At 45.1% G+C, this 50879-nt stretch carries 39 protein-coding genes and 4 pseudogenes; 22 read left to right on the forward strand and 21 right to left on the reverse strand.

The features are described 5' to 3' along the window. Positions 1-201, forward strand: a pseudogene (locus tag RIG66_RS14735) (EamA family transporter); the annotation flags it as partial. Here the strand turns inward: RIG66_RS14735 and RIG66_RS14740 are convergent. Continuing rightward, positions 191-412, reverse strand: a pseudogene (locus RIG66_RS14740) (transposase); the annotation flags it as partial. The pseudogenes RIG66_RS14735 and RIG66_RS14740 sit on opposite strands and share 11 nt — an antisense overlap. On the opposite strand from RIG66_RS14740, the pseudogene RIG66_RS14745 reads away from it, so the two are divergent. Further along, positions 411-557, forward strand: a pseudogene (locus RIG66_RS14745) (IS630 family transposase); the annotation flags it as partial. The pseudogenes RIG66_RS14740 and RIG66_RS14745 sit on opposite strands and share 2 nt — an antisense overlap. Here the strand turns inward: RIG66_RS14745 and RIG66_RS14750 are convergent. From RIG66_RS14750 to RIG66_RS14770, 5 genes are all read right to left on the reverse strand, one after another. Beyond that, complete coding sequence (locus RIG66_RS14750) at positions 547-1344, reverse strand: tetratricopeptide repeat protein (RefSeq protein ID WP_446379217.1); 798 nt, start codon at positions 1342-1344, stop codon at positions 547-549. The pseudogene RIG66_RS14745 and the gene RIG66_RS14750 overlap by 11 nt on opposite strands. A gap of 164 nt (positions 1345-1508) precedes the next feature. Beyond that, positions 1509-3248 carry a protein kinase domain-containing protein gene (locus RIG66_RS14755; protein ID WP_446379219.1) on the reverse strand — a complete coding sequence of 580 codons (1740 nt, stop codon included), beginning with the start codon at positions 3246-3248 and terminating at the stop codon, positions 1509-1511. Positions 3249-3302: 54 nt separating this feature from the next. Then, positions 3303-4601, reverse strand: coding sequence for an NB-ARC domain-containing protein (locus tag RIG66_RS14760; RefSeq protein ID WP_446379221.1), 1299 nt, complete (start codon positions 4599-4601; stop codon positions 3303-3305). A gap of 346 nt (positions 4602-4947) precedes the next feature. Then, positions 4948-5340 (reverse strand): hypothetical protein, encoded by a 393-nt coding sequence (locus RIG66_RS14765; RefSeq protein WP_446379222.1) that lies wholly within the window; start codon positions 5338-5340, stop codon positions 4948-4950. 105 nt (positions 5341-5445) lie between these two features. Continuing rightward, the gene (locus RIG66_RS14770) at positions 5446-6864 is read right to left on the reverse strand and encodes a cytochrome P450 (RefSeq protein ID WP_446379223.1); all 1419 of its coding nucleotides are present in this window, start codon (positions 6862-6864) and stop codon (positions 5446-5448) included. Positions 6865-7101: 237 nt separating this feature from the next. On the opposite strand from RIG66_RS14770, the gene RIG66_RS14775 reads away from it, so the two are divergent. The 7 genes and pseudogenes from RIG66_RS14775 to RIG66_RS14805 all read left to right on the forward strand — a co-directional run bounded on the left by RIG66_RS14775 (position 7102) and on the right by RIG66_RS14805 (position 16783). After that, positions 7102-9315: a phosphoketolase gene (locus RIG66_RS14775; RefSeq protein WP_446379225.1), complete on the forward strand. Its 2214-nt coding sequence runs from the start codon at positions 7102-7104 to the stop codon at positions 9313-9315. 206 nt (positions 9316-9521) lie between these two features. Continuing rightward, positions 9522-13841 (forward strand): NACHT domain-containing protein, encoded by a 4320-nt coding sequence (locus tag RIG66_RS14780; protein WP_446379227.1) that lies wholly within the window; start codon positions 9522-9524, stop codon positions 13839-13841. Between the two features lie 14 nt (positions 13842-13855). Beyond that, the gene (locus RIG66_RS14785; RefSeq protein WP_446379229.1) at positions 13856-14098 is read left to right on the forward strand and encodes a hypothetical protein; all 243 of its coding nucleotides are present in this window, start codon (positions 13856-13858) and stop codon (positions 14096-14098) included. After that, positions 14098-14181, forward strand: a pseudogene (locus RIG66_RS14790) (type II toxin-antitoxin system VapC family toxin); the annotation flags it as partial. The gene RIG66_RS14785 and the pseudogene RIG66_RS14790, both read left to right, overlap by 1 nt. Positions 14182-14209: 28 nt before the next feature. Then, positions 14210-15343, forward strand: coding sequence for an AAA family ATPase (locus tag RIG66_RS14795; protein ID WP_446379231.1), 1134 nt, complete (start codon positions 14210-14212; stop codon positions 15341-15343). Further along, on the forward strand, positions 15336-16106 hold the full coding sequence (locus RIG66_RS14800) for a hypothetical protein (RefSeq protein WP_446379233.1): 771 nt from the start codon (positions 15336-15338) through the stop codon (positions 16104-16106). Before RIG66_RS14795 ends, RIG66_RS14800 begins: the two co-directional genes overlap by 8 nt. 74 nt (positions 16107-16180) lie before the next feature. Next, entirely contained in the window at positions 16181-16783 is a 603-nt protein-coding gene (locus RIG66_RS14805; RefSeq protein ID WP_446379235.1) for a Uma2 family endonuclease, read from the forward strand. A 273-nt stretch (positions 16784-17056) separates the two neighbouring features. Here the strand turns inward: RIG66_RS14805 and mutL are convergent, their stop codons facing one another. The 10 genes from mutL to RIG66_RS14855 all read right to left on the reverse strand — a co-directional run bounded on the left by mutL (position 17057) and on the right by RIG66_RS14855 (position 28750). Continuing rightward, positions 17057-18790: a DNA mismatch repair endonuclease MutL gene (gene mutL / locus RIG66_RS14810; protein ID WP_446379237.1), complete on the reverse strand. Its 1734-nt coding sequence runs from the start codon at positions 18788-18790 to the stop codon at positions 17057-17059. A 225-nt stretch (positions 18791-19015) separates the two neighbouring features. Next, the gene (locus RIG66_RS14815; RefSeq protein WP_446379239.1) at positions 19016-19843 is read right to left on the reverse strand and encodes a PAS domain S-box protein; all 828 of its coding nucleotides are present in this window, start codon (positions 19841-19843) and stop codon (positions 19016-19018) included. 7 nt (positions 19844-19850) lie between these two features. After that, positions 19851-20357, reverse strand: a complete 507-nt coding sequence (locus RIG66_RS14820) for a Rab family GTPase (RefSeq protein WP_446379241.1) — start codon at positions 20355-20357, stop codon at positions 19851-19853. A 96-nt stretch (positions 20358-20453) separates the two neighbouring features. Continuing rightward, positions 20454-23360 (reverse strand): OmpA family protein, encoded by a 2907-nt coding sequence (locus RIG66_RS14825; protein WP_446379243.1) that lies wholly within the window; start codon positions 23358-23360, stop codon positions 20454-20456. A gap of 202 nt (positions 23361-23562) precedes the next feature. Beyond that, positions 23563-24174, reverse strand: coding sequence for a hypothetical protein (locus tag RIG66_RS14830; protein ID WP_446379245.1), 612 nt, complete (start codon positions 24172-24174; stop codon positions 23563-23565). 335 nt (positions 24175-24509) lie between these two features. Beyond that, complete coding sequence (locus RIG66_RS14835; RefSeq protein ID WP_446379247.1) at positions 24510-25328, reverse strand: DUF928 domain-containing protein; 819 nt, start codon at positions 25326-25328, stop codon at positions 24510-24512. A 16-nt stretch (positions 25329-25344) separates the two neighbouring features. Then, entirely contained in the window at positions 25345-26178 is an 834-nt protein-coding gene (locus RIG66_RS14840; RefSeq protein ID WP_446379249.1) for a DUF928 domain-containing protein, read from the reverse strand. Positions 26179-26415: 237 nt separating this feature from the next. Beyond that, complete coding sequence (locus RIG66_RS14845) at positions 26416-27204, reverse strand: DUF928 domain-containing protein (protein WP_446379251.1); 789 nt, start codon at positions 27202-27204, stop codon at positions 26416-26418. Positions 27205-27747: 543 nt separating this feature from the next. After that, entirely contained in the window at positions 27748-28545 is a 798-nt protein-coding gene (locus RIG66_RS14850) for a DUF928 domain-containing protein (protein ID WP_446379253.1), read from the reverse strand. Between the two features lie 73 nt (positions 28546-28618). Then, positions 28619-28750, reverse strand: a complete 132-nt coding sequence (locus RIG66_RS14855) for a hypothetical protein (RefSeq protein ID WP_446379255.1) — start codon at positions 28748-28750, stop codon at positions 28619-28621. On the opposite strand from RIG66_RS14855, the gene RIG66_RS14860 reads away from it, so the two are divergent. From RIG66_RS14860 to RIG66_RS14875, 4 genes are all read left to right on the forward strand, one after another. Next, on the forward strand, positions 28749-30428 hold the full coding sequence (locus RIG66_RS14860; protein ID WP_446379257.1) for a transglutaminase domain-containing protein: 1680 nt from the start codon (positions 28749-28751) through the stop codon (positions 30426-30428). The two genes, RIG66_RS14855 and RIG66_RS14860, sit on opposite strands and share 2 nt — an antisense overlap. A gap of 265 nt (positions 30429-30693) precedes the next feature. Then, a complete protein-coding gene (gene hisA, locus RIG66_RS14865; protein ID WP_446379259.1) occupies positions 30694-31467 on the forward strand; it encodes a 1-(5-phosphoribosyl)-5-[(5-phosphoribosylamino)methylideneamino]imidazole-4-carboxamide isomerase in 774 nt (257 codons plus the stop codon). Between the two features lie 256 nt (positions 31468-31723). Next, entirely contained in the window at positions 31724-33082 is a 1359-nt protein-coding gene (locus tag RIG66_RS14870) for a protein kinase domain-containing protein (RefSeq protein ID WP_446379261.1), read from the forward strand. 171 nt (positions 33083-33253) lie between these two features. Beyond that, positions 33254-34930 (forward strand): SUMF1/EgtB/PvdO family nonheme iron enzyme, encoded by a 1677-nt coding sequence (locus RIG66_RS14875; RefSeq protein WP_446379263.1) that lies wholly within the window; start codon positions 33254-33256, stop codon positions 34928-34930. Positions 34931-34975: 45 nt separating this feature from the next. On the opposite strand, the gene RIG66_RS14880 is transcribed toward RIG66_RS14875, so the two are convergent. Further along, on the reverse strand, positions 34976-37087 hold the full coding sequence (locus RIG66_RS14880; RefSeq protein WP_446379265.1) for an ATP-binding protein: 2112 nt from the start codon (positions 37085-37087) through the stop codon (positions 34976-34978). 383 nt (positions 37088-37470) lie between these two features. Here RIG66_RS14880 and RIG66_RS14885 point away from each other — a divergent pair, with 383 nt between their 5' ends. Continuing rightward, positions 37471-39093 carry an eCIS core domain-containing protein gene (locus RIG66_RS14885; protein WP_446379267.1) on the forward strand — a complete coding sequence of 541 codons (1623 nt, stop codon included), beginning with the start codon at positions 37471-37473 and terminating at the stop codon, positions 39091-39093. Positions 39094-39143: 50 nt separating this feature from the next. Further along, complete coding sequence (locus tag RIG66_RS14890; RefSeq protein ID WP_446379269.1) at positions 39144-39659, forward strand: hypothetical protein; 516 nt, start codon at positions 39144-39146, stop codon at positions 39657-39659. Between the two features lie 153 nt (positions 39660-39812). Here the strand turns inward: RIG66_RS14890 and RIG66_RS14895 are convergent, their stop codons facing one another. Further along, a complete protein-coding gene (locus RIG66_RS14895) occupies positions 39813-40421 on the reverse strand; it encodes a hypothetical protein (RefSeq protein WP_446379271.1) in 609 nt (202 codons plus the stop codon). Between the two features lie 152 nt (positions 40422-40573). Next, positions 40574-41182 (reverse strand): thylakoid membrane photosystem I accumulation factor, encoded by a 609-nt coding sequence (locus tag RIG66_RS14900; protein WP_446379273.1) that lies wholly within the window; start codon positions 41180-41182, stop codon positions 40574-40576. Between the two features lie 245 nt (positions 41183-41427). Here RIG66_RS14900 and RIG66_RS14905 point away from each other — a divergent pair, with 245 nt between their 5' ends. The 3 genes from RIG66_RS14905 to RIG66_RS14915 all read left to right on the forward strand — a co-directional run bounded on the left by RIG66_RS14905 (position 41428) and on the right by RIG66_RS14915 (position 46318). Next, positions 41428-43113 carry a CAP domain-containing protein gene (locus tag RIG66_RS14905; RefSeq protein WP_446379275.1) on the forward strand — a complete coding sequence of 562 codons (1686 nt, stop codon included), beginning with the start codon at positions 41428-41430 and terminating at the stop codon, positions 43111-43113. A gap of 196 nt (positions 43114-43309) precedes the next feature. Further along, positions 43310-44677, forward strand: a complete 1368-nt coding sequence (locus RIG66_RS14910; RefSeq protein ID WP_446379277.1) for a HEAT repeat domain-containing protein — start codon at positions 43310-43312, stop codon at positions 44675-44677. Positions 44678-44974: 297 nt separating this feature from the next. Continuing rightward, positions 44975-46318 carry a MurT ligase domain-containing protein gene (locus tag RIG66_RS14915; RefSeq protein WP_446379279.1) on the forward strand — a complete coding sequence of 448 codons (1344 nt, stop codon included), beginning with the start codon at positions 44975-44977 and terminating at the stop codon, positions 46316-46318. 31 nt (positions 46319-46349) lie between these two features. Here the strand turns inward: RIG66_RS14915 and RIG66_RS14920 are convergent, their stop codons facing one another. Then, positions 46350-46478, reverse strand: a complete 129-nt coding sequence (locus RIG66_RS14920) for a DUF29 family protein (protein ID WP_446379281.1) — start codon at positions 46476-46478, stop codon at positions 46350-46352. Positions 46479-46570: 92 nt separating this feature from the next. On the opposite strand from RIG66_RS14920, the gene RIG66_RS14925 reads away from it, so the two are divergent. From RIG66_RS14925 to RIG66_RS14940, 4 genes are all read left to right on the forward strand, one after another. Next, positions 46571-47242, forward strand: coding sequence for a hypothetical protein (locus RIG66_RS14925; protein ID WP_446379283.1), 672 nt, complete (start codon positions 46571-46573; stop codon positions 47240-47242). Positions 47243-48109: 867 nt separating this feature from the next. Next, entirely contained in the window at positions 48110-48928 is an 819-nt protein-coding gene (locus RIG66_RS14930; protein ID WP_446379285.1) for a type 1 glutamine amidotransferase, read from the forward strand. Between the two features lie 130 nt (positions 48929-49058). Beyond that, positions 49059-49856 carry a hypothetical protein gene (locus RIG66_RS14935; RefSeq protein ID WP_446379287.1) on the forward strand — a complete coding sequence of 266 codons (798 nt, stop codon included), beginning with the start codon at positions 49059-49061 and terminating at the stop codon, positions 49854-49856. A gap of 125 nt (positions 49857-49981) precedes the next feature. Then, the gene (locus RIG66_RS14940) at positions 49982-50452 is read left to right on the forward strand and encodes a hypothetical protein (protein WP_446373528.1); all 471 of its coding nucleotides are present in this window, start codon (positions 49982-49984) and stop codon (positions 50450-50452) included. Positions 50453-50522: 70 nt separating this feature from the next. Here the strand turns inward: RIG66_RS14940 and RIG66_RS14945 are convergent, their stop codons facing one another. Then, positions 50523-50720 (reverse strand): hypothetical protein, encoded by a 198-nt coding sequence (locus tag RIG66_RS14945; protein WP_446379289.1) that lies wholly within the window; start codon positions 50718-50720, stop codon positions 50523-50525. Between the last annotated feature and the right edge of the window lie 159 nt (positions 50721-50879).

Genomic DNA, 50879 nt, shown 5'->3' on the forward strand with positions numbered 1-50879 from the left:
ACTCTTCAGGTGTTGGATGTTTATACAATCACCTGGTTTCGTTTTCTTATGGCTTTTGGATTGCTGGCGCTTTTTTTAGCCACAAGACAACAGTTTCCGTCATTACAGCAACTGCGGTCAGCGTCTCTGGGACTATTAGCGCTCGCGACTCTTGTTTTAGGAGGTAATTACCTGCTAAGCTGTCATGCATTTAAACTGTGATAAGAGCATTACCCTTATTTTTCAGTTTGCGCCCCCAGTTAATAACTAGCTTGTCTTCATTTTAAAGTTGATTCAACAAAGATTCTAACTCTTCAATGGATTCAAAAAGCCTATTAGCAATATATTCTTTTGCTGAATGACAGACTAATTCAATTAAGTTATAATCTGGACTATACTCGGGTAAATATTAAAGATGAATATTGGGCATTTCAGTAAAAGAATATATTGCTAATCGGCTTTTTGAATCCATTGAAGAGTTAGAATCTTTGTTGCATCAACTTTTAAATGAAGACAAGCTAGTTATTAACTGGGGGCGCAAACTGAAAAATAAGGGTAATGCTCTTATCACAGTTTAAATGCATGACAGCTTAACATCTCAACAGCTTGCGGCAATTGTTCCTGCGCCACAAAGGATCTCGCCAGTCCAATTTGCGCCTGGGCAAGTCCGGCAATATCTTGACGACTGCTTGCCAAATCTAGGGATTCTTGATAAACTAATTCAGCGAGTCTTGGTAACTCCAATCGATTATATAAATTCCCCAGACTGTGATAAACCTCTAAATTTTGGCTATTTGTATCAATCGCCTCTGTTAGCGTTTGAATCGCCAAAGTCATCAAGTCATAGTCTTGGTAAACCTGGGCAAGTTGTAACGCCATTTCATCTGCACTCAGATTCTGCTGGCGAATCTCTTCCACCTCAGCCATCACGGATTCAGATTGGCTGGGTGTCATCAGTCTAAACATCGATTTCCCAGCTTTTCCATCCGCCTCAACCATCAATTCATAATTAATCCCGGCGGTTAATGGGGATTGATTAGCCGGATAGGGAATTTCCGTGTCTCGCACATTCGGTAATTCCCAGACAGTTTCACCCGATCGCAACAAACGCACGGTATACTCTTGAGTATCGGCTAGCGGTGTCCAAGATAGGGTAGGTTGGGGATTTAGCAGCGAACCTCTGGGAGGAGTGATAATCCGAATATCCGTCAACCCACTGCGACGGGGTGGGCGACAAGGAGCATTTTCTGGGCAGATTGGTTTGGGCTTTGAGGTATCCGCGATCGCACGTTGCCAGACGATGCTCTCAATTCCCGTTGCTAGAGTAAATGCGACGATTAAGGAAAATAATACCTTAGGCTTCATATTAACACAAAAGCAGGGTAGCAGCAGAAGACATTAATATTATTGTATAGACATTAACGATTACATTTCTAGCCATATAGCTTGTCTGAACAAAATTATTGGTTATATAAACAAAATCGTAGGGTGCGTTAGCGCAGCGTAACGCACCATTGTTCTTTAGAGAATTACTGTGCATTTAAATATTCCTGGGCTTCACCTTGCCAAGTTTGAACTTCGGGCAATCCTCTAGACTCGAATTCAAGGCAGTTTTTCCAGGAAATTAGTGCCTTTTTATCATCGCCTTGTTTTTGCTGTACTTGGGCGAGTAAGCAGTGTGGCGCGGCTTGAGTTTCATCCAGAGTAATTGCCGTTTGCAAATAGTTCTCGGCTTCCTGATAGTCAGCTTTTTGTCTAAATGCCCAGCCTAGATTTTTGTAGAGTACAGATTGGAGACTATTTTTTTCGGTCTCATCTAAATCAAGGGTTTCTGTACGCTGCAACGCATTGATTAGCAGGTTAATCGCTAAATCATAATTAAACATTTGCCAGATTTGTAGACGGGCGAAATTGTTCGTAGCATCAATACCGACATAACCGTCATCCTGCATAGCACGTTTATATTCAGCCAGCGCCTGTTCAAGGTCAAATTTTTCGATGTCTTTGTGGGGTATTTTTAACTCGTAAAGTACTCCTAAATTGTAGTGAATTGTTGCCGCTGTTTCAGCGTCTGGCTTTAGTTGTAAAGCTTGAATAAATTGTTCTTTAGCACATTTAAAATCTTCTTGATAATTACAAGCCAGTCCTAAATCACTACGCGCTATGGCACTATTAGGATTAATTTTAACCGCTCGTTCCAGATTTAATCTAGCTTGCTCTAAACGAAGTTCTATAAAGTCTTCTCGTCCCTGTTGCAAATAATACTGAAATCGCCAAGGTTGTGAGACATAATATCCGCCAATTCCCATCATTCCTAGAGTAATAATAGTGGCAATTCCTTTAGGCGATCGCACCCAACACCCCAACCCCCGCAACCACAGACTGACGCGGGTTAACCCCTGCGCGATCGCTTGCACATTTTTGGGACGATTCACCACCGCATCCGCCATCAAATCATCGATAAACTCGGCTAAAGGTTTAGAGATTTGTGGTGCTTTATCTTGCCAAATTAACTGCCCTGTATTATGATTAATAGGTAGACAACTAGGCGGTTTATTAGTAAGTAAATGAACCAACGTGCGTCCCAAGGCATAAAAGTCAGATTGGGGCAAACATCTACCCTGCCTTTGTTCCGGTGCGGTGTATCCTTCAGATATAATCTTAGTTAATTCAACATCTCCCCGAAGTTTAGCTAAATACGTCCCTGTAATCTCCCGCACACTGCCAAAATCAATCAACACCAATCTGCCATCTGGTTTCAGGATAATATTACTCGGTTTAATATCCCGATGAAAGAATTGGTTTTGATGCAAATACTCAAGAATCTCCAGAAGTTGTCTCAACCAGTTGAGGGCTAATGCTTGAGAAATCGCCCCATATTGTTTTGCCCACGCTTCTAAATTCTGTCCTTCAATTTTTTCCAAAACGAGGCAGTGTAATTCGGTGGTACTATTAACAGAAACCGTAAAATACCCATCACTCTCAACCTTGGGAATCCCTGGATGATTTAAAAGTTCCAGCGTCAAAGCTTCCCGTTCAAAGAGTTCGACTAATTTGCTATGATTCTCTCTGAGAACCTTCATCACTTTCCGGGTTCCCTGATCATCCACCTCAAAGATATCGGTATATTTCCGCGAATCTAATCGGCGTAGGGGTTGAATTAACCGATATCGGTCATAAATCAATAGTGGAGTGCCGCAGGTTTGGCAACACTCCAATTCATCGGGATTTTGACGCTGTTTACAGTGGGAATTAATACAGTAAATCACATAGTCTATTAAGGGTAGAAGGGTAAACCTGTAGAGACGTTGTATGCCACGTCTCTACAAATCATTCATTTTGTAGGTTTTCACATATTTCCTAATAATCGGTTGTAAGGTAAAAAAGGGTTCACTTGTCTTTTTCCTATCTGTCCCAGTCTTCTCGATCAGAGAACGCCCTCGCAAAGAGTCCAGTACCTCTAATAATTCCGAAAACGAAATGGAATTATTTTTTTGTAACGTTCTCAGAGACAGCGGCTTATCTTGACTCGCTAAACTCTGTATAATTTCTTTCTCTAAATCGGATAACTTCTCAAACTGTCGGTCGAGGTTTTCCCGAAAGATATCATCAACTAAAATAGTTTGTAAATTGGTGAATTCCACCACATCCCCATTAAAATACTCTTGAATCGTCGCGGCGACTAACTTTAAAGCCAAGGGATTCCCTTGATAATCCCGAATCAAACTATCCCATTTTTCCTCACCCATTAACCCGTTTTCGGCTAAGATTTGGCGGGCGGCGGCATCGGGTAAAGGATTAAGTGGCAAGGAATGAACGGAGGGACGAGTTGTTTCTAATCGCCGGATATCTCTCAGGGTTTCTTGAGAACAAAGTAATAAGCAACTTTGATGGGACGATTCACCAAGTTGTCTCACAAGTAACCCGTATTCCTCATAGTCAGGACTATAGCGTCCAAATCTATCACCACTTCGCACAATTGTCTCCACATCATCAAGGATTAATAGACAACGGTGTTGGTTTAAATAATCTCGCAACAGAGAGAGTCTCTCATTCAAGTCTCTGGGTAAATCCGATTCTTCCTGATTTCCCAAAGCGACAAGCCAATCTGCTAAAAGGGTGTCTAGGGGTAGCGGATTCCTAAGCGATCGCCAGATAATAAACTCAAACTCCTCCTCTATATCCTGCGCCAGGTTCACCGCCAACGTGGTTTTACCAATTCCTGCCATTCCCAGGATGGCGACTAAGCGCGAGTTATCCTTGATAATCCATTGCTTCAGCCTCTCCTGTTCCTCTTTACGCCCATACATCACCGAGACATCCGGCGCTTCTCCCCAATCTCGACGCCGAGAGGACTGAGTTTGATGAGTTTGATAAGCAGAGATGAGACGCTGTTTCAATTCCACTAACTTACCCGGACCCGTTCCCGTAATCTCAAACTTGCGATAAACTTCACCCAATCGCTTCCGCAAGGCGATGGGAGTGATCCCCAGGAAGTGGGCAATCTCGTCCTGAGTTGACTGACCCGTCAGGACTAACGATAACGTCTCCAGTTCAGTGTCAGACACGCCGCGTTCGTCGGTCAAGGTTTTCAGGAATTCAGGGGGAATCGGGGAAGTCAATGTCTTCGGTTCTCACGTCAGTCTGTACTTCTCATTATAGACTGTGAGACGGACAGTTTGATCCATTGCTTGTTCGTTGTTCGTTCGTAGTTGAGGAACCTTAGACTTCTCCAACTATCAAGGGAAGCATCTCTAGTCTTAGTCCATTTTAATGGACTTTAGCTATAAGCCCGGAGTTTGAACTCCGGGTTCCGGGCTTTATATCTTATATAAGGTGAGAATTAATTCAGAATTTTATCTGCCACAATTGGGTCTTTGGATCATTTTTTGTCCCTAAACACCACTCAACCACCAAAAACCCAACTGTGAGGCTTCGTTAACCCCATCACGGAGGCTAACGCTGCATTTATCTAGGAGAAGAACGCAACGATGGAGCCGCAGCCGCGCCATAATTCACTCGGCAACCAATATTAAAGATACTGACGCCACATTCTAGGGGAACTACGTCACCGTTCCGCATGGCACTACAGCTCACATAACCATCATTGTTGGTATCTTTCATCATGCACTCAATGGGTTCTGCACCAGCACGATCAGACCAAGAATTCATCCCCATCCCAGCAACAATGTGATGCCAGAAGAAAACCAGCAGGAAGAAACCCAGAAAAATTGAAACAATTGCTGTCGTGATTAATCCAGCTCTAAATTTCCAACTTTGCAGAAAATTGCCCGACTGAGTTGGAGCTGCGTCTGGGGTAGACGTAGATTCATTAATTGGTTTATCTTGCGTTTCGGTCATAGGAGTACGTAATCTCTTGTGATTTTAAGATAATCGCTTATGGATCTATTCTGATTGTAGCGATCGCGCCTTCCCCCTGCTTCCCCTGCTTCCCCTGCTTCCCCTTTATTCAGCAGCCCCTACTTCATCCCTAGCCGTACCGACAGGCACTGGATGCGTTGGCGAAGCCTGTTCCTTCAGAACGTATCGCACTCCCTTCATTACCATCTGCACACCCCCCTCTGGAGAAATGGTTAGACCGCGACGCTGGGGTTTGACGGGTTTTGTATCCCTCAGCACTAACTGATAACGCGACAAAATGGTCGCCAGAACCAGTTTCATTTCCATCTGTGCCAATGCCAAACCCACACAACGGCGACTACTACCCCCAAAAGGTAAATACTCGTAAGGAGAAAACTGGCGTTCTAGGAAACGTTCTGGCTTAAATTGTTCCGGTTCGGCATAGATATCTTGCCGATGATGAGTTAGGTAAATACAAGGATAGAGTGCCGTATTCGTGTCATAGTCACGACCCATAATTTGCATCGGTGCTTTGGTAATGCGCGGGAAGGTAATGAAAACAACCGGGTAAATCCGCAGGGTTTCTTGGCAAACGGCGGTGAGATAGGGTAACTTTGCGATCGCCATTGGTTCTGCGTGAGTCCCTAAGCTATCCAGTTCCTGTATCAGTTTTTGATAGATCTCAGGACGCTTGTGAATCCAATAGAACGCCCAGGCTAACGCCGTCGCTGTCGTTTCGTGACCAGCAAACAGAAGCGTGAGCAACTCATCTTTCAACTCCGCATCCGTCATCGGCTGACCCTGTTCATCTCGCGCCGACATCATTAAACTGAGAACATCATCCCCTTCTAGATGTGACTGGTCTCGACGTTCATCAATCTCCGCTTGCAAGAGTTCATAAATTTGCTGCCTGCGCCGGACAAAGCGCCCCCAGGGACTCCACGCGCCCCAATCTTGTTGCAGAAATTGGAAAAATAGCAGACTGGAACTCACCGGGGAGTCAGTCATATTCAACAGTGCTGCCAAAAGGGGCTTGAGGCGTTGGTAACGCGCCCCCTCTCGCAGACCAAACACGGCTTGCATAATCACTTGCAGGGTAATGTCTTGCATTTGCTCCCGCATACAGATTGGCTTACCCACTTGCCACTGACTGGCAACCTGTTCGGTGATGTCGCCAATTAATTGAGCGTAAGTCTGCATCCGTTCCCCATGAAAGGGCGGCATAATCAAACGTTTTTGCTGGGTGTGGCGATCGCCATCGAGTAACAATAGGGAATTCTCTCCCACCAAGGATTCCAGAATCTTGCTTCCCCGCCCTGAGTCAAACAGCTTGGGATCAGTAGTAAAAATCTCCCGAATTGCCTGGGGATGAGTGAGGAAAACCAAAGGCTGGAAGTTTCTCAGAGTTAAGGTAAAGGTGTCCCCGTAGCGCTTGGCACAATTCTCCAAGACTCCGAGAGGATCAATAACCCACTGGATCAGTTGCACGATGGCAGGGCTTGTTGGACCTTCAGGCAGTTTCATGGCAGGGTGTTTGAGTTCATGTTTCTTAGAGTAGCGAATTGTCGCCTATTGACATAACCCTGATTCTGTGAAACAGATTCAACTCCTTTCTGAGCCGTTATCGTGAATCCAGTCTGATTACCTTAAATTATCACTACATAACCCAAAACTGATTAAGTTTAACAACATTTAAGTTGCAAAACATTGTAAAATTTTCATAAAGTTAATCTACCGATACAATTATTTAAGGTACTCAGCATGACTGCAACAACCCCAAAAACTACGTCACCCGTTCCAGCCTTTTGCGAAGGCATCCAATATTTTGGGCAAGCCTTACCAGGTTTGGAGACGTATGGTGGAAAACCTGCCATTGCTGAGGGCAACGTTGCGATCGCATCTCCATCTGACCCGGCGGCTGTCTTCCAAACCCTCCTAGCGGCTGATGCCCTGCGTTACCTAACCCTGCAAGTCACGGCATCGAAAGCATCCGGTCATCCCGGCGGATTTGCCAGCGTCGCCGAAGGCATCGCCGCATTAATCATGCTGGGCTATAAAAATATTATTACCGAAGTGGGACACCATGCCCCCGGCTTTTACAGCACCATGTTTTTAGACCGTTCCCTAGAGGACATGGGGATTACAACAGTACAACAGATGCGGGAACGCTTCCGGGAAATGCATGGACTCCTGGGACACCTGTCCGGTCAAATTCCTGGACTACTCAACCCGGCTGGACCCCTGGGACAAGGGCAGCATTTCGCCATGGCGGGGGCGTTACTCCACCGAGATACCCTCTTCCCCGTAACGATTGGCGATGGGGGAATTGGTGAACCATATATAATGAGTAGTTTTGGTCACTTCAACACCGCCTATCCCGATGTCACCAACTTCCTGCCCATCTTAGTTTGGAATGGATACTCCCAGGAACACCACAGCATGGTATCCACCAAACCCAACGAAGAGATGATTGAATATTGGGAAGGGAATGGATTTAAAGAAATTATCCTAGTCAATGCCAAAGACTTTGACGACGCCAATCAACCCGGTGAATATGTGGATAGCACCGCCTTTTCCTGGGAAAAACGCTTGGAATTTACCAAAGCCGTATTAGAAGCCACCGATAAAGCCGCTAAATCTGCCCTAGGCGGTAAGCTTACCGTACTGATTATCAAACAGCTTAAAGGCGCTGGTGTCCATGCGCGAGGTGCTAAAGCCCACAACCTCTACGGCTACCATACCCTAGACAATGAAGAGATTGTTCAAGCCCTGAAACAGCGTGCCTTACCCCCAGAGGCTTGGCAACTGGTACGCACCAACTCTGAACGGGCGGCTGGGGGTCCCGCGTCCCATCAGGTAGTGACGGAGAAGGAGTTATCGTTACCGGATTTAGGCACATTACCCTTAAACGAATTTGAAATTAAGGGTGATAAGCAAGTGGCGACGACGGCGATGGGGGCGTTGGTTGCCTATGTGGGGAAACAAGACCCTAACTTTATCATTTCTAACGCTGATGGGAATGCCGCCTCTGGCATTAATAACGTTAACGTGGCGCTGAAGATTCTCCATCCTACCGTCGATGACCTCTATTATCAGGGACCCAAGGGTCAAGTTTACGAACCCTTAAGTGAAGATGCTTGTGCGGGGTTAGCGGCGAGTTTAGCCTTGTTTGGTTCCCGTACTCTCTGGTGTTCCTATGAATCATTCGCGGTGAATGGATTACCGATATGGCAAACCGTTACTCAAGCCATGGCAGAATTGCGCCGTCCAACACCCGCGACAATTACCTTATTTACCGCTGGGGCATTGGAACAAGGGCGCAATGGGTGGACTCACCAGCGTCCAGAGATTGAAAATTACTTTGCTGCGATGATGCGGAATGGCAATGTTTTCCCCTTATTTCCCTGTGATGCTAATAGTATCCAGGTGTGTTATGACTGGGCGCTGACGATGAAGAATAAGGGGATTACGATTACGGCGAGTAAGTCTCCCTTACCGGTATTAACTACATTTGAACAAACCCGTCAAGCGTTAAAAGATGGGGGTGTGGTACTCCATGAAAGCGAAGGGAGTCAGAAAGTCGTGTTTGCCGTGATTGGCGATATGCCACTGATTCCCGTCTTAGATGCAGCCATTCATCTGGAAAATCAAGGGATTGGCGTGCGAGTTGTTTCCGTAATTAGTCCTCGGCGTTTGTATCGTCCCCATGATGTGGCGTGGGAAACTTGTACAGATCCTGATAGCCACTTTTTAAGTGATCAAGGGTTTGAGGAGTTCTTTGGTGGCGATGCGTTGATTGGCGTAACCGGAGGTGCGAGTGCCATGCTGGAACCGTTGATGTTACGGAGTACCGTTAAGCGCGATATTTTTGCCTGGAAGCGCGGGGAAACGGCATCGAGTGCAGGTCAAATTATGGCATTTAATGGGTTAACGGCTGAGAATTTGGCGAAGCGGGCGACTGAGTTGGTTGGCTAGAATTGAGTTAAACAGCCTTGGGTTTAAACCCAAGGCTAAAAGCGCAAGTCAGCTAAAGCTGACTGGATAAGAGTTTTAGTCTATTAAAATGGACTTGGGTTATTGGCTGATGCTGGGGCTGACAAATGTGCAAGATCTCAGTAAAACACAATTTATGACTATCTCACTATCTCTGCAAACAATAATTGAATCCATAGTTATTCAGCATGTCTGAGCAGGATTACGATTGGAAAAGGTTTTGGTGTCCTCGATCAGGTTATATTGATCTTAGCGATCGCGGATATTTGGTCGATCCAGAATCAGAATGGGGACAGCACTATAATCCTAACCTTGTGACGCTTGAGGCGATCGCTGATATTCCATGCCTAGTTTTACTGGGAGAGCCAGGTATTGGCAAATCTCAGGAGATGAAAAACTTGAGAAAGTATACAGAAGGGACAACGAACCAAACTTATAAAGTCCTTGCACTCAATCTTCAAGCCTATGGCAGCGAGGATCGGCTAGTTCGCAATCTATTTGAATCTAGACCTTTCACTGACTGGATAAACGGTACACACCGCCTCTATGTATTTCTGGATAGCTTGGATGAAGGTTTGCTGAGGATTGAAACCTTAGCAAGATTGCTAGTTGAAGAATTCGGTAAGGAGGAATACCGCGAGCAACTTAGTCGCCTCTCTCTCCGAATAGCATGTCGGACGGCTGTTTTTCCCAAGGTTTTGGAAGAAGGATTAGAAAAACTTTGGACGAAGGACAATTTAAGCATCTACGAGTTGACTCCACTACGTCGAATTGATGTAGAGAGAGCCGTAGAGAGATGTGGCTTAGAGCCTGCTGTATTTATGTACGAGGTTGATCGTAAACGTGCTGAACCATTCGCAATCAAACCAATTACGCTGGACTTCCTTGTGAATATTTTTCAGCGTAACAACGGACAGTTTCCTCCCAATCAGCGGCTCGCAGATCTCTACCTTCAAGGATGTAGTGTACTTTGTGAAGAACCGAGAGATAAAAACTATCATCCGCAAAGAAAACCTAATAATCTTGAGGTTGAACAGCGTCTGATTATTGCAGCCCGTATTGCTGCTGTCACCGTTTTTGCTAGACGATTTGCTGTTTGGATTGGACAAAACAGGGGAAACGTTCCTGATGAAGATGTTCTGCTGGGAAAACTATGTTTAGGAAGTGAAACCGCTAATGGAAGAGTTTGCCCAGTTACCGAAAACGCAATTAGAGAGGTTTTAGACACTGGACTGTTTTCATCTCGCGGCACAAATCGAATGGGATGGGCACATCAAACTTATGCTGAATTTTTAGCCGCATGGTATTTGCATCAGCACAATTTTAGTTTGGCTCAAGTTTTGGATCTGATTATTCATCCAGATCAGAGAGTTGTTCCTCAATTACAGGAAACAGCGGCTTGGCTAGCTAGTATGATGCCTGACTTGTTTCAGGAAATTATGAAAACTGATCCAGATGTACTACTAAAAAGTGATATCGCCACCACAGACGAGTCGAATAAAGCCAAATTGATTGAATCACTACTCAGACTACATGATGAAGAAAAGTTATCATTTTTTCAATATTTGCGGTATGACAATCTGAATCACTCAAAATTACCAGACCAACTGCGTGCCTATATTTGTGATTCGACGAAGAGCCAATGGTCAAGGCTTACGGCGATCAGTATTGCACTTCACTGTAATGTGAAAGCTGTACAAGATTGCTTGGCAGATATTGCGCTTGATCCGACACAACCCCATGAAATTAGAGAACATGCAGCTTGTACAGTGTGTTACGTTGGTGACGAAAGAACCAAAGCACGATTAAAACCTCTTGCACTTGGCGAAGCGGGAGATGATCCAAACGACGAACTAAAGGGTTATGGACTCCGGGCTGTTTGGTCAAACCACATGACAGTTGAAGAGGTATTAAATTGTTTCTCGCAACCCAAATCAAGAGGTGTTATCCCTACTATCGGCGGCGTATATCAGAAGTTCATAGCGTGGGAGTTTGCCCAGCGTCTTCAGTTAGCTGATTTGCCATTCGCTTTAAGATGGCTGGAGCAACAGCCTCACAGACACAAACAACATTATCCCTTTAGAGAGCTTGCTGATTCACTCCTGCTGAAAGCTTGGCAGAACCTTGGCGAACCAGGCGTTCTTGAAGCATTCTCTAATATTGCATTACTTAGGCTAAGAAATCACGAATGGATTATAAGCGATCGTCCAAGCCAAGTCTATACTCACGATACGATTGAGGATACTGATGCTGATGTTGAACCATTTTTGAAAGATTCTGACGAGAAACGTCGTAAGCTCATAGAAAATCTAGTGTCGTTGCTTTCAGGGTCAGAAGAGAATTTAACCTGGCTAAGACTAATTATTCTTAAAAAAGACTTCTTCTGGATAGTTGAACACTTTTATTCCGATCAGTTAGAACAGTCTGAGCAGATCCAAATAATTTGGGCAAAACTCCTGAAGAAACTATGGATACACTGGCGTGGAGATTCAGAACGTATTGATGCTATTCTTAAAGCAAGCTGTAGCAATCCAGTACTGAGGGCAGAATTTGAATCAGATATTACTCCTATTGAACTAAACTCAGATAGAGCAAAGCAAGCCAAGGCTGAATATCTCCAATTACAAAACTTGTCACAACCCCCTGAACCAGAACTCCTACTCGATCCACCACCGAAGCAAAGAGTACTTGCAATTCTAGAAAAAGTTGAAACAGGACAACCTCAACTCTGGTGGCAAATATGTGTTGAAATGACACTGATGCTAAGGAGTACTAACTATAACCACTATGATATTCGGACGCCAGATATAACAAGATTACCTGGATGGGAAGAAGCGGAAGCAGATACAAAAGCGAGAATTGTCAAAACCGCTAAACGCTACCTTGATACTGGAAATCCAGAAACTCAAACATGGATAAGAACAAATAATTTCTCTCATCCTGCATTTGCTGGCTACCAAGCACTGCATCTTATTGCCAAGCAAGAGCCGGAATTTATCTCAACTATTTCTTCCGATCTATGGGAAAAGTGGATACCCGTTATTCTTAAATTTATAAGTTTATTTGATGGCAATGGAGTAAGAAAAAATGAATTCTGTCAACAGATAGTGAGAACAGCATACCACAGCGCTCAAAATGAATTCATCGAAACACTGACTCGTTTAATGATTCAAAATAATTATCATCCTCGCACTTGTTATCCTAATGATGTCTATCGATTGACAAGCGATTTGCTGGGGCAGTGTCTAGCGAGTTTGGTTCTCAGCCGGGTTCAAGATGAAGACTTGAATGCTGGAATGTTGGAGATTTTGCTAAAAGATATTTTTAATCATGACATTGCTCAAGCTACAGCTTTAGCCTTACCTTTTGTTTCTCCACCAATACCTGAATCAGGAGAAGCAAGGGCTAAAGCGATTGTTGCTGCGCGTATGCTTGCAAATTACCCGAATAACTCTAGTTGGTCAGTTCTGTGGTCTGCTATACAACAAGATCCTGAATTTGGTCGGCAAGTATTGGAATCCCTTGCATTTCAAGCTATCCGTCAAGGTCAAATTGAACAGCAGCTTAAGGAAGAATATCTAGCTGATTTATACATCTTTATTGCCCAGCAATACCCAGAAGTTGAAGAGCCTGAACCTGAGACGAATGAACTCATCGGTATTCAAGCTCAAATACTAGAATCAACTGGTAGTGTTAGGTTGTGGAAAAACTATATTCTACAACGCCTGCAAGAACGAGGTACTCCAGAAGCTTGCGACGCACTACGAAAAATTACCCGTGAGCTTCCAGATCAACGAGATAAATTACAACAGAGGCTATTGGAAACTGAGATTTTAGCACGTCGCAAAACCTGGAAACCACCTCAACCAGAAGCGTTACTTCAACTTGTTAGCGATCAAAATAAGCGTCTTGTTCAAAATGGTCAACAACTTCTCAATGTGCTGATTGAATCTCTAAAGCGTCTTGAACTAGAACTTCAAGGAGAAACCCCTGCTGTTAGAGATTTATGGGATAAGGTTGGCGACAAGACTTTCAAACCTGTAGATGAAAATGCCTTTTCAGATTATGTAAAACGATTTCTTGATAAAGATTTGAAATCAAGAGGCATTATTGTCAATCGTGAAGTAGAACTGAGGCGTGGTTATGGAAATGAACCTGGAGAGCGAACTGATATTCATGTAGATGCTGTCCTAAAGCGACCAAATGGTGAAACGTATGACTCGATAACTGTAATTATAGAAGTTAAGGGGTGTTGGCATAGTGAAGTTAAGACGGCAATGGCTACTCAGCTTGTTGAACGTTACTTAAAAGATAATGTTTGTAGTTATGGTTTGTATTTAATTGGCTGGTTCAGTTGTCCTCAATGGGATGATCAGGATTCAAGGAAGAAAAAAACGCAAAAAATTAGTATCGATGAAGCTAGAAAGCAATTTGATGAACAAGCGGAAAGATTATCTACATCCGGTAATGTAGTTCGAGCGTATGTACTGAACACTTCCTTACGATAAACACCGAAAAACCCATGCAAATCACAATCAACATACCCAAAGACTTAGAACAAAGGCTGATCCAACAAGCTACCCAACTCAATATTCCCCTTGAAAGCTTTATCCTCCAATCCTTGCGTCAATTGACTCAAACAAGTCAAAGCAAAGTTGCCTGTTGGTCAGATACTATCCTTAGCTATAAAGGTGATCCTGACTTTCCAGCATTTGAATCTTACCGAGATGAACTTCTACCACCCCGCGAACCGGAGTTATTCTAATGCGCTACCTGCTTGATACCTGCGTCATTAGCGACTTCATCAAAGGAGAACCCGGTATCCAAGCCCGACTCAAGCAAAAAGCCTAATCCAACTATTGTAGATATATAATCAATGTTAGAAAGGTTAGAACTCCATAATTTTAAAAGCCATCAATCTACACAAATTAGTTTTGATCGTTCCCGTTTACATGCTATTGTCGGGCAAAACAGTGCTGGAAAAACATCAGTACTGCAAGCGTTGCATTATCTCAGTCGATTGGCTGGCTCAGAATTTAAATATATCTTCCAGCAGGAAAGATCACCTCAATTTATTACAACGACAGGCAAAAAAAATATGTCGGTTATTGCCAGCGGTTTTTGGGGATATAATAAGCGGCAAGATTGGCAAGCATCCTATAGCTGGACACAAGAAAAGCCTGATTATTGGTATCCAAAGGCATCGTGGAAAGTAGATGACAAACTCGATAACTGTGAGGGATGGCAAAGCTCACTAAAAGATGCGGAATATCCCATTCCTCAGTCTCTCAGACATACAGTTTATCTTAAGCTAATAGCCAGTAATATTGCCAAAGCAGCGTACAGTGATGAAATTACACCGCGAGTTGAGTACGATGGTTCGGGACTAGCGCCGACTCTGGACTTTCTGCGTAATGAAAATCCTGATAACTTTCAAGCTTTAGAGGAAAGGTTAAGGCAAATCGTACCCGGTATACGCAAGGTAGGCGTCAAGCGAGCAAAGGTTTTTGTCAATCGCCAGCGTTCCCTTGAAGTCAATGGTAAATTTATTCCTTATGAAGAAACTCAAGAACTTACCGGACAAGAAGTCGTACTTGATATGAATAGTGGTGAGCGTATACCAGCCCATTCCGTTAGCGAAGGAACGATACTTACCCTCGGATTACTGGCTGTGCTGATGAATCCTAATCAACCCAATTTGGTTTTACTCGATGATATTGAACAGGGACTTCATCCCAAAGCCCAACGGGAATTGATGACTGTTTTTAAGGAAATTATTCAAGACAACCCCAATTTGCAAATTATCTTTTCGACTCACTCTCCCTATATCATTGATGAACTGGTTCCTGCTCAAGTACATGTTTTAAATAATACCGATTCCGGCTTCACCGTCTCCAAGCGGTTAGATGAACATCCTGATGTGGAATGGGCAAAACAAACGTTAACAACGGGTGAGTTTTGGGATGCTGAGGGCGAAGATTGGGTTGTTGCAGGAGAAGGAAGTGATTGAGTTTATTGTTATCGTGGAAAGTGGTGCAGATGCACGAACGGCTACCAAATTAGCTGAACGTGTTCTGGTTGAGAAAGTAGATTGGTTAGATGAGGATAATCTTCAGTACTTTTTCCAGTGGAGTGGATTACAAAATGGGACACAACATTCCTGCTGGAGAGACATTGGTAAAATTATTGACGAGGCAAAAGAACAACTGAGATTTAAACCGCCACGATTTCTGGGTCATGATAGCAAGGGTGAACCGTTAAAAGCTGATGGAGCAATATCTGTAAAAGTCCTGAATTTGGTTCGTTTCCTGCAAAGAACGCGACAGATTAAGGCGGTTCTCTTTATCCGTGATTTAGATAATCAACCAGAGCGCCGCCAGGGGCTTGAACAAGCACGCTTAGAACAGGTTAATCGACAACCTTTCTTGGAAATTATTATTGGTACAGCGAATCCAAAACGTGAGGCATGGGTTTTGAATGGATTTGTTCCCTTGAATCAACGGGAAAAACAAATTTTAGCAGAGATAAAAACTAGATTAACGTTTGACCCTTGTACGGAATCACACAGATTACGCTCTACTTCACTGCAAGAACCTGATCGAATGAGAAATGCGAAAGTCATAGTTGAACAGCTAACGGACGGAGATATGAGACGCGAACAGCAGTGTTGGGAAGATACAGACTTAGAACTTCTGCGCGAAAGAGGTATTCATACAGGTTTGGTAGACTATATCGGTGAAGTTGAGCAACGATTACCCAATCTAATTCAATAGACACTAAAACTTGTCTGGATTGGCTTAATTATTACTAAGCATTTGTGTACTCCCCCGAAAACTTTAAATTCACTATGACTATACAACTTACAGAACAACAAAACCCAGTTAACGACCAGTATTTTATCCTACCCGGTCGTTATAATTGGCAGCAATTCAAGGCAATTCAAGCCGTGATGCAAGAGGTTCCTGGATTAAAATTAACTTATCTTGATGGGTGTGTGGAGTTCATGACTACGGGTGAAGACCATGAAATGATTAAAAAATTTCTAGCAATTCTCATAGAATCCTATTTATTTGAAAAGGGTATTCGATTTATCCCGATTGGCAATGCAACTCGTGAAGCAAAAACGAAAGGTGCTTCCTTTGCTCCCGATGAGTCTTACTATATTGGCACAAAGAAAGACCATCCTGATCTGGCAATTGAAGTGGCTCTCACCAGTGGCGGAACGGATAAACTAAAAAAGTACAAGCGGTTTCAAATTCCTGAAGTTTGGTTTTGGCAAAAGAATAAAATTTTAATCTACCGTTTTCGGCAAAATGACTATGAGCAAGTTGAGCGCAGTGAGTTTCTACCTAAATTGGATTTAGAGTTGCTGGTGCGCTGTGTGTTAATGTCTGATATAGTTGAGGCGAGAATGGCGTTTATTGATGGGATACGACAGAACAAAAGCTGATCCAACAAGGCGATTGAAATCGCTGCTACACAAACAAAGTCCGCCTGCGCGGACTGGGTTATAAGGGGGGTAGCTAACCCGGATTTATTATGACATTGCGGTTTCCGTGATCACGGTTATGAAATTGCGCTATGGCTTACAACTCAACTCTCAACGCGCCCAGAAAATTGAACCCGTTTTAACGGGTTTTAGCTTTTAGCCCTAACTTTAGTTAAGGGCTTAAGTTAACTACTCTAGCGATACGATTATGGCGCTAAAGCGCAACTACAAACATTAAATGCCATGGCTTTTGCCAATCACCCAATGACGACGGAAAAAACGAGCCAGCGCTGATTCTTCTAGGGGTAAGTAAATTGGACGCCCATGGGGACAGGTGCGGGGATGGCGGGTCATTTTCCATTGATTTAATAATGTCTGCATTTGGTCTAACGTTAAGGGTGTGCCATTGCGAATTGCACTGCGACAAGCTGTGGCAACTTGTGCGTTTTGCAAGTCTCCACCTAAACTGAGTTCTAATAGGGCATCAGCACAGTCGTCTCGCTGGTGCAGCAGGGCGGGTGCGTTGCGAACAGCCCACATTTGATCGCCAAAGGGTTCTATTTCTAAGCCAATCCGTTGCAGTTGTTCGAGTTGAACGGGGGTTAAATGGTTGAGAATTACGGGCGGTTCTAGGGGAACAAGTTGCCAGCGATCGCACAATTGTTCGTACAAGACTCGCTCATGAGCAATATGCTGCTCAATTAACCACATTCCTGTATCATGTTCTGCCAGAATATACATGTTACGTACTTGGGCAACGGCTTTTAATTCAATTAAGCCAATATCCGAAGGATTACGCTCCTGTTTTGGTGACTCATCCAGGTGATAGACACCCTTTTTTGCCGAAGCTGTCAGTAATTTGCCGACACGATGGGATTGAGAGGCGGTGTCGAAATTTTCCGCCCCAATCCGCAAGGCTTTTTCAATGGCTTGGCTAATTTGTTCTTGCCAATAGGAAAGGGAATGCAGATAAATCTCTGCTTTGGCGGGATGACGATTCCAATCAATTTGACTGGGGCAAATTTGTAGGTGAATAAAACAAATCGGATAGCGATCGCGCGGTAAGGTTTTCGCCATGGCGGTGAGGATCGTCTGTTCCAATTCTGGCGATCGCACTAATCGTCCATTCGTAGCTACTTTAACCCAATCTGGGCGGCGACGGTGACAGCGATCCGGCAATCCTAGCACTAAATGTAGAGACGCACCATGGCGCGTCTTTGGGGTTGAGTTGTAAGTAAACTCCTTTGTCTCCTGTGTACCTTTTTTCCCCTCCTCTGGTGTGGGAACATCTAGGGTTAATTGCTGCAAATCATGCACGCGCACTTGTTTGAGGAGTTGCGGGATGATCTGTTGAGTCGTTTGACCTGGACTAATTGTAAACCAGGAGCGATCGCTGTGCTGAACTTGCCAGGTCACCGATGGATGGCAAATGGCTATATTCTGTATCGTGGCTTGGATTATTCGTTGTTGTTGGCTTCTCGACGGTAATCCCTGACGACGCAGACGCCACTTGCCAAATAGATTCGAGACAGTCACCACTGTACCTGGCGCGATCGCAACGGCTTCTGTTTCTTCTGCTTCTCCCTGGGTATTATACGTACAGCGCCATCCCTCAAAACCTGTCTGTCGGCTGCATATCTCTAATTCGGCTAACGCCGCAATACTATGCAAGGCTTCACCGCGAAATCCCAAACTGGTAATCTTGTATAAATCATCGCAACTTTGAATTTTGCTGGTACTGTGTGCTGATGCAGCTTTTTGTAAATCTGTCAAGTCCATGCCCGTGCCATTATCTGCCACGCGCACACGCCACAAATCAAACCATACAGCCACAGCGATGCGCGTCGCCCCCGCATCCAAAGCATTTTCCACCAATTCTCGTACTACGGCGGCTAAGGAATCAATCACCTCGCCAGCCGCAATTAAGTTAACAACCTCCGTCGGTAGGGTTTGAATCGAACCAGTCATAGTTTTGAAGTAGGGGCGGGTTTAGACGCTTGCGTTTCGCTGTTGATGATAACGTTTTCTCAAAACCCGCCCTGATAACACTGATTTCACAGATTTATCGAAGCGGTAGTGGTAAGGTGTCAGAGGTTAGTCACACTGATTTCACGGAGGCGTTGTCAATGAACAAAAAATGATTAGATTGTCGGGGAGATTATGGAGTTTTCTGTGTTAATCTGTGTCATTTAATCATCTAGGTTCTTTTTCTCGCTCTAGTGCTTGAAGCATTTCCGCTTCCAAAAGTTTACGCTGGGTCAAATCTCGACCGACATAGACGAAATTAAGTGAACCTTCTAGATCAGTTATCAGAGCCGAACAAGAAAACGCTACAGCCACGGTTTCACCCTGTTTAGTCAGGCAATTTAATTCGATGTCCTGAAATGTCGAACTATCCGGTGATAAATGACTTAAGTTATTTAAAAATTCTTGATTTTTAATAATTTTGGTAATCGGTTGTCCCACTAATTCGTCTATCTTGTATCCAAATAGAGTTTGTGCGGCACGGTTTGCCGTTTTGATGTCTCCTGAAGCTGTAGTGACTAATAGGGCATCAGCCATTGAACTGATAATTTGATCAATATAATTTTTAGAATGAGTTAGCGCACTTAATAACAGATTAGTTTCATTTGATTTTTGAATTAATTTTTGCTGTAACTTCATCCGTTCGGTGGCATCCTTAAAGAAAAGGATTAAATGATTTTCATCCTCATCTTGATGGTGACAAATATGTAAATCAAAATAAAAAGGAGAATCAGTCGCTTTAGCTGTGTGATTCTGATCAGCTCGAACAATCCCTGCTAAATGAAAACTTATCTGCCGTCCTGCCAAAATGTCCATCATCACCCCTTCCATACCAACTAATTCCGGAAAGGCTAAGCGGACATCTTCGCCTACTTTTAAATCTTGAGGAGATTCCGCAAAATCGGGAACACCGTCAGAAAATTCTTGAACGAGTAACTCGTGATCAAGGGTGAGATACTCGTAGTCGGGTGCTAATAGTTTTAAGCGGGACGGCATACAAATTCTAAGCCTTTAATATCTGATCAGCAAGTTGTCCAAAAATCTCATCGACATAAGCACCTGTTTTCGCTGAAGTTTGATAAAGTCCTGCTTCGGGATTTAAGTCTTTATCCTGAACGATTTGAACCAGTTGGTTCAGTTTTTCGGGTTCGACTAAATCCGATTTATTTAAGGCAATGGCAATTTTGCCTTTAGGATTAACCGATAGAAACAGGTTAACGTGTTCATCTAATCGCTCAACGGTTTCCAGGCGGCTGACATCAGCCACGACGATGACACCACTCGCACCCTGTAAGTAACTGGGAGCGATGGATTTAAATTTAGTATGTCCCTCCAAGTCCCAGATGAGCAACTGTAAATTTACGGATTCTAGGGTTTTTCGGGAAATCTTCACACCGACGGTGGATAGATACTGATCGCTAAACTGGCGTTCGACGAAGCGGCGAATTAGGCTGGTTTTGCCTACGCCAAAGTCACCAACGAGACAAATTTTCTTGGATATTTTAGCCATTGGTCATTGGTCATTGGTCATTGGTCATTGGTCATTGGTCATTGGTCATTGGTTTAGAGTAATCCTTCCCAACGCGCTTGCGAGTCGGGTATGCTTTTAACGTGCGATCGCCTCAAATTCGACGAATCGGCTGTACTGATGGGGTTCATCAGCATACACGCCTGTGGGGGGTTTGGTGGTTCCGGACACTTCTAAGCGTCTCGCATCAATTCCTTGACGCACCAGTACCTCAGCCACGGCTTTTGCCCGTTCTAAGGCTAATTCCTGATTTTCTAAGGGTGTACCACTGGGATCACTATGACCAATGACTCGCAGTGACTGGTTGGGGTAATCGTTGAGGAATGCAGTCAAGGCGTCCATTTTGGCTTGTTCTGACGCTTTTAATTCGGCGGAATTGAGATCGAAGTAGATGCGAGAGGCTAAGGCTAGAGGTTGTAGTTGTACGGTGTTGGTTACCGAGTCCACTCCCGGAATTTCTTCTAAAGCCTCGGTAATTTTCTGGGCATCTTTGACCTGAATTACACTGCCTTCTACGGTAACTTGACCGTCCTGAAAATTTGTCCAAATTGCCAAACGTTCGGTTTGATTGAGAATCGCGGTGACACGCTCAACCTCGGCGGCGACTTCGACGCGATCGGGGGGAACCTTGATGGCAATGATATCATTGTCTATCTCACCATTGGGTACAGTGGTTTGGGCAATTTGTCCCGCTTTTTCGACTAGATATTGATTCGGTAATTTGCCAGACAGCGTAATCGTATCGCCTTGTGCCTCGACATTTAACCGATAGACAGCCAGTTCGGGATCAGATGCCAAAGCCACGGCGGTTTCTTCCTCAAACTGCTGATTAACACCACTACGATGTAGATGAATACCCCAAGGAATAAAAATCAAACCCAATACAGCAGCACAAACGCTTAACAAGGCGACAGGTACTTTACGCGGCGACGTTTCAGATTTGGGATTAACGATGGTTAATGAATTCAGAAGGGAGGGGATTTGTTCCGGTACATTCTCTGGATCACCATCAAAGGATTCGATCGCCTTCCCATGGCGAAGAACGATAGTACCCAAAGCGTCGCGCATTTTGTCGATAAATGACTTTGGCGCATCGCCTTGTGTCACCACAGCCAGATAACAGTATCCAGCGACTTCTAAGAGAATGTCACAATGTCCGTATTCGATGCGATCCAGTTCTGATATTTCACCGGATTGCATAATACAATCATTCACAAAACTGCGAATAGCGGTCAGCATCCCCGCCACCATATCTGACTCTAATTGTTGTTTGCCAAAGGGTTGAACTTCAGCAATCACTAATCCGGATGCTTTATGAATCAGAAACATTGCTTGGATGCTAAACGGCATCGACTCTTTAAATATGAGTTCTGCCTCAGAGATTCCCTGACTTTTCGCCCGAATTTTGCGACCAATTCCCTCCGGACTTAGGGAGTTTTCCAATTTCTGATCAATCGCCCGCATCGCTTCGGACAAATATTTATAGAATGTCCCGCCCATGACTGGATAAAGGGCGTCTACCATCGTATCCCGTTCAATCTCTATTTGTTCTTTAATCGCCGCACTCATTTCCGGGGCAATTGCTCTGGCAAATTCACCGGGGTTGCTGAGAATTTGATAGTTAACGGCGGAGGGGATAATCGGTGCTAAGGCGGAACAGATGCCCTCTTTATCCTCTTTTGTTTTCGCCTCGATCATCTCATCCACGATTGGCGCGATCGCACTCGCCATTTCTTCTCTAGCTTCAGCAATTTTCATGCTTAAAATTTGAGTAATTAATGGCAGCATTAATTTAATTAAATTACTCGGATCATAAATTTGACTTTCTAAAGAGGAAAATTTTTCTTTGAGCAGTTCAATCCCTTCTTGCGAATCGAGAATATCGGGTGTTAGTAGTAATTTCTGCAATCGTTCAAATTCATCCTCAATATTGGCATCATAAGCGGCGAGGGATTCCTGGCTCTGGTTTTCAGGTATATGTTGAAGCTGATATGAGGATTCGGCTGACTGTTCAAATTCCTCAGGTTTTGACTGATCCGATTCGCTTAACTGGGATGAGTATAGTCCATTTTCTGTTGACTCTAATGGTGATTGATTCAACTCTCCTAGTGCTGTTAAAAGTTGATCGGAAATTAAATGTTTGCTGGACTCGGTAGATTGTTCAGACACGTTTTCAGGTGATGTAGGGTTTAACTGAGATTGATGCAATGGGTTCAAGTTTTGAGTGGAGGATGGAGCAGGAGTTGCATGGTTAAATGATGATTTATTTTTCCCATTTGATAAACCCTCTAATGCTGTTTGAGTCTGCTCTGAATCGAAATTATCTGTGGAATTTGGCTGTGATTCCTCTAGATGAGTTGTACTTTTCACGGGATCTGAAAAACCTTTCTCCAAACCTCTCTCCTGCTCTTGAGAGGGCTTTGAATTTGGGGGGGTTAGGTCTGGCGTTGATTTTTCCAGATGGCGTGAAGAGTCTGCTAGATTAGTAAAATCTGACTTATCGTTGGATTCTGGCGATTGAGGTAAGGTTTCTGACAACGGCGGCGATTCATCTGAGGCTATTGGCTGAACTGACGGAGGTTCCTCTGTCACAAATGTGTTGGTCGATTTTTTCGGTAAGGAAGGCTCCAACGACTGTTCTGATTTTGACGTTGGAATAGAGGATGAAATTGGGGAATGGGAAATTTGATCTGTTTCTTTGGCGTGAGGATTGATCGATTCATCCTCCAGACTACTCGAATCGGCTTTAATTGTATCTTCCGTTACTTCCAGAGGTTCCACCGGAACGTCTTTACCCGCTTCTACAACTTCCTGTTGTTTTAACTGATCAGTATGAGATTTACCCTGAGTTTCCCCGTTCTTCTGAGCGGAAGACATTTCTGGTGCTGTGGCTTCAGTCGAGTTAGGATCTTGTAAATCCATCAATAAATCCAGCAAGCCTTCTAGCTGGGATATGGCAGATCCCTTTTTTTCTGGTAAAGCCATAATTTGATCCTGCCTTATTCTATATCGGCACCGAGTTTTGTAAATGCCAAATTGAGTCAAAGTTAGCATTTGACCCAATTCTAATCCTATTCATCTAGGACATCCACTACATTGCTAGCTTTGAGCCAACATTTTGCTGAACGTTGGGACTAATAACCAGCCACTTGAGTGAATGACAACAATTTATTTATCATCCCTTATCTTACTGCGAAAGGGGACCTGCTTCTAAAAGCCGAACATCAACATCTACCTCATTACCCGCTGCTTCTTTCAGCTCAGGAGCAAACTCCGTTCCTTTAATTCTTAATCCCAATTCAAACAAAATATCTGCCATATCATCTTTAGCCACTTTGCCATCATTAATCAGGGAAAAGCGCCGTTCGAGTTCTTCAAAAACATACGATCTCAGGCTTCTAATATCCTCTTGGAGTTTTTCGCGAGTTTCTGAGAGTTCGTTATGCAAATTATTGGTTTGTTTTTCTAAACTATTATCCAGGGATTCCAGATTTCCGGAAAACTTTTTGTTGACCATATCGATGGTTTGCCGAATCTCTGAATTGTCGTTTTGAACCGTCATATTCAGCGACTTCAGTTTTTTCTCCAGGGAATCTACAGCGGCTCGTAGCTCTGTCGCATAGACAGTCTTGGTTTGCTCGATGCGATCGCGCATTTCTTGCTGGATCAATGCCAGGTTCGATTCAATTTTGTCAATTCGGCTATCGTACTCTCGGAGTTGAGCGCCGAAGATGATATCTCGGATCTGGTCAATATTGCCCAAGCGCTCGCGCATTTGTTCTTTACTGATTTCTGCCATACTTTTCCCTCTCACTTGGTTAAACGTCTGGTCGGCTCAACTTAATAGGTTGGTGGTAAATATCCTCTGATCGGGGGGTGACACTACTATAACACTGCTGTTGGCGCTAAAAGATAAGTCAGAATCTTTCAAGTTAGAGTCTTTCCCACCGAGTCAGTTGTTGGATTGATGCACTGTTTTATTGCCGTCCCTATTTTTATCGAGTTTACCGATTGTTTTCTTAAATTACCAATTCAGCTAGAAATACTTGACAAATTTAGCTTTATGTGAGAATAAGGGGTACGACATGTCGTACCCCTACGGATGGTGTATTTTAGTGGATCAATTTCGAGTGACTACGGTTGTGCCGAAGATAAGGGTACATCAACAGGCGTATTCTGAGATGCGAGTGACTCACCCACCAGATTGCTAAGTCCCGCCGCGTTCAACAGCTTGACCCACTGATTCGCCACCTCCGAATCACTCGGATAATTGCGGCGCATTTCAACAAGCTGTGCTAGAGTATCTTGCCACAGTTGTGCCTCGGCATAGAGTTCCACTTTTTTTGTCGGTGATGCCTGCGCTAACTGAGTTTCTAGGGTAGGAGCGATCGCTACCCGTCTTACCCATCCTTCAACCACCCGATCATTAGAGCGTTCATCCTCAGGCGGACAGAGAATCGAGAACGTCCAACGATAATCCTCACCCACCGCCAAGGGTGATAAGCTAACGTCCTGAGGTAGATTTAATGTGATGATTCCTGACTTGCCATTGGTACGGAATCTGCTTTGATAAACGAGATTTCCCTCACTATCTTCTAGGACAAACTCCACAGGTAAGGGTGTACTGGGATCAGGTGAGGCTGGTAGGTAGACAAAAAAGCTGGGATAAGCCGCAACCGTTGTACCAAAGCGATCGCTCGGCATTAAAGCCGTTAAAGGTTTACCGACAACAGGGCAATTAACTCCAGAACTTCGGGTTGCTCCTCCTTCGACACGATTCGCCGAGCCAATTCCCCTTGGCGGTTCATATTTGTTGGTTGTCCAGGTTTGGGGGATTCCCTGAGCCTGGAGAATTTGGGGGCTGTGGATCAGGGCAAACCCTGCGGCAAATAGCGCCAGTTTGACCCCAACAGCCAAAGAAAATCGATAAAAAGGACGTCGCTTATGTACCATGACAGTGACTCAGTGATTAATTCGGATTGGTTCTGGCACCCTGAGCTACTGGTTCTTCGACAATTTGCTCGAGTTCGACTGAACGGAGCAATTGGCTCCACGCCGCCTTCAAACCCTGATCATTGGGGCGAGCGCGACGTAGTTCCACTAAGGTATTCAACGTTTCATACCAAAGTCGCTCACTGGCGTAGATAGCCACTCGCTGTTCCGGCGTTGCTTGTTGGATGCGGCGTACCAGATTGGGATCAGGTTCCACCCGCTCGAACGCACCATCGACATATACATCACCGGATGGTTCTTGAGTATTACAAATCAGTCTTAACGTCCACTTATATGTCTGATCAGTCTCTGGAGGAAGGACACTACTTTCTAAGTTAGGCAACGTTAAGCTCATAATACCGGGAGCGCCGACAGCATATTGTTTGTCATCTCCTTGAGAATCTTGTCCGGTGTAATGGGCGAAAGCATACTTCGTCGCATAAATTTCCTCACCCTTGGCATTACGTACCGTCAACTCTACTCCCCAAGCTGTGTTTTCCGGTAGATACCAAGAGAGAGTAGGATACTCAGCGATGGTTTTGCCAACACCCGACTCAGGAACCAATGCGATCGGAACTTGACCGGGTTTAGGGTTTGCAATACAAGGTCCTCTTGTACCACCACCTTCTCTATTGCCTGGAATCGCTGGACCTTGACTGTCTGGCGGCGTGAATTCCCATTCTGTGGGGATATCACGGCTGAGAGGTGAACCCCCTAACTGGGCTTGTACCCCAGCGGGAACATTAGCCACAAGTCCTAGGGTTAGCGCTAAAGCGACTGTAAAACGGGATGAATGGGTAAACCAAGCCATAATAATTTAGAACTCCTTCTTAATCAGAGTCTTTCAAAGTTTTTGGAAAAATCTGTCTGAGCAGATACTTAACCTTCCTACAAGAGGGATGATAATTGCAGAATTTTCAGGGTTTTCGCCGAATAATTTGCCTGAATAGTTCTATTCTAGCTTGAGATAGGGAGGGAACTGAAACCTGGGGTTGGACTCTTATCTGAATCTTTATGTTAGTTTTTCCCTATCTTTGTATTGGTGGTTTTATTCAACAGAACTAGCTCCTGAGTTAGACAACGATTCTCTTAAGGTTGCACTCCTGTCTGGATTTAATTGCTCAGAAAGACTTTGTAAGCCAACTGAATGCAATAACTTGTTCCACGCGGTTTGCACGTTGCGATCATTGGGAAAATCCTGATGGAGTTCTACCAAGGTGTCTAACGTGTCATACCAGAGCAATTCCTGGGCATAGAGTGCCACTCGTTCTTGAGGAGTTGCCTGTTGAGTCCGCATTTTTAGCGTTAGACTCGGTTCCACTCGCTGAATCCCACCGCCCACAACCATATCTGCTGAACGATCCAGGGGATCGCAAACCAATGCTAATTGCCAGTAATAGAGCTGATTCGCTTTCAGGGGAGCAAGATTAGCAGAGGGAGGAATCGCTAGACTCATAATTCTCGGCATCTGTGTTTCCCCTGTCGCCGACTGATCCAAGGAATACTGAACCCGGTAAATTTCTTCATCATTAACATTGTTCAGTACAAACTCGACTGCCGATGCTGTTGTTGATGGCATATACCAGAAGAATTTGGGATATTCCTGTAGGGTTTTGCCGATCAATGATTCTGGAACTAGGGCAATTAGTGATTGATTATTCGGCGTACAATTCTCTGGACCCCGCGTTCCACCAGCTTCTCGATTCGCGGGAATCGGCTTTTGCGTTGAACCTTCTGGAGTTTTGAAGTCCCACTGAGTCGGTAGTTCAGCACCCAGAGAGGTAGTCCTAACCGGGGTTGGCACTTGAGCGACTAGCTTGGTGGCTAGTCCTAGCATCAAAGCTATTGTTAAGAATGTTAGGTGTGATAAGCGGGTGAAACAAGCCATAATTCAGATATATGCTCGTAGAACCGAGTCTTTAGTATATAGATGTTAGAGCAGAAGCCAAGGTTCCAGACCCAGGTTAGTTTCTGTCAGACATAATCACCTTTTTGGCTCAGGCAAGCATCTACCATAAGGGAAATGTTGCTGAATTAAGAGTTTGTCGTAAACGCTGCAAATCATGCTAGCCCACTTTTGGTCTGACGACGACCCCTGGTTATATCAGTACCATTGTCTTAAGTTGTTAATATCTTAACGTTAGACATGGGTAATCCCGGAACGTTGTTTCCACTCTTATCTAAATCTTCATCACTCTTAAAGCCAATTCCTGATTTCCATGCTTCTATCGCCTGAAAATTTAAATCTTTTGTAAAGATATAGCTATTCTCACTTGAGTGAAATACATGAATTCCTGGGAGATGGGGAATTCGCCCTTGTCCTCCAAGGCGGTAAGTCCAAGGGCGCTGCCCTAGAAGCAGGGGGAACAGAAATTAGTGCTTAGCCGAGTAGAATCATATCTAACCCGACAGACTTTAGTAGTTTGTCCCAAGCCGCAATCACAGCCGGATCATTCGGGCGATCGCGATGGAGTTTCACCAACGTCCCTAACGCTTCATACCACAGTCGTTCCTTTGCGTAAAGTACCACACGCTCCTCAGGTGGTGCTTGCTGTAAGCGACGGCTTAGGGTAGGGTCAATTGACACTCGCCGGATTGTGCCTGCCATATAAACATCACCGGATAGATCATTGGGGTTACAGATTATTCTTACAGTCCAGTCATACTTCTGATCCTCTTTCAGTGGCAGAGAGCTACCCGTTAATCTCGGTATGGTTAAACTGAGTATACCGGGCGTGCCAACGACCAATTGGTCATCTTGTCCCTGATAATCGTCTGGGATGCCACGGGCAAAGGCATACTTGGTCGAGTAAATTTCCTGATTATCACTATCTGTTAACTTAAACTCCATGCCCCAAGCCCTTGTCCGGGGTAGATACCAAAAGATGGTGGGATACTCCGCAAGTGTTTGTCCCATACCAGACGCGGGTACTAAGGCAATGGGATAACTGCTGAGGCAACCCGCAAACGGTAAATTGCTGCTATCTTGTAGACCTGAATCACCAGAATTAGGCAGTGGCGCGGATTCCCACTGATCAGGTAACTGAGAACTGATGGAGGCATTGCTTAACTGCGCTTGTACCCGAACTGGCTCTTTCAGGCTCAACCCCACGATTAACAGCAATGTTACTAAAACGGTTATGGCTAGTTTGTGTGGAAAAAAACGGATGAGTTTCATAATAAATACATACAAAACTATTTTTGTCAATAAAATTATTGAATGAAAACGGCTACCCAAGAACAACCAATGTTCAAAGGTGCGATCGCACCTTTAAAATATTGCAGATGCACACCCGGAGCATCCGCCTAAATGAGAAGGGTATTGACACCACCTGAGTATAGATGGCGACGCTGAAATCTAAATCTTGATATAGACTGATCATGATTCCTAATCCTGATTCCTCTGTGTCACCTAAATTGAAATCGTTCCACACCATTCGACCGATTGGGGCGGCTGCCCTACAGGGTATTGCTTTTTGGGGAGAAAAATTGATTACCATCGATACCACGAGTGGCTATCTGTTGCAAATCAACCCCCAAACTGACGATACCAAAATTTTGAATTCCTCGCCGGATCTCGATTTTGCCGATGCGACGGGTTTAGCCGTCGTGGGGGATACGCTGTGGTTGACGCGGAAAGAAAGTGTATACTATTGCCAACTCAACGGCGATCTTCAGCTTCAGCATTTCCTGACATTACCCTACACCGCCAATGGTGTTGCACTCAAGGACTCGACGGTCTATATCACCTGTCAAAAAATGGGGTATATTCTGATTTACAGTCGGGATACTGGGCAGGAGATTACCCGCTTATATGCCCCAGGAATTGGCATGGAGAACATTACGGTGCGGGATGAGGAACTTTGGCTCTCGGATCAGGAAGAACAGACGGTTTACTGTCTTGATCGCGCCACCGGAAACATTATCTTCAGCGTCTTAACTCCTTTTGAGAATCCCACGGGTTTAACCTTCTACCGAAACCCACAAACAAATCAGGAGATTCTCTATGTTGCCTATGCTAGCGAAGAACCCTACATCCGCGATAATCCCAACGCTCAACCCAACCACGAACTACAGTATCGCGATCGCACGTTTATTCATCCCCTCTCCTTTCACTACAATGCCGAGGAACGCTATGCCCTCTCCAATGGCTATTTAATTGAAATGTCTTACGTCGAGGAACTGTCCCCCCTAGAGGACGTAGCCCTTCAGGACGTAGAATGGCGCATCGCCTTACCCTCAGAAACCGCACGCCAAAAAATCCGCGCCATTGAACCCGTTGGAATTCCTTTCACCGAAGAAATCCAAGGCAATCAGCGGGTAGCGGTGTTTAAATTTGATCACCTCGCCCCCGGAGAACGGCATTTATTTGGCTGGAAGGCGCTTCTGGAAGTTTGGAGTATCAAATATCGGATTACACCCAGAGATTTAGAAAATACGCCAGAATTGCCACTGGAATACAAAACCCGCTACTTGGTGGATGATGACGAGTTAGCCATGGATACCGAAATCATCCGCCGCGCCGCCCTTGACGCTGCGGGTCGAGAAACGAATTTATTGCGACAAATGTATAGTATTCGCAATTATGTCTATGACCAACTCGCTTACGGAATCAAGCCCCATATCGATACCCCAGATGTGGTGTTAGCGCGAGGGATTGGTTCCTGTGGGGAGTATCTCGGTGTCTTATTAGCCCTATCCCGTCTCAGTGGAATTGCCTGTCGTACCGTTGGTCGTTACAAATGTCCCGCCCATCCCGATCAACGAGACATTCCCTTACAACCTGATTTTAATCATGTTTGGATGGAATTTTACTTACCAGGATTTGGTTGGGTTCCCATGGAATCTAATCCCGATGATACTCGCGAAGGTGGACCTTACCCCACTCGATTTTTTATGGGATTGGCTTGGTATCATGTAGAAATTGGTAAAGGAATTACGTTTGAAACCCTGACCAGTAAAGGTGTTCCAGTTAACAAGGAAGAGGTTTCTATTGGGGATCTGGCGATTAATCATGTCCGGTTCAAAATTCTCGAAGAATTACCACCGCCGGGGGAATAGTTTTTCCGAATGTAGGGGCGGGTTTCACATAGATAGCACTTCTCGATTGGGTGTAATACACCTTGGTAGAGACAGGATGTGGGGTGTGGGTGTGGGGTGTAGTGCTTTCAAATGAAAACCGCTATATTATCGTTTTGAGTTCACCTTGATGTGACTAAACCCGTCCCGACTGAACCTTCGATGCACTCAAGGACATGGTTTTGATGCCCTGTTTTTTACGAATGACAAATGACAAATGACGAATGACGAATGACAAAGGACGAATATGAACGTTATTCCAGCTATTGATTTACTCGAAGGTCGCTGTGTACGGTTATACCAAGGCGACTATGAGCGATCGCAAGTTTATAGTGAAAACCCAGTGGAGGTGGCGAAACAATGGGTTGACCAAGGGGCGAGTCGGTTACATCTGGTAGATTTAGATGGGGCGAAAGCGGGACACCCTGTTAATACTAAGACCATCGAAGCCATTGTCCAAGCGGTATCGGTTCCCGTAGAAGTTGGGGGAGGATTGCGTGACAAGGAAGGGGTTAGTCAACTGCTTTCTCTTGGGGTTCAGTATGCGATTCTGGGAACAGCGGCGGTTGAAGATCATCCTTTAGTCGAACACCTGTGTTCTGAGTTTCCCGATCGCATTATTGTTGGTATCGATGCGCGAAATGGACAAGTCGCCACAAGGGGATGGCTAGAAACCTCAGAAATTACCGCCACTCAATTGGCACAGCAAATGGCGAATTTGGGTGTATCGGCAATTATTTATACAGACATTCACCGGGATGGTACACTCACCGGACCCAACCGCGACGCCTTGCGAGAATTAGCCAGCCATGTCTCGATTCCGGTTATTGCTTCTGGGGGTGTCAGTTCGATTACAGACTTATTGAGTTTACTGGCGTTGGAACCCTTAGGCGTGACAGGTGCGATCGTGGGTCGCGCCCTGTATACGGGCGATGTTTCCCTCAAAGAAGCCATCCAAGCCGTGGGACAAGGGCGTCTTCAGGATATTCCCCCCGACTTGGGATCATCTTCATTCGCGTGACATCCTCCGACGATGAATCAAAGATTACATCGTCAGGTTCCCAACCTCACGATTGGGCATTGCTCCCCTACGCCAGTTATCTAGACACATATAATTACACACGCCATTTAGGGTAAGGGCACGATAATATCGTGTCCCTACAGGTAGCTCTCAAACTCAGGATCAAGGTGGCGGTTGCCAGGACAAATAGGAAACAATAGGTTAAGGAGAAACTATGTTTTTCCTAACTGAACCCTGACTCCTCAATAGATCCCAGATGTCTGCCAAAGTTATCCTCACAGTCATCACAGGAAGTCTCAAAGGTGAGAACTTTGAATTTTGCGATCGCACGACTTGTATTCTAGGTCGCGCCAAAGATTGCAATCCCCGACTCCCTAATGATCGGTATCACAAGACTATCTCGCGCTATCACTGTTTGCTGGATATCAATCCTCCCGATATCCGTATCCGTGACTTCGGTAGTCTCCACGGCACCTACGTTAATGGTAAAATTATCGGCAAACGCCATCGATATCAAACGCCAACCGAAGGGGCTAGGATACAGTTTCCAGAGTACGACTTAAAGAATGGCGACGAAATCAAGCTTCGCCATACTGTATTGCGCGTCAAAATTGAAGGGGTAAACCACAGTGACGTGAACTCCTCTGAATCACAAACAATTGGTGTTGATCCCAGTGAGAAACCTATCTTACCCCGTCAAAGTGGGTTAAAAAGCGCTTCAACGACTCTAGGGTGTGACTCTTATCTACCTAAGATTCGCGGCTACACAACGCTAAAACGATTAGGTCAAGGGGGATTAGGAACGGTCTATTTAGCCCATCATGACAAAACAGAGGAATTAGTCGCCCTCAAAATCATGCGATCGCACAACAGGCGTCCGAGTGATGCGATCAGGCAATTCCTGATGGAGGTTGACAAAACCAAAGCCTTACAACACCCTAATATTGTTCGACTCCGGGAATTGGGTTACGACCAGGATTCCTTTTTTTTTACTATGGATTATTGTAATGGTGGCAGTGTTCTGGACTTAATGCAGCAACGCGGCGGCAAATTGTCGGTTAATGAAGCCATGTCGATTACGCTGCAAGTCTTGGATGGGTTAGACTATGCCCATTCTATCCAGAGTCCTGTTACCCTCGCCAAGAAGGGTAACACTCAAGTGCAGGGATTAGTACACCGTGATCTCAAACCGGGGAATATCTTTCTTGCCAATCTAGGATTAGGGCGTCTTGCCAAAGTTGCTGATTATGGATTAGTCAAAGCGTTTGATTTGGCGGGATTGAGTGGGTTGTCTCGCAGTGGTCAATATGCGGGGAGTCCTGCTTTTATGCCTCGACAACAAGTCCTTGACTTTAAATATGCTAAACCCGATGTTGATATTTGGGCAATAGCGGCGTGTTTGTACTATATGTTAACGGGTAGATTACCTCGCGATTTTGGTAACCAAGATCCATTTTGGGTTGTATTACAAAACAAACCTGTACCGATTCGCCAACGAGATGCTGGAATTCCCAAGGGACTAGCGGAGGTGATTGATTTAGCGCTTACCGATAATCCTCAGATCTATTTTAAGAGTGCAGCCGCTTTTAAACGGGCGTTGGAAAATGAATTATAAGTTATAAGGTAGATGTTTGAGCAAGTTTGTTTGATAAAAATTATGTTTTTTTAACGCAGAGGAACGCAGAGGGTAACGCAGAGGGACGCAGAGGAGGTTGGCTGATTGGGGTGAAAGGTTTGCTGGATATCCTGTCCGATAGAATAGTCATATTTGGGTGAAGATAAGTTTATGAGTCAGTGGAAATCAGGGCAACCGCTTAAACAAGGTAAATATATTATTGATCAACTGTTGGGGTGTGGTGGTTTTGGCGTGACTTATCGGGCAAAAGACTCAGCTTCCGGCAAATTGGTCGCGATTAAAACCCTTAATATTTCCCAGCAGTTTAAGCCTAATTTTAACCAAATTCAGGAAAAGTTTCTGAATGAGGCACTTTGTTTAGCCCGATGTCAACATCCCCACATTGTTGAAGTTTATCCTCAATTGTTTCAGGAAGATGGTGTATGGTGCATGGTGATGGATTATATTGATGGGCAAGATTTAGCCTCCTATCGTCAGAGTCGGGGAAGGTTATTAGAAGCTGAAGCTTTAGAGATAATTAAGCAGGTGGGAGAAGCCCTGATTTATGTGCATCAGCAAGGATTTTTACATCGAGATGTCAAACCTAAAAATATTTTACTGCGTCAAGATAGTTTATCAGTGGTTTTAATTGATTTTGGTCTTGCCCGTGAGTTTATTCCCGGTGAGGAACAAAGTCTGACCAATTGGGGAACTGAATGTTTTGCGCCGATTGAACAATATGAACGACGGGGTAATTTTGGTGCTTATACAGATGTTTATGCTTTGGCGGCTACTCTCTATTTTGTCCTCACTGGAGAGTTGCCTTATTCGGCGACGATTCGCCAGCAAGGAAATATCCCATTAGTTCCGCCCAAACATCATAATCCTCAAATTAGCGATCGCGTCAACAATGCGATTCTTAAAGGGATGGAACTTGAACCGCAAAGTCGTCCGCAAACGGTTCAGGAATGGCTGATGCTGTTATCGTCTCCTCAATTATCGGTGTTTCACTTTGAGGTGATTACCGTAGATGCAACCGGAGAAATAATTAATCGCTGTTACCATGATACCCACTATTTTGTTGAAGCGTTAGATAATGAGATTAGTCTAGAAATGATTGCCATTCCAGGGGGTGAATTTCTGATGGGTTCCCCAGAGACGGAAGAAGGGCGTCGAGATACGGAAAATCCACAACATCTCGTTAAGTTATCATCATTTTATATGGGTAAATACCCAATCACTCAAGCCCAATGGCAACTTTCTACCACTTTACCTGAAGTGAATCAAGCGCTCAATCCTAATCCATCCAGTTTGAAAGGAAAAAATCGACCAGTTGAACAAATTTCTTGGAATGATGCAGTAGAATTCTGTGCCAGACTTTCCCAGAAAACGGGACGGATGTATCGTTTATCCAGTGAGGCAGAATGGGAATATGCTTGTCGCGCTGGAACAACGACACCCTTTTATTTTGGTGAAACGATTACCCCAGAATTAGCAAATTTTAACGGCAGTTTCACCTATGCGGCTGCGCCAAAAAGTATTTATCACCGCCAATCAACGGATGTGGGTAGTTTTCCACCCAATGCGTTTGGATTATACGATATGCATGGGAATGTTTGGGAATGGTGCGCTGACCTGTGGCACAGTAATTACAGAGGTGCGCCCTCAGATGGTAGAGTATGGAATGGTGCGGAGAATAATCAATTTGGTTTTATGTCGCGCTTTCGGGTTTTGCGCGGTGGTTCTTGGGTTAGTCGCCCTAAACAATGCCGTTGTGCTTCTCGTCTGAATGGGAATCTCGATGATTGGTCTCTTTTTAATTTCGGCTTACGGGTTGTGTGTTATTGAATTTTATCGCTATAAATTTTGTTTAAATATCTGCGGAATGTAGGTTTAAACCCAACCCCTGACTTCGGAATCCGTTAAAATTTTCCCCAACTTTAGACATTCGCTTTTCGTCGCTTGTAAAAGATGTTTCATCATCACAGGTTCACCCGCATCAGCCGCTATAAACGCCGCATTTAAGGCAATATTGCGGATATTTCCCCCCGCCATATTCAGCTTACCTAACTTTTGCATATCTAATTTATTTGTCGGCGTCTCTTTTGGGAAAATGCGCTGCCAAATCTCGGTTCGCTCTGGGGCGTTGGGAAAAGGAAACTTCACTGAAAAATTAATTCGACGCATAAACGCTTGATCTAAAGCGTCGAGCAGATTTGTCGTCAAAATCGCTAATCCTTGATAGGCTTCCATTCGTTGCAATAAGTAACTCACTTCCACATTCGCGTGGCGGTCATGAGAATCTTTCACTTGCGTTCGTTTGCCAAACAACGCATCCGCTTCATCAAACAATAAAATTGCCCCACTGGTTTCTGCTGCATCAAAGATTCGCTGCAAATTCTTCTCCGTTTCCCCAATATATTTACTCACCACCGCACTCAAATCAATCCGATAAAGGTCAAGGCGTAACTCCTTTGCTAATACGTCCGCCGCCATGGTTTTCCCGGTTCCACTGGGTCCGGAAAAAAGAGCGCTAATCCCTAAACCACGTCCACCTTTTCCCGCGAATCCCCATTCTTGATAAACCTTCGCTCGTTGTCGCACATGAGTCGAGATTTCATGTAATGTAGCTTTTTCTCGTTCCGGTAGAATCAACTCTTCCCAAGTGGCGACAGCATCAATCCGTTGCGCCAAATCATCCAAACGGGGACGCGCTTGAGTCTTACAAAAATCCCATAAATGAGTTTGCAGGGGAGATAATGGATTTTCTATTTTAGGTTGAGATTTTTGGGTTTTTGATGAGCGACGGCGGGTTGAGGATGAGGAGGTTTTTTCAGGTTCTTTATTGTTCTGTTCGTTATCCGGCTGTTCATCCACTGGTGTAGGCGTATAGTCATTACTATTCAACGATAAACAGGCGGCTTGAATCGCGGCGGCGTTGAGATTAAATTGGGAGACTAGGGTATCAATTTGCCCATTTAGTTCTGTAGTCAGTGAACCGAGATGGGATTTCCAGATATCTCGTTGTTCAGCATGACTCAGTTGACCCACTTCTAAAGTAATCATCGGGCGTTGATGTTGGGGTTGTCGTTCCTGGGTGCTAAAAATTAACGGCACTTTTAATTGTTCAACAAACTCAGCAATTGCCCACTCTCGCCGAGGATCACCTTGAGTCATCTCATCAGCATTCAGGAACAAGAAACTGTGGTTTAATAAAGTTTCCCGGAAACACCGTTGCATCAACTGATACAGTTCATTGGGATTAAAGGGAATAACAGATGCTGATATCATCTGAAGATTCCAGCCTAATGCACTACAGGCGACAGTAGCAATAGATTGCTTCGCCCCTATATCTGAACCACATAACTGAACAACGGGATGGTCATAAGTTACCGAAGAATTAGACCAAGTAGCGATAATTTTGTCAGCAATTTCTTGATACGAAGGGGGGAGAGAAGTAGAAGATGAAGGCGGTACAGGCAAAAGGATACCTGCCAAGTCTTTATCGATGCAAGGTTCACTCAATAGATAACAAAAAATCCGCCGATTAATGCGTAGAGGTGATTGAGTAAAGAATAATCCTTCCACCCTTTCAATCAGTTCCCACTGGTGTAACGGAGATTGGGAGGAAAGAATGCCCAGATGAGTCTGACTAAATGTGGATAATGCTAAATTCAGCGTGGGATAATTTCGTTTAGAATTGCCGTTAATTTTGGCACATAAAACTTCAAACTCATTATCCAACTCCATGCCAACGCATAATAAGAGGATATAGCGGTCAAATTGGGAGAGGTGAAATAAAGTGCAGAGTTTATCTAAGGCTGGCGGCGCGTATTCTAGAATGGCTGCGGCATCTGGGGATAACGTCGTTTCCAATTTGGCTAGACTGGGCTGATTTTGCTGGTAAGCGAGGTCATCTTCTAATACCTGACGAACTTGATTGACGGCTATCTGGAGATAGTGAAAATTGGCTTGATACCAGGTGATTGGTGTGGGAGTATCCATATAGGTTTATAGGTTTTAATGGTGTTAAAGTTTATCGTCTGTTTGGAGAGTGAAAGGGGGTAATAATCAAGTGGGTGGGGAAGAGCGATTCCCTCCGGGATAGCTATAGCCCTTCGGGCATGGCTACGCTAATGCTTACCGCAAAACTCAACAGTCTCTTCCCTAGCTCCCGTTGGATGGCTCTTATGTTAAAACATATTTCCGCTTGCATTCGGTTTAGACAAAATAGTTTATGATCTAGCCAACATCTCAAGATGTCTTGGGTCAAGCCGCTATCCGGCGTTTTCTCGGAACGGGCAGGCATTGGCTGATCGGACTATCACCCAGGATTATTGAGGAAATCGGCTCCAATCCTTACATTATCGGGCAACTGAGGCGGCATCATGGAGTATAAACCTGTACAAAAGAAAAATTCATCCTGGACTCCAACCACGGTACAGAAAAAGGGTAAAAGTCCGGGGAAAATGGGACATTTTTCGATTCAACCCAAGTCAAACCCATCATCTGCCCCATCCCAAGAAATTGGGGATTATTCCAGAGCCTCAGCCGATAGACTCGCCGCCAATGTGATACGAGGAATCCAAGCTAAGGAACAGGAACAAGCCGAAGGGTCAACAGTACAGCGTAAATCTGAATCACCATGGGCACCAACGTTTGATGCCCCCCCACCCTTAGCACAAAGCCCTGCTTCCCAATTAAAAGGTGCTTTTGCCCCAGTCTCAGAAAACCCGATTCAACGACAATGTGCTGATTGTGCCAAAGAAGAGAAAGAACAGGCGCCAGAAGCCGGGAAAGACTTAGAGGAAATTGGCATTCAAACAAAATTGACCGTAGGAGCGCCAGGAGATCCCTACGAGCAAGAAGCTGACCGAGTAGCGTCTCAGGTAATATCAATGTCAGCGCCTCCGGATAGTTCAGCATCAGTTCAGCGTCAGTTGGACACCAACCACCCCCATCACCCCAATCAGATCTGGCAAAGAGCGCAGTCAATTACACCTGTGGTGCAGAGGCAAATTGATCCGCGCTTGCAAATGCGCCAGATGATACAACGGGCAGCTCAAATAGAGGGGAATCAAGCATCTGGGGATTTAGAGAGTCGGTTGAATGCGTCTAAGGGTGGAGGTTCTCCGTTATCGGAGAACGTGAGAGGGTTTATGGAACCGCGCTTTGGGGCAGATTTTAGTGGGGTGCGGGTGCATACGGGTGGTGAAGCGGTGCAGATGAATCAGGAGTTAGGCGCTCAGGCGTTTACGCATGGCAATCATATCTACTTTGGGGCTGGAAAATCCCCAGGCGTTGATCATCTGACAGCCCATGAATTGACCCATGTGGTGCAACAATCTGGAATATCAGATAGCCTTGCACAAAAAGATGTGATTCAACGCACAACTATTGGCGATGTTTTAGATGAATTCTTCGCGCCATGGTCTAGGGAAAGACTATGGGTTATGAGAGAAAGCGATAACTACACCAGAATTGTGCGACGATGGCAACCTGTGATTAATGCCGTCAATCAAGCCAAAGCAAATCTTGAAGCTAATTGCAGAAATTGGCAAGCGAATCATCTGACGGATGCATCCTGGACACCTGGAATGACAGATCCGCCGGTTACTGATCCTAATGCTCACCGTATTTGGGTTAATAGTCCGCCTGGAACTGACCCTGAAACTTGTAAAAACGCATTTATCATATACGTTACTTCAAAACTTAACCCGATACCGATGAGTCCAGAGATTCAAACATTTGAACTGTACACCTGCTCAATTGGCTCATTTGGTATATATGCAACCGTCGATTCTATTGATTGCGATGCACAAACAGCCACAATGAATATCTGGATGTATAACGCAATGGATCAGGAATCTTTTGGTCGATTTGCAAATCACCCAGCTTTTGCTTTAAGTGGAATGGAAAGGCAGTATATGTGGTGGAATTGGTCTGAGCCTCATAGCTGGGGATCTTCTGCTAATCCAGGTGGAAATTCTGGGGGTTCCAATAGATGGTAATAATTCACTCCCCAGTAGTGTTGCGATCTAAGATGAGCATGATGAAAATAATGAAGCACCTCCTTTTGGGTTTAATGCTTGCCTTCCAGGTCGGTTGCGAGTCTGAAAGCAGTGGACAGGCTAGTGGAGTAACGGCTGCCAGTGAAGATCCTGATATCATACTGGAGTCTGTACAGGTTGGCACGCGCTTAGCACAGTTCTACGTTGACTTGGGTTCAGACAGCGCCGTCCTCGGTTTCTCAGTTGAGAATGATGCAGGTCAACAGCGTTACTTCCCGATGTATGGCTCCACCTATCGTGGGATTCCATCTGTCACATTAGAAGTATTTGCGTCCGCCTCCCAGGAGGAAATGTGGGTCTATTCCTCTTGGCAAGGATATGAACTCCTTGCCTATCATCGTATGGGTACGGATCAATCCATGACTCAATATGGAGAAATTACTTCTTTTGACCAACCAACACCTGAAAGTTTCGGTGGAGGAACGGGGCGCTTCCCTGAGATGAATACTGAGGAAGTGTATAAGGTAGCTAATATCAAGTACGATAGAAACAATGCAGCAAGATGAATTAGCTTGTGGTAAATCCCCCATTCCGGCTCTCCCGTACTTAGAGTGATAATAAAGTCGGCTATCGGTCTAAGGCGGGACATTTTGGTTAGGAAAGGGAAATCTTAACAGGGAACAGGGAATAAATTTGTCCCGGCTTGGGTTGGTAGCCAATTAACAAATGGGACGCTGACCCAGGGGAACAGCATGAACATATTCGCTACCTGAGGCGGGCCACCCCCGGCGGTAAGAGGCTTCTTCTGGCTTTCCCCAGCCAAGCTGAAGGATGATTTCCAGAATCTGGGAATTCCCATAATATAAAAGGTTAACCCATTCCGTTCGCGATGCGATCGCGTCCACATCGTCAGGCTGAATTTGGCGATAGTCTTTGCCCAAACGGATACTCAGGTACAAGTCCATACCCGGAGTAACGTGTTGCCAAAACTCCAAGATTGAAGGTTTAGCCGCTTTGATAATCTCTACGTCACGAGTTAACGCCACTAACTGATCATGCACCGTCGGATAACGCAAGGTTATGCCGTTGAGGGTTAACTGTCGCCACACAATACCTGAAACCTGATGTTGTCGCTGGTAGTCGTGAACTGCTGCTTTAAAATCCCGATAAGCACTAAATTTTTGAATGCCCTCAGATTTGAGAAATCGATCAATCACCGGATTTCCCGATGCGGAAGCGGCTAGATTCAGACGCTGACCATTCATACAGGCACGGCGTTCCTCTGCCAAAATTTGGATCAGTTCCTCGGTGCTGTAGACCCGTGACATCAGATGTGCGATCGTAGTAGATTGGGGCAGCAGGAGTGTAGAGGGGCAGGAGTGCCAGGGTGCGGAGGGGGAGGGGAAAATTGAGATATGCACTCTGCCACAACTTTATACTTGCATATTTTGGATACTTTTCCCCAAACTCCTTGAGCGCGTTAGTCTTGGCTTAATTCCGTATTAATCTCGTTAACCGGTCGCCGTTTTAAATCTAGTGATTCAGAACGGGGAAGTAAGTCAAAAACCTCCCGAAAGACATCATCAACTTTTTCGTAGCTGACTTGTCCCGTTTCATTCAACCGAACCTCACCCTCTTGGTCAATGAGAACGGTTTGGGGGACTAATCCTTCATAATAGTAGCCCGGTTTCATTGGGTCATCACTCGGTTTGTCGTACAGAGTATCGGCGCTAATGGGGATAAAACTCGCCGCCCGTCCATAAGGCGCTTGTAGCTGGGACACCACGGTGGAAAACTGCTTACAGTCTTTACTGTCATCAATATAGAACACCAGCAAGGCTGGTTTATGTGCTTTTATGGAGTCTGCCAGAGTGACACGCGGCGGGACTAGGGAACCATTCCCCGCATAGAGGGCAAAGATATTGCCGTCAAAGTGGTCATCATTGAGTTCGGCTAGGGCTGATGGTGTTGATAGCAGCAAACAGCCGAGGACAGCAATCAGAGTGACCAAACATTGGGCAATAAGACGTTTGTAAGAATAGCGATTGGTTGGATGTTGACTAAGAACAGGCAATGAGTCAAAGGTCATATTACAGTTACAAAGTTAGTTTAGATGGAATTCCCTGTTTCTGATTATCCCTGATTGGCTGAGGAGTTCAAGCGATCGCACAAACTGAACCGCATCTGTATCATACCAGCGCAATAAAGTCAATACTAACTAGGAAACAGGAAACAAGTAAAGTTACGCACACATAACGAAAACCTAGCGAAAACGCGATCGCAATCATCGGTTGTTGAGACTGGAGTTAACAACCACACTTCAGGGTACTACCGATGCAACCTCAACAATCCAATCCCTCTCAACCTACCGTCCAAGAACAGGAAATGCTGGAGTTGATCAACCGGATGAGGCTCAACCCAGTCGGCGAACTTGATTTATTAATCAATTCAGCTGATGCTGATGTTAACTTCGCGTTGGACTACTTTAATGTTGATCTGGATGTATTGCAAACTCAGTGGGCTAATCTCAAACCCGTTCAACCCTTAGCCTGGTCAGATCAACTCCAAGAGGCAGCGCAAAACCATAATCAGTTGATGATCCAAGAAGATACCCAGTCCCATCAGTTACCTGGGGAATTAAATTTGAGTCAGCGGATTGGCAAGACTGGCTATAACTGGTCTACTGTGGGTGAGAATGTCTATACGTATGCTGACTCCGTTTTTCACGGACATGCAGGTTTTGCCATTGATTGGGGTTTCACTTCAACCGGGATACAAGCGTCCCATGGTCACCGCAATAATATTATGAACTCGAATTTTCGGGAAGTGGGTCTTTCGATTATTCCCGAAAATGACCCAGCTACCCAGGTTGGATCACTGGTCATCACCCAAAACTTTGGCAATCGCTTCAATTTTGGCAATTCCTGGTTAATGGGAGTTGTTTTTGACGACCAGATTATAGATGATCAATTTTATAGCGCCGATGAAGGACTGGGCGGAATTAATGTCACAGCCGTTAACACCACAACTAACGCAAGTTTCACAACGACGACTTGGAACGCAGGTGGTTATCAAATGCAGTTGCCCACTGGAACCTACCAAGTGACCTTTGCTGGCGACTGGGATGATGATGGACAGACAGATACTGAAACTCGTCAGGTGACGATTGGGTCAGAAAATGTCAAACTTGACCTGGATACAGATGAATTAATTCCGACACCTGAACCAACGACAGAAATAGACTCAACCACTGATACTCAAACTCCGAGTGACTCAACCACAGAAATAGACTCAACCACTGATACTCAAACTCCGAGTGACTCAAACACAGAAACAGACTCAACCCCTGATACTCAAACTCCGACATCACAATTGACATCTGAACCCGAATCTGAGTCAACCACTACCGATAATCAGTCTCCGATTAAATGTAATGCATCAGATGACCATCTACAAGGTAGTGCGGATAAAGATATCATCGCCGGCTGTTTAGGCAATGATATGATTTACGGCAAAGAGGGTAATGATATCCTGCGCGGTGACTTTAACCATCGTTCCTCTGGTGGTATGGTTGGCGGTGATGACATCATTTATGGTGGTAAAGGGAATGATCGGATTGGCGGTAAAGGTGGAAATGATTTCCTCTATGGCGGCGATGATCATGACCGAATTTGGGGTGATGATGGCGATGACCTACTTTGGGGCGGTTTAGGGGATGACACTCTCACGGGAGACGATTTCTCTGGGGGACAGGGTAGCGATACGTTTGTGCTTGCCCTTGGCGAAGGAACTGATACAATAATAGATTTTCATCTGGGTGAAGATTTTTTGGGGTTAGCCAATGGACTGACCTTTGAAGAGCTGACCATCACTCAGGGAAGCGGTGGGAATAAGGGTCATGCTCTGATCAGTTCTGGTGATGAAACATTAGCTCGTCTCAAAGGCGTAGACGCGAATGACCTAATCGCGATTACCTCTGGCAGTGCCGCGATCGCAAATCCAGTTTTTGTTGACGTATAGCTGAGTTCCGCTATGGCGTCTTTCGATTACTTCTTTCGCAATCGGATTTTTTATCCGTGATAACTTACAACGGACTAAGTAGGTCGGTGGAAAAAAACCGAACGATATTAAGTTCTGTAAATGTTCATCAACCCCTTACAAATGACGAATGACGAATGACAAATGACAAATGACAAATGACGTTTGACTTAATTTAATGACTAACCCTGATAATGCTTCAGTCGTGCATAAAATTCGCTCCTTAGCCCGAATGCGCTCAGAACAATCGATTCCAGTTTTCCTGCAAGGACTCAACCAGGACGATAATAGCGTACAGGCTTGGGCGGCGTGGGGACTGGCACAAATTGGTAGTGATGTGGTAGTGACTCATTTACTTGCAGCCTTGGGAGATGCATCGCCGCAGGTGCGAAAGTGGGCAACGTGGGCATTAGGGGAAATCGGTAGTGAACGGGCAGTTACGGGACTCTTGGACGCCCTAAACTATGAGGATGCTCAAGTCCGTTGGCGGGCGGCGACGGCGTTGGGACGTATCGCCAATCCTGTGGCAATTGACCCACTCCTACAGGTTTTGCGAGAAGATGAGGATCACTATGTTCGCGGTAGAGCGACATGGGCATTAGGACAACTCAGAAGTGATGCCGCACTCGAAGACTTAAAACGGGCGCTCTATGACCCAGACTTTTATATTCACACCAAAGCTGTCTATGCCTTAGGAAATCTGGCGAGCGAAGACGCGGTTTCTATTCTCTTGGAAGGGCTTTATCATCCTGTCTTAGAAGTTCGGGCGGCGTCTGTGGCCGTATTAGGTGAAATTGGCACTGAAACTGCCATTGCGGGAATTTTACAGTCACTTAGCGATGGAGATGTCTTTGTCCGCACACGAGTAGTGGAAGCCTTGGGAAATATTGGCACACCAACAGTGATAGCGGGTATTCGACAAGCACTTAATGATGAAGATGCTTATGTTCGAGATAGAGCAGCGGCGGTGATTGAAAAACTCAAGGGGGCGATGAATCGCGACGTGCAGGATACCCCAGCAATGGCGGCGAGTTCTATTCAAATTCCGGGTTTACCTAAACTCTGGATTGGTTCATTTAGTGAAGCCAGTGAATATCTCTGGTCGAAAACGCCAGGGTCATCCATTCACTATCTGATTTCTATTGGTTCTCCAGGGGTTGCTCCGCCTCCGGGTTATACTCGCATTCCTCACCATTTGCGATTAGAGTTTGATGATATTGATATGCCCCATGATGATCCCGAATATGTCTTGCCGACAGCAGAGCATATCCTGCAAATTATCGAATTTACCAATTTGATTTCGTCGAACCAGGGGGATTTACTCATCCATTGTCAATCTGGAGTGAGTCGTTCGGCGGCGGTGGCGTTGATTGTTTGTGCTGAGTTATTGGGCGTGGGTAGAGAGGACGATGCCCTTGCCAATGTTTTAGCCGTTAGACCCCAAGCCCTGCCCAATCTGTGGATTGTCCAGTTAGCCGATGATATTTTAAATTGCGGGGGTCGATTGGTTCAAGTGGTGCAACAGCATCATGACGCGGTGAAATAGTTTTGACTTGAGAGGGTGACAAGGGACTTGAGGGTACTACTGGGTTTAGGGTGTAGGGAAAAATTGAACTTTACTCAGGGAGTACCATGTAACCCAGATGCGACTACACCCGCCCTGACCAAGGTTGGAGTTTCAGGGTTTATAGTAGACGATGCAGACGTTTATGGCGCTAAAGCGCAACTACAAACTTACGCAAATAGGTAGAATATTATGCTGACGAGCTATAGATGGCTGAGTAAATAACCTAGTATAAGCTCAGGGAACCGAGAAGCTGCCCCGTCTGGGAGGAGTGTGGATGTGAGTCAATCAGTGCTAGATCAAGTGCGTCTGAGTTTATCGGTAGGCGCGGCTAAAAGCGTTACCTCGTTGGTGCGAGGATTCCGTTTAGGGGCAGCGAGTGTATTGCCAGGGTCGATCGCCCGCAGAATTCAACCCCATGCTTTGCCGTTGCTTTTGGCACAGGTACGGCGTGGGGTGATTCTGATTGTGGGGACGAATGGGAAAACTACGACGGCTCTATTGTTGCGGACTCTGTTAGAGCGTCAGGGGTGGCGAGTGGCGCATAATGTCACGGGTGCGAATTTGATTAATGGGTTGGTGACGGCGTTGATGGAGCATACCAATGTGGTGGGTGTGTTGGATGCCGATTACGCCATTTTAGAAGTGGATGAAAATATATTACCCTTGCTCTTGCAGGATTGTCAGCCCCAGGTGATTTTGGGCTTAAATCTATTTCGGGATCAACTGGATCGCTATGGGGAAGTGGATACGATTAGTCAGCGCTGGCTGGACGCGATCGCACCGCTTCCTGCCCAAACACGGGTGATTTTGAATGCCGATGATCCGACACTCTGTTATCTCGGTCAACAGTTATCGCAAACGGTGCGATTTTTCGGTTTAAATGAACCCGATCACTATTTGGAAGAAATTCCCCATGCCGTAGACTCGATTTACTGTCCCAGTTGCGGCTATCCCCTGGATTACAAGGGGGTTTACTTGTCTCATTTAGGCGACTATCACTGCGCGAGTTGTGGCTTTAGTAAGAGTTCTTTAGCGGTAAATAGTCAGGAGTGGCCCCAAATCTTAATTGGTATTTATAACAAATATAATACCCTGGCGGCTGGATTAGTCGCCGAGGAATTGGGAATTGAACGGGCGGACATTTACGACACGGTTAAAACCTTCAAAGCCGCGTTTGGACGCGCTGAGGAATTGGTGGTGCAGGGGAAGAAGGTGCGGATTCTGTTATCAAAAAATCCGGTCGGGATGAATGAAACGATTCGGGCGGTGCATGATATCCAAAAACAGGGGGGAGCCTCGACTAAGTTAGTTGTGTTGAATGACCGAACCCCTGATGGCACTGATGTGTCTTGGATTTGGGACGTGGATACCGAGAAGCTGGTGGCGTTAGGCGGGACGATTGTGGTGAGTGGCGATCGCGTTTATGATATGGCATTGCGCCTGAAGTATTCTCAATCTGAGGCAGAACATCCTTGTGAGTTAATTATTAAAGAGGATTTACAGGAGGCGATTAAGACGGCATTAGAACATACCCCAGAGGATGAAACCTTGCATATTTTACCCACTTATTCTGCTATGTTAGAAGTGCGGGGATTGTTGACGGGGCGGCAGATTTTGTGAGTTGTCATTGGTTATTAACGATCCAGTAATTTTATCTTTTTTCGGGTAGCCAGTTCATCTCTAATAATTGGTCGAGGGTATAAGGACAGTTTTCGGGAAAATCCACCTCATATCCTGTCTTTTGGTTCACGTAATTTAATGCTTTTTCATAAATTTTCACTTAGTTTTCCTGGAATTGTAGGGGCGCACGGAGCGTGCGCCCGATTTAACCATCCAATCTATTCCTTGTCACTTTTCATTAGTAAACATTAAATGAATAAATTACTATTTATATCGATAATTACTTGTGGCATTATTAGCTCGACGCCTGCTGCTTGGGCTGATAGTCCGTTAACATCGACGGATTTTGCCAGCACCTATCAAGATGTTGATAGTGTTAGATATGCCTCGGATTATGGACTAGACGAGCGAGTATTTGAGGCACTGAGCAATCCCAATGTTCCTCATGATGTGCGTGTGGCGATTATTAACCAAATTGGTTGGTCAGGCGAGTCTCAGCAGAATGCTAAGCTGTATCTTGAGTATATTGCGGCTCGCGATCGCACAACGCCCTCTGAACTTACTCTTGCCCTGTTAACGTCTCAAGAAACTGTAGCATTGGGCTATTTGTTGGCAATGGATCATCGCTTCTCTTTAGGAAAGCCAATTGGCGGTTTTGGAGAAGTTGAACAAGCTGATGCCCTCACTCTTCTCAATGCAGCCGTTGCCAAAGTCCCCAATGATTTTTCTGTTGCCTTAATTCGCAGCCTTGTCCAGGGGCAAGACGATTTTAGATCAGGGAATTGGTGTGCTGTTTATCAGGGAGTGAGTTCCGTAGTCTATGATTTTCCTACTCCACGCAATATGCGTTATCTCGCGATTAAAGAAATTATGAACTACATTGGATTGTATCAAGATTATTGTATATCAGCTCCTAATAACTGACTCAAAGTTAATCCAATGCTTCCAGCTATCTAGATGGCTAAACTGTTGACCAGTGCGCCAATTGCCCCTGCGGTTAGATAGAGCGAAGCTTGCCGAATACGATTCATCAATGTTTGTTCCTTAATTTATCGGTGAAATAGCTGACAATAGCCTTGTGAAAATATATCGGTCTACGATAATTTTTAGTATTTCAGATAATAAGCCTAAACGACCATCTGTAGGAGTAATCCATGAATTGCCTCTACTGGATTGACAGCTAAAATTGTGGATTAGATATAACCATTATTTATCGGGCGCACAACCTGCGTCCCTACAGTTTCTGATCGCAGGGTACGGTGCAAGTATAACTAAAACTTTTAATTCAGTGATATTTTATTTAATATTTGTTTGCTTAACAAAGCTTAACGAGCAAAAAACTGTGAGAATTATTTGCAATAAGCAACGAAATTGCGTGGATTCAGCGATTGGTCTATACTAATAATGAGGATTTTTTATATGCCTTTTTAGGGAAAGTCGCCTCATCGTCAGCTAAACCCCTTGATTTTGCGTCAAAAAGCGGTACTCCTCGCGCTCAAGCCCGTTGGGGTTTGACGCATGTATTTTTGTAAAAATCAAAATATTTTTTTGAGTAAAATGACAAAAAATGGTACAGTCTATAGCTAATTTTATGACTTGCTAAATAAGGGTGGGTTGGGTTGAACTGTTAGCGGTTAAGGAGGGCGGGTTTTGTTGTTCATTTATCGGTGAATGTGGGAATTGGATGGCTAAACCCGCCCCTACCCCGCCCCTACACCCGCCCTTACGTGACTTCTTTCCGTTTTCGCTCCAGTCAGGCTGTAAAACTTAGATAGACATGAACCAAAAACGATGAATCCCGAACATCTAGAACTAACGATTGGCTGGCTATACCCAACCCTGATGAGTACCTACGGCGATCGCGGTAATGTGATCTGCCTCCAACAACGCGCTCAATGGCGGGGGATTCGGGTGAATGTCCTACCCCTCGACCAGCAAACCTCGGCTGACCAATTCCACCACGTCGATGTGTTTATGGGGGGTGGTGCCCAAGATCGACAACAGGAAATTGTGATGCGGGACTTGCGAGGGGCAAAGGCGGATACGTTGCGAGAGAAACTGGAAACCGGAACCCCTGGCGTGTTTACCTGCGGTTCCCCGCAACTGTTGGGTCACTATTACGAACCTGCTTTGGGTCAACGGATTGAAGGATTAGGTCTATTGGATTTTGTCAGTAAGCATCCTGGACCTAATGCCCGTCGCTGCATTGGCAATGTCGTCTTTGAGTTAACCGCCTCTCCCCTCGCCCAAGACTTAGAACAGATGCTGGGACGTAAGCCGATTGTGATTGGCTTTGAAAATCATGGCGGGCGTACCTATTTGGGGAACGTCTCCCCCCTGGGTAAGGTGGTGAAAGGCTACGGGAATAACGGCGAGGATGGCATGGAAGGGGCATTTTATCGAAACGCGATCGCGACCTACTCCCATGGTCCACTTTTGCCCAAGAATCCCTTTATCGCCGATTGGCTGATCCAAACCGGATTAAAACAAAAGTACCAAACCCCTATCACTTTGACGCCCCTAGATGATACGTTAGCAAAGCAAGCACGGGCAGCGATGTTAAAACGCCTCTCGCTGACCAACCTGGCTCAAGAACCCGTAAACTGTTGAGATAGGCATTATGCCAATCAATGGCTTAAGTTAGGCTAGAGCCAGCTAAGGCTGGGCTGTCAGTCAAGGGAATGCCATCGTTATCGTAATTCAATTCGCTTACGCTTAAGAGAAAATTGCAAGCAGGGATATGACCGGAAAAGTAATTGATAGCAGTACTACAGGGATTCTAATTCTCCTACTCCCGATCGCGTTTGTATTCGTCCTGTTGTTTAAAACGTGGCCCTATCTGCTTGCGCTTTTGGTTGTGATTATTCTGTTGAAAATTTGGCAACAGTATCGGTGGCTGCAATGGAGTAAGCAAGTCAATCCCTTCTTCAATCAGCTGATCAAAGACAATCAGGGTTGCTTGACGCCTCTCGACTTGTCCATTAAAGCCAACATCTCTGGAACCGCTGCCCAGCGATATTTGGATAGAAAGGCAGAAGAATTTGGGGCGAAGCGTCGAGACTACGAGGATAAAGGTATCGTCTATTACTTTCTCACGGCTAATGCACTGGGAAGTATCTTTGACAGTAGTGAACCGCTACCGGAACAAGAGTCTGAATCCTTTACCAATCAAGCCCCAAAGCTGGTTCAATGGCTGATGGAAGATGAAGAGGATGAGGATGAGACGGAGGAGGAGATAGAGGATAAGTCCAGTCCTTGGGAATCTGAGACGGAGGAAGCGGACATTCCGGAAAAACTCGAATCCCCGCCGGAGAAGCCATCACCTCAATCTGAGCAATCTGAGGATGAAGAGAAAGAGGGTCAGGCTTTGATTCAGGCAGAATTAGCCAAACGACTCGATGTTCATTCGAGTACGATTGGCAAGCGCAAATCTGATCCGGATTTTGCCCAATGGAGTCAAAGTAAAGATCCAGACGGAGTTGCTTGGGAATATTCACCGGAGACGAAGGAGTTTTTGCCTGTGGAGGACGAGTCTTAGTTGTTATTGGTCATTTGTCCTTTGTCATTGGTCTTTTGAGCAGTTGAACGGAACCGAAAAATAGGCGATCGCGAACCGACGGTGTACAATAATCCATTTGGGCTTCATACTATACCATCATTGCCATGAAGATTGTTACACGTCTGATTGTGTCTACCCTAGCGCTGTTTTCAGTGACAACAGTTCAGATTACCGCAACGGCTAGACCCCTAAACGAATCTGAGCAAGAAGTCGAAGCTCAAATTCGGGCAGTCATTGAAGCCCAAGACGAGGAGGGCTATCAATTGGTATTTCCGCGAACGGTAGCCAGACTCTCTAGAGGGGCGCAAGCACCAAAGACGGTATTTTTATCGCCCAGTCGAGAGTATAGTTTCGTTGCCGTTTGCGATAAGAGTTGTGAGGACGTGGATATAATTGTCGAAGATATGCAAGGTAATGTCATCGCATCTGATATGACCGATTATGCCGTCGCTGTTGTTCCTTTTGTTCCTCCAGCAGAGGATAGGTATGAGATTAATGTCAAAATGAGTAAATGCTCGTCTAGGAACAGAAGTTGTGATTTTGGTTTAGGCGTCTTTGTTAAGGCAGAGGAGTGAACTAAGTAGGTGGGGACAATTAAAGTTAACTGTGGGGATCGTCATTTGTCATTTGTCATTTGTCATTTGTTCAATCACTTCCTTCGGCTTCAACTTGAGCGCGGAATTGGCTCAGTGCTTGGGCAAAGGGGGATTTTGTATTTTGTGTAGCCTGGATGGGGGGGTGGAGACGACTGAGGAGGAAATCAACGAATAGCAATACCTCTGGTAGCTCCCTTTCAGGAAGAAGCTTCAATCGCTCTATGATTTGCTCTTGGGTCGTGTTCATGGGCTAATAAGCTTGCTGAGTAAGCTGTTCGGCATTTAAATAGGGTATAATTAAAATAGGAAATCCGAAAAACGAAAAAAATATGCCAGCCAAAAATTATTTGAAACCCGCTCAAAAAGAAAAATTACAAGTTGCTCTAAAAACCGAGAAAAATGCAGA

Origin of the sequence: Coleofasciculus sp. E2-BRE-01, assembly GCF_040221695.1 — a bacterium.
In the GTDB taxonomy this organism is placed as follows: Bacteria; Cyanobacteriota; Cyanobacteriia; order Cyanobacteriales; family Coleofasciculaceae; genus Coleofasciculus.

Coding starts and splice junctions, on each gene's coding strand:
- RIG66_RS14750 (WP_446379217.1), bottom strand. CDS start 1,344: ATGAAGCCTAAGGTATTATTTTCCTTAATCGTCGCATTTACTCTAGCA.
- RIG66_RS14765 (WP_446379222.1), bottom strand. CDS start 5,340: ATGACCGAAACGCAAGATAAACCAATTAATGAATCTACGTCTACCCCA.
- RIG66_RS14770 (WP_446379223.1), bottom strand. CDS start 6,864: ATGAAACTGCCTGAAGGTCCAACAAGCCCTGCCATCGTGCAACTGATC.
- RIG66_RS14775 (WP_446379225.1), top strand. CDS start 7,102: ATGACTGCAACAACCCCAAAAACTACGTCACCCGTTCCAGCCTTTTGC.
- RIG66_RS14780 (WP_446379227.1), top strand. CDS start 9,522: ATGTCTGAGCAGGATTACGATTGGAAAAGGTTTTGGTGTCCTCGATCA.
- RIG66_RS14785 (WP_446379229.1), top strand. CDS start 13,856: ATGCAAATCACAATCAACATACCCAAAGACTTAGAACAAAGGCTGATC.
- RIG66_RS14795 (WP_446379231.1), top strand. CDS start 14,210: ATGTTAGAAAGGTTAGAACTCCATAATTTTAAAAGCCATCAATCTACA.
- RIG66_RS14805 (WP_446379235.1), top strand. CDS start 16,181: ATGACTATACAACTTACAGAACAACAAAACCCAGTTAACGACCAGTAT.
- mutL (WP_446379237.1), bottom strand. CDS start 18,790: ATGACTGGTTCGATTCAAACCCTACCGACGGAGGTTGTTAACTTAATT.
- RIG66_RS14815 (WP_446379239.1), bottom strand. CDS start 19,843: ATGCCGTCCCGCTTAAAACTATTAGCACCCGACTACGAGTATCTCACC.
- RIG66_RS14820 (WP_446379241.1), bottom strand. CDS start 20,357: ATGGCTAAAATATCCAAGAAAATTTGTCTCGTTGGTGACTTTGGCGTA.
- RIG66_RS14825 (WP_446379243.1), bottom strand. CDS start 23,360: ATGGCTTTACCAGAAAAAAAGGGATCTGCCATATCCCAGCTAGAAGGC.
- RIG66_RS14830 (WP_446379245.1), bottom strand. CDS start 24,174: ATGGCAGAAATCAGTAAAGAACAAATGCGCGAGCGCTTGGGCAATATT.
- RIG66_RS14835 (WP_446379247.1), bottom strand. CDS start 25,328: ATGGTACATAAGCGACGTCCTTTTTATCGATTTTCTTTGGCTGTTGGG.
- RIG66_RS14840 (WP_446379249.1), bottom strand. CDS start 26,178: ATGGCTTGGTTTACCCATTCATCCCGTTTTACAGTCGCTTTAGCGCTA.
- RIG66_RS14845 (WP_446379251.1), bottom strand. CDS start 27,204: ATGCTAGGACTAGCCACCAAGCTAGTCGCTCAAGTGCCAACCCCGGTT.
- RIG66_RS14850 (WP_446379253.1), bottom strand. CDS start 28,545: ATGAAACTCATCCGTTTTTTTCCACACAAACTAGCCATAACCGTTTTA.
- RIG66_RS14860 (WP_446379257.1), top strand. CDS start 28,749: ATGATTCCTAATCCTGATTCCTCTGTGTCACCTAAATTGAAATCGTTC.
- RIG66_RS14855 (WP_446379255.1), bottom strand. CDS start 28,750: ATGATCAGTCTATATCAAGATTTAGATTTCAGCGTCGCCATCTATACT.
- hisA (WP_446379259.1), top strand. CDS start 30,694: ATGAACGTTATTCCAGCTATTGATTTACTCGAAGGTCGCTGTGTACGG.
- RIG66_RS14870 (WP_446379261.1), top strand. CDS start 31,724: ATGTCTGCCAAAGTTATCCTCACAGTCATCACAGGAAGTCTCAAAGGT.
- RIG66_RS14875 (WP_446379263.1), top strand. CDS start 33,254: ATGAGTCAGTGGAAATCAGGGCAACCGCTTAAACAAGGTAAATATATT.
- RIG66_RS14880 (WP_446379265.1), bottom strand. CDS start 37,087: ATGGATACTCCCACACCAATCACCTGGTATCAAGCCAATTTTCACTAT.
- RIG66_RS14885 (WP_446379267.1), top strand. CDS start 37,471: ATGGAGTATAAACCTGTACAAAAGAAAAATTCATCCTGGACTCCAACC.
- RIG66_RS14890 (WP_446379269.1), top strand. CDS start 39,144: ATGAAGCACCTCCTTTTGGGTTTAATGCTTGCCTTCCAGGTCGGTTGC.
- RIG66_RS14895 (WP_446379271.1), bottom strand. CDS start 40,421: ATGTCACGGGTCTACAGCACCGAGGAACTGATCCAAATTTTGGCAGAG.
- RIG66_RS14900 (WP_446379273.1), bottom strand. CDS start 41,182: ATGACCTTTGACTCATTGCCTGTTCTTAGTCAACATCCAACCAATCGC.
- RIG66_RS14905 (WP_446379275.1), top strand. CDS start 41,428: ATGCAACCTCAACAATCCAATCCCTCTCAACCTACCGTCCAAGAACAG.
- RIG66_RS14910 (WP_446379277.1), top strand. CDS start 43,310: ATGACTAACCCTGATAATGCTTCAGTCGTGCATAAAATTCGCTCCTTA.
- RIG66_RS14925 (WP_446379283.1), top strand. CDS start 46,571: ATGAATAAATTACTATTTATATCGATAATTACTTGTGGCATTATTAGC.
- RIG66_RS14930 (WP_446379285.1), top strand. CDS start 48,110: ATGAATCCCGAACATCTAGAACTAACGATTGGCTGGCTATACCCAACC.
- RIG66_RS14935 (WP_446379287.1), top strand. CDS start 49,059: ATGACCGGAAAAGTAATTGATAGCAGTACTACAGGGATTCTAATTCTC.
- RIG66_RS14940 (WP_446373528.1), top strand. CDS start 49,982: ATGAAGATTGTTACACGTCTGATTGTGTCTACCCTAGCGCTGTTTTCA.
- RIG66_RS14945 (WP_446379289.1), bottom strand. CDS start 50,720: ATGAACACGACCCAAGAGCAAATCATAGAGCGATTGAAGCTTCTTCCT.